This is a genomic window from Ruegeria sp. SATB045, assembly GCF_059613525.1.
The window spans coordinates 730,531-788,201 of record NZ_JBXWSR010000020.1 but is presented as its reverse complement, the minus strand read 5'-3'; the positions used below and the strand labels follow the sequence as shown (position 1 = coordinate 788,201).

General features: G+C 58.6%; 50 protein-coding genes (2 of these 50 only partly in view). 27 read left to right on the top strand and 23 right to left on the bottom strand.

Annotated elements, in window-relative coordinates; all coding sequences use genetic code 11:
• Window positions 1-196, bottom strand: the beginning of a protein-coding gene (pgl, locus tag AC2FNR_RS11495) for a 6-phosphogluconolactonase (protein ID WP_170354309.1). It extends 476 nt beyond the left edge of the window; the window shows 196 of its 672 coding nt (coding positions 1-196); it begins with the start codon at window positions 194-196; the stop codon falls past the left edge of the window.
• Window positions 193-1,641, bottom strand: a complete 1,449-nt coding sequence (gene zwf, locus AC2FNR_RS11490; RefSeq protein WP_496849116.1) for a glucose-6-phosphate dehydrogenase — start codon at window positions 1,639-1,641, stop codon at window positions 193-195. The genes pgl and zwf overlap by 4 nt, the downstream gene beginning before the upstream one ends.
• 163 nt (window positions 1,642-1,804) lie before the next feature.
• On the opposite strand from zwf, the gene AC2FNR_RS11485 reads away from it, so the two are divergent.
• Window positions 1,805-2,758: a radical SAM protein gene (locus AC2FNR_RS11485; protein ID WP_496849115.1), complete on the top strand. Its 954-nt coding sequence runs from the start codon at window positions 1,805-1,807 to the stop codon at window positions 2,756-2,758.
• Here the strand turns inward: AC2FNR_RS11485 and AC2FNR_RS11480 are convergent.
• The gene (locus tag AC2FNR_RS11480; protein ID WP_170354312.1) at window positions 2,755-3,420 is read right to left on the bottom strand and encodes a lipid-binding SYLF domain-containing protein; all 666 of its coding nucleotides are present in this window, start codon (window positions 3,418-3,420) and stop codon (window positions 2,755-2,757) included. The genes AC2FNR_RS11485 and AC2FNR_RS11480 overlap by 4 nt on opposite strands.
• 159 nt (window positions 3,421-3,579) lie before the next feature.
• On the opposite strand from AC2FNR_RS11480, the gene AC2FNR_RS11475 reads away from it, so the two are divergent.
• The gene (locus AC2FNR_RS11475) at window positions 3,580-5,124 is read left to right on the top strand and encodes a caspase family protein (RefSeq protein WP_496849114.1); all 1,545 of its coding nucleotides are present in this window, start codon (window positions 3,580-3,582) and stop codon (window positions 5,122-5,124) included.
• A 4-nt stretch (window positions 5,125-5,128) separates the two neighbouring features.
• Here AC2FNR_RS11475 and AC2FNR_RS11470 read toward each other — a convergent pair whose 3' ends face one another.
• Entirely contained in the window at window positions 5,129-5,398 is a 270-nt protein-coding gene (locus tag AC2FNR_RS11470; protein WP_496849113.1) for an usg protein, read from the bottom strand.
• 194 nt (window positions 5,399-5,592) lie between these two features.
• Between AC2FNR_RS11470 and gyrA the strand changes: the two genes are divergently transcribed.
• Entirely contained in the window at window positions 5,593-8,328 is a 2,736-nt protein-coding gene (gyrA, locus tag AC2FNR_RS11465) for a DNA gyrase subunit A (RefSeq protein WP_170752886.1), read from the top strand.
• Window positions 8,329-8,514: 186 nt separating this feature from the next.
• On the opposite strand, the gene AC2FNR_RS11460 is transcribed toward gyrA, so the two are convergent.
• The 4 genes from AC2FNR_RS11460 to AC2FNR_RS11445 form a co-directional block, all read right to left on the bottom strand.
• The gene (locus AC2FNR_RS11460; protein WP_496849112.1) at window positions 8,515-9,768 is read right to left on the bottom strand and encodes a DsbA family protein; all 1,254 of its coding nucleotides are present in this window, start codon (window positions 9,766-9,768) and stop codon (window positions 8,515-8,517) included.
• Window positions 9,769-9,847: 79 nt separating this feature from the next.
• A complete protein-coding gene (locus AC2FNR_RS11455; protein WP_496849111.1) occupies window positions 9,848-11,317 on the bottom strand; it encodes a carboxypeptidase M32 in 1,470 nt (489 codons plus the stop codon).
• Between the two features lies 1 nt (window position 11,318).
• Window positions 11,319-12,464: a heme A synthase gene (ctaA, locus tag AC2FNR_RS11450; RefSeq protein WP_496849110.1), complete on the bottom strand. Its 1,146-nt coding sequence runs from the start codon at window positions 12,462-12,464 to the stop codon at window positions 11,319-11,321.
• Window positions 12,465-12,523: 59 nt separating this feature from the next.
• Entirely contained in the window at window positions 12,524-13,267 is a 744-nt protein-coding gene (locus tag AC2FNR_RS11445) for an RNA methyltransferase (RefSeq protein WP_496849109.1), read from the bottom strand.
• Window positions 13,268-13,420: 153 nt separating this feature from the next.
• On the opposite strand from AC2FNR_RS11445, the gene AC2FNR_RS11440 reads away from it, so the two are divergent.
• From AC2FNR_RS11440 to AC2FNR_RS11425, 4 genes are all read left to right on the top strand, one after another.
• Window positions 13,421-14,038 (top strand): thiamine phosphate synthase, encoded by a 618-nt coding sequence (locus AC2FNR_RS11440; protein ID WP_496849108.1) that lies wholly within the window; start codon window positions 13,421-13,423, stop codon window positions 14,036-14,038.
• Between the two features lie 45 nt (window positions 14,039-14,083).
• Window positions 14,084-14,977, top strand: coding sequence for a PfkB family carbohydrate kinase (locus AC2FNR_RS11435; RefSeq protein WP_496849107.1), 894 nt, complete (start codon window positions 14,084-14,086; stop codon window positions 14,975-14,977).
• Window positions 14,974-15,879, top strand: a complete 906-nt coding sequence (locus AC2FNR_RS11430; protein WP_496849106.1) for a pseudouridine-5'-phosphate glycosidase — start codon at window positions 14,974-14,976, stop codon at window positions 15,877-15,879. Before AC2FNR_RS11435 ends, AC2FNR_RS11430 begins: the two co-directional genes overlap by 4 nt.
• Window positions 15,880-15,942: 63 nt before the next feature.
• Window positions 15,943-16,620 carry a DUF502 domain-containing protein gene (locus AC2FNR_RS11425; protein ID WP_170354323.1) on the top strand — a complete coding sequence of 226 codons (678 nt, stop codon included), beginning with the start codon at window positions 15,943-15,945 and terminating at the stop codon, window positions 16,618-16,620.
• On the opposite strand, the gene AC2FNR_RS11420 is transcribed toward AC2FNR_RS11425, so the two are convergent.
• Both AC2FNR_RS11420 and AC2FNR_RS11415 read right to left on the bottom strand, forming a co-directional pair.
• A complete protein-coding gene (locus AC2FNR_RS11420; RefSeq protein WP_496849105.1) occupies window positions 16,621-17,646 on the bottom strand; it encodes a patatin-like phospholipase family protein in 1,026 nt (341 codons plus the stop codon).
• 15 nt (window positions 17,647-17,661) lie between these two features.
• Window positions 17,662-18,435 (bottom strand): 3-hydroxybutyrate dehydrogenase, encoded by a 774-nt coding sequence (locus AC2FNR_RS11415; RefSeq protein ID WP_170752866.1) that lies wholly within the window; start codon window positions 18,433-18,435, stop codon window positions 17,662-17,664.
• Window positions 18,436-18,727: 292 nt separating this feature from the next.
• On the opposite strand from AC2FNR_RS11415, the gene AC2FNR_RS11410 reads away from it, so the two are divergent.
• On the top strand, window positions 18,728-20,542 hold the full coding sequence (locus tag AC2FNR_RS11410; RefSeq protein ID WP_496849104.1) for an extracellular solute-binding protein: 1,815 nt from the start codon (window positions 18,728-18,730) through the stop codon (window positions 20,540-20,542).
• Between the two features lie 468 nt (window positions 20,543-21,010).
• On the top strand, window positions 21,011-21,247 hold the full coding sequence (locus tag AC2FNR_RS11405; RefSeq protein WP_170354327.1) for a hypothetical protein: 237 nt from the start codon (window positions 21,011-21,013) through the stop codon (window positions 21,245-21,247).
• Here AC2FNR_RS11405 and AC2FNR_RS11400 read toward each other — a convergent pair.
• On the bottom strand, window positions 21,236-21,859 hold the full coding sequence (locus tag AC2FNR_RS11400) for a helix-turn-helix domain-containing protein (RefSeq protein WP_170354328.1): 624 nt from the start codon (window positions 21,857-21,859) through the stop codon (window positions 21,236-21,238). The two genes, AC2FNR_RS11405 and AC2FNR_RS11400, sit on opposite strands and share 12 nt — an antisense overlap.
• Window positions 21,860-21,924: 65 nt before the next feature.
• Between AC2FNR_RS11400 and AC2FNR_RS11395 the strand changes: the two genes are divergently transcribed.
• From AC2FNR_RS11395 to AC2FNR_RS11380, 4 genes are all read left to right on the top strand, one after another.
• Window positions 21,925-23,442 (top strand): class I adenylate-forming enzyme family protein, encoded by a 1,518-nt coding sequence (locus AC2FNR_RS11395; protein ID WP_496849103.1) that lies wholly within the window; start codon window positions 21,925-21,927, stop codon window positions 23,440-23,442.
• A complete protein-coding gene (locus tag AC2FNR_RS11390) occupies window positions 23,439-24,098 on the top strand; it encodes a DsbA family oxidoreductase (RefSeq protein ID WP_170354330.1) in 660 nt (219 codons plus the stop codon). The genes AC2FNR_RS11395 and AC2FNR_RS11390 overlap by 4 nt, the downstream gene beginning before the upstream one ends.
• 75 nt (window positions 24,099-24,173) lie before the next feature.
• On the top strand, window positions 24,174-25,382 hold the full coding sequence (locus tag AC2FNR_RS11385) for a multidrug effflux MFS transporter (RefSeq protein ID WP_496849102.1): 1,209 nt from the start codon (window positions 24,174-24,176) through the stop codon (window positions 25,380-25,382).
• Between the two features lie 56 nt (window positions 25,383-25,438).
• Entirely contained in the window at window positions 25,439-27,097 is a 1,659-nt protein-coding gene (locus AC2FNR_RS11380) for a tetratricopeptide repeat protein (RefSeq protein ID WP_496849101.1), read from the top strand.
• Window positions 27,098-27,233: 136 nt separating this feature from the next.
• Here the strand turns inward: AC2FNR_RS11380 and mfd are convergent, their stop codons facing one another.
• Window positions 27,234-30,692: a transcription-repair coupling factor gene (gene mfd / locus AC2FNR_RS11375; protein WP_496849100.1), complete on the bottom strand. Its 3,459-nt coding sequence runs from the start codon at window positions 30,690-30,692 to the stop codon at window positions 27,234-27,236.
• Between the two features lie 21 nt (window positions 30,693-30,713).
• Entirely contained in the window at window positions 30,714-31,238 is a 525-nt protein-coding gene (locus AC2FNR_RS11370) for a component of SufBCD complex (RefSeq protein WP_209194497.1), read from the bottom strand.
• Between the two features lie 120 nt (window positions 31,239-31,358).
• Here AC2FNR_RS11370 and hemB point away from each other — a divergent pair, with 120 nt between their 5' ends.
• From hemB to AC2FNR_RS11350, 4 genes are all read left to right on the top strand, one after another.
• Entirely contained in the window at window positions 31,359-32,357 is a 999-nt protein-coding gene (gene hemB / locus AC2FNR_RS11365; RefSeq protein WP_496849099.1) for a porphobilinogen synthase, read from the top strand.
• Between the two features lie 139 nt (window positions 32,358-32,496).
• A complete protein-coding gene (locus AC2FNR_RS11360; protein WP_170354336.1) occupies window positions 32,497-33,069 on the top strand; it encodes a lipid-binding SYLF domain-containing protein in 573 nt (190 codons plus the stop codon).
• Between the two features lie 169 nt (window positions 33,070-33,238).
• Entirely contained in the window at window positions 33,239-35,701 is a 2,463-nt protein-coding gene (locus AC2FNR_RS11355; RefSeq protein ID WP_496849098.1) for a penicillin acylase family protein, read from the top strand.
• 108 nt (window positions 35,702-35,809) lie between these two features.
• Window positions 35,810-36,205 carry an SgcJ/EcaC family oxidoreductase gene (locus tag AC2FNR_RS11350; RefSeq protein WP_496849097.1) on the top strand — a complete coding sequence of 132 codons (396 nt, stop codon included), beginning with the start codon at window positions 35,810-35,812 and terminating at the stop codon, window positions 36,203-36,205.
• 3 nt (window positions 36,206-36,208) lie between these two features.
• Here AC2FNR_RS11350 and hflX read toward each other — a convergent pair whose 3' ends face one another.
• The 4 genes from hflX to trkA all read right to left on the bottom strand — a co-directional run bounded on the left by hflX (window position 36,209) and on the right by trkA (window position 40,760).
• Window positions 36,209-37,480: a GTPase HflX gene (gene hflX, locus AC2FNR_RS11345; RefSeq protein WP_496849096.1), complete on the bottom strand. Its 1,272-nt coding sequence runs from the start codon at window positions 37,478-37,480 to the stop codon at window positions 36,209-36,211.
• The gene (gene hfq, locus AC2FNR_RS11340) at window positions 37,480-37,719 is read right to left on the bottom strand and encodes an RNA chaperone Hfq (protein WP_005982826.1); all 240 of its coding nucleotides are present in this window, start codon (window positions 37,717-37,719) and stop codon (window positions 37,480-37,482) included. The genes hflX and hfq overlap by 1 nt, the downstream gene beginning before the upstream one ends.
• 126 nt (window positions 37,720-37,845) lie before the next feature.
• Entirely contained in the window at window positions 37,846-39,384 is a 1,539-nt protein-coding gene (locus AC2FNR_RS11335) for a TrkH family potassium uptake protein (protein WP_496849095.1), read from the bottom strand.
• Window positions 39,384-40,760, bottom strand: coding sequence for a Trk system potassium transporter TrkA (trkA, locus tag AC2FNR_RS11330; RefSeq protein WP_170724253.1), 1,377 nt, complete (start codon window positions 40,758-40,760; stop codon window positions 39,384-39,386). Before trkA ends, AC2FNR_RS11335 begins: the two co-directional genes overlap by 1 nt.
• Window positions 40,761-40,856: 96 nt before the next feature.
• Here trkA and AC2FNR_RS11325 point away from each other — a divergent pair, with 96 nt between their 5' ends.
• Window positions 40,857-41,336, top strand: coding sequence for a hypothetical protein (locus AC2FNR_RS11325; RefSeq protein WP_209194490.1), 480 nt, complete (start codon window positions 40,857-40,859; stop codon window positions 41,334-41,336).
• A gap of 12 nt (window positions 41,337-41,348) precedes the next feature.
• Here AC2FNR_RS11325 and ntrX read toward each other — a convergent pair whose 3' ends face one another.
• From ntrX to dusB, 5 genes are all read right to left on the bottom strand, one after another.
• On the bottom strand, window positions 41,349-42,758 hold the full coding sequence (gene ntrX, locus AC2FNR_RS11320; protein WP_170354343.1) for a nitrogen assimilation response regulator NtrX: 1,410 nt from the start codon (window positions 42,756-42,758) through the stop codon (window positions 41,349-41,351).
• Window positions 42,755-45,043 carry a sensor histidine kinase NtrY-like gene (locus AC2FNR_RS11315; protein WP_170354344.1) on the bottom strand — a complete coding sequence of 763 codons (2,289 nt, stop codon included), beginning with the start codon at window positions 45,041-45,043 and terminating at the stop codon, window positions 42,755-42,757. Before AC2FNR_RS11315 ends, ntrX begins: the two co-directional genes overlap by 4 nt.
• Window positions 45,044-45,142: 99 nt before the next feature.
• Window positions 45,143-46,510, bottom strand: coding sequence for a response regulator (locus AC2FNR_RS11310; protein WP_170354345.1), 1,368 nt, complete (start codon window positions 46,508-46,510; stop codon window positions 45,143-45,145).
• A gap of 34 nt (window positions 46,511-46,544) precedes the next feature.
• On the bottom strand, window positions 46,545-47,612 hold the full coding sequence (locus AC2FNR_RS11305; RefSeq protein ID WP_170354346.1) for a two-component system sensor histidine kinase NtrB: 1,068 nt from the start codon (window positions 47,610-47,612) through the stop codon (window positions 46,545-46,547).
• Window positions 47,609-48,592 carry a tRNA dihydrouridine synthase DusB gene (dusB, locus tag AC2FNR_RS11300; RefSeq protein ID WP_496849094.1) on the bottom strand — a complete coding sequence of 328 codons (984 nt, stop codon included), beginning with the start codon at window positions 48,590-48,592 and terminating at the stop codon, window positions 47,609-47,611. Before dusB ends, AC2FNR_RS11305 begins: the two co-directional genes overlap by 4 nt.
• Window positions 48,593-48,775: 183 nt before the next feature.
• Between dusB and AC2FNR_RS11295 the strand changes: the two genes are divergently transcribed.
• From AC2FNR_RS11295 to AC2FNR_RS11270, 6 genes are all read left to right on the top strand, one after another.
• Window positions 48,776-49,906 (top strand): bifunctional 2-C-methyl-D-erythritol 4-phosphate cytidylyltransferase/2-C-methyl-D-erythritol 2,4-cyclodiphosphate synthase, encoded by a 1,131-nt coding sequence (locus tag AC2FNR_RS11295; RefSeq protein WP_496849093.1) that lies wholly within the window; start codon window positions 48,776-48,778, stop codon window positions 49,904-49,906.
• Window positions 49,903-50,400, top strand: coding sequence for a phosphatidylglycerophosphatase A family protein (locus tag AC2FNR_RS11290; protein WP_496849092.1), 498 nt, complete (start codon window positions 49,903-49,905; stop codon window positions 50,398-50,400). Before AC2FNR_RS11295 ends, AC2FNR_RS11290 begins: the two co-directional genes overlap by 4 nt.
• The gene (locus AC2FNR_RS11285; protein ID WP_496849091.1) at window positions 50,397-50,873 is read left to right on the top strand and encodes a CinA family protein; all 477 of its coding nucleotides are present in this window, start codon (window positions 50,397-50,399) and stop codon (window positions 50,871-50,873) included. Before AC2FNR_RS11290 ends, AC2FNR_RS11285 begins: the two co-directional genes overlap by 4 nt.
• Window positions 50,874-51,024: 151 nt before the next feature.
• On the top strand, window positions 51,025-52,206 hold the full coding sequence (locus AC2FNR_RS11280) for an ammonium transporter (protein WP_480865670.1): 1,182 nt from the start codon (window positions 51,025-51,027) through the stop codon (window positions 52,204-52,206).
• Between the two features lie 129 nt (window positions 52,207-52,335).
• Window positions 52,336-53,016 carry an orotate phosphoribosyltransferase gene (locus AC2FNR_RS11275; RefSeq protein ID WP_496849090.1) on the top strand — a complete coding sequence of 227 codons (681 nt, stop codon included), beginning with the start codon at window positions 52,336-52,338 and terminating at the stop codon, window positions 53,014-53,016.
• A 224-nt stretch (window positions 53,017-53,240) separates the two neighbouring features.
• The gene (locus AC2FNR_RS11270) at window positions 53,241-54,731 is read left to right on the top strand and encodes a replicative DNA helicase (protein ID WP_170354353.1); all 1,491 of its coding nucleotides are present in this window, start codon (window positions 53,241-53,243) and stop codon (window positions 54,729-54,731) included.
• 3 nt (window positions 54,732-54,734) lie between these two features.
• On the opposite strand, the gene AC2FNR_RS11265 is transcribed toward AC2FNR_RS11270, so the two are convergent.
• The gene (locus AC2FNR_RS11265; protein WP_170752822.1) at window positions 54,735-55,274 is read right to left on the bottom strand and encodes a GNAT family N-acetyltransferase; all 540 of its coding nucleotides are present in this window, start codon (window positions 55,272-55,274) and stop codon (window positions 54,735-54,737) included.
• A 218-nt stretch (window positions 55,275-55,492) separates the two neighbouring features.
• Between AC2FNR_RS11265 and alr the strand changes: the two genes are divergently transcribed.
• The 3 genes in view from alr to AC2FNR_RS11250 are tightly spaced (each overlapping or abutting the next) and all read left to right on the top strand, a layout consistent with a single transcriptional unit that may run on beyond the window.
• Entirely contained in the window at window positions 55,493-56,527 is a 1,035-nt protein-coding gene (gene alr, locus AC2FNR_RS11260) for an alanine racemase (RefSeq protein ID WP_496849089.1), read from the top strand.
• Entirely contained in the window at window positions 56,524-57,306 is a 783-nt protein-coding gene (locus AC2FNR_RS11255) for an MlaE family ABC transporter permease (protein ID WP_496849088.1), read from the top strand. Before alr ends, AC2FNR_RS11255 begins: the two co-directional genes overlap by 4 nt.
• Window positions 57,303-57,671: the start of an ABC transporter ATP-binding protein gene (locus tag AC2FNR_RS11250; RefSeq protein WP_170724251.1), read on the top strand. Its footprint extends 378 nt past the window's final position; only the first 369 of its 747 coding nucleotides appear in the window; its start codon is at window positions 57,303-57,305; the stop codon falls past the right edge of the window. Before AC2FNR_RS11255 ends, AC2FNR_RS11250 begins: the two co-directional genes overlap by 4 nt.

Genomic DNA, 57,671 nt, shown 5'->3' with positions numbered 1-57,671 from the left:
TGGGCAGGATGCGAACGCGGTCCCACTCCAGATCAGCGGCGCACAATCCGTCAAAGATCGGCCCCGGCGTGGTGCCGCCGGGCACCGCGAACGAGACCATGTCATGGTGCAGCAAGGCGGCCTCAAGCTCTCCGGCCAACGCGTTGGCAACGTCGATAGCCAGCATGTCCCGGTCGGGGTATTCCTGAATTTTCATGGGTTTATTCCTTGCCAGCGGCGACCGTCTCGTTTCATCAGCAGCTCGGCGTCGCCCGGACCTGTGCTGCCACTATCATATGGTTTCGGCACATCGCCGCGCGCCTGCCAACCTGCAATAACCGGATCGGTCCACGCCCATGCGGCCTCGACCTCATCGCCGCGCATGAACAGGGTCTGGTTGCCGCGTATGACGTCCATCACCAACCGCTCATACGCGTCGGGTGGGTCCTGATTTTCCGGCCCCAATGCCTCGGCAAAACTCATGTCCAGCGGCACGTCGACCAAACGCATACCGCCCGGCCCCGGCTCTTTGATCGTCACCTTCAAGGTGATGCCTTCGTTTGGTTGCAGCCGGATCGACAAGACATTCGCGTGCCGGCCGGCGTCAGCGCCAAAGATCGAGTGCGGCGCGTCTTTGAACATTACGTTGATCACCGAAGACCGCGCGACCAACCGCTTGCCGGTGCGCAAATAGAATGGAGTGCCCGCCCATCGCCAATTGCTGACATGCGCCTTCAGCGCCACGTAGCTTTCCGTGGTCGAGCGCGGATTGCCTACGATTTGGCGATACCCGGTATCCTCATCCTCGAACTGGCCGCGAACGATATGGTGCGGCTCGACCGGGTCCAGAGCGCGGATCACCTTGAGCTTTTCGTCCCGCACGGCGTCGGGGTCAAACTTCGCCGGAGGCTCCATCGCGATCAGGCACAACAGCTGCATCAGGTGGTTCTGCATCATGTCACGCATCGCACCCGCGCGCTCGTAATACTCTTCGCGCCCGTCAATCCCGACGGACTCGGCCACCGTTATCTGGATGTGATCGACATATTGACTGTTCCAGAGCGGTTCGAACAGCATGTTTCCAAAGCGCACGGCCATCAGGTTCTGGACCGTCTCTTTTCCAAGGTAGTGATCGATCCGGTAAATCTGTTTTTCCGAGAAATAAGCGGCCAAAGTCGCGTTCAGCGCCTGAGCACTGGCCAGATCATGGCCAAAAGGCTTTTCCACCACGATCCGCGTCAATGGTGAAATCAGGTCATGAGCCTCGATCCTCTCGGCCAAGGGTCCGAACAAGTTTGGCCCTACTGAAAAGTAGAACGCCCGGACCCGATCGGGTTGGAGCTTGTCCGCCAATTGCGCCCACCCATCCTTTGACGAACCGTCAAGCGCGACATAATCGATACGCTGTAAAAATGCCTCCAACGCAGGACCGTTTTTGCACTGCTTTGCAGCGAATTTCAAAAGCGATTCGCGGACGACTTTACGAAACGAAACGCTGTCATAATTGGTCCGCGCAGCCCCGATGAGTTGCGCGCCCTCGGCCCATTGCCCGGCGCAAAAACGGCGAAACAGCGCCGGCAGGATCTTGCGCTGCGCAAGATCACCGGTTCCGCCAAATATGACCAGGTCGAACGGATCAACAGGGATAACACGAGAAACCATGTGTTTTCCTTACCTTGCCCTCTGGATTATGTCCAATGTTAGCGCAACCATCGAGGCCATTATCCTCATCTTCAAAACTTTGTCAGGTCGTTGATGTCGCACTTAACGAACCCATATTAAACAGCTAATTCAGTGACATGACTTCAAAGAACCGGATACCGGAATGAAAGACAACGTCCCAAGCAGCGCCAATATCGGCAAATTTCAGGACAAGTTGGTAACAGCGGACGGGCAAAACCGTGCGACGGTGGCGTTGAAGAACCCCGAAACGTTGTGGTTCAACACTGGTACCTTGTGCAACATCGAATGCCAGAACTGCTATATCCTCAGCAGCCCGACCAATGACGCGCTGGTCTATATCACTGCTGACGACGTGCGCGACTATCTGGACCAGATCGAGCAACGAAACTGGCCCATACGCGAGATCGGCTTTACCGGCGGCGAGCCGTTCATGAACCCCGAGATGATCGACATGACCCGCGCCGCTCTTGAACGCGGTTATGAGGTTTTGATTCTGACCAATGCGATGGTGCCAATGATGCGCCGGAAGATGCGCGACGGACTGCTGGCGTTGCAGCAGGATTATGGGGATAAGCTGACCCTTCGGATTTCCGTCGACCACTACAACCCTGCCCTGCATGATGAGGAGCGCGGCAAAGGCAGCTTTGCCAAGGCTGTAACCGGAATGGAGTGGTTGCGCGACAACGGGTTTCAGATGGCAGTTGCCGGTCGTACCGTGTGGGGCGACAGTGATGCTGACAGCCGGACCGGATATGCGTCATTCTTCCAGCAACACGGTTTTGACATTGACGCGCAGAACCCGGCTCAAACCGTTCTGTTCCCCGAAATGGATGAAACCGTCGAAGTACCCGAGATCACAACAGCTTGTTGGGGCATTCTGGACAAATCCCCCGAAGCCGTCATGTGTTCGAATGCGCGGATGGTCGTGAAACGCAAAGGCGCGGAAAAGCCCTCGGTTCTGGCCTGCACCTTGTTGGCGTATGAGCCCGAGTTCGAAATGGGGTCCACTCTGGCCGAAGCCGAAGCGGACGTGCATCTGAACCATCCTCATTGCGCCAAGTTTTGCGTGTTGGGTGGTGCGAGCTGTTCAGGCTAGTTCAGTTCAGGAGACTTCCAGTATTTTGTTCCCGAAGCCCCTGCGGACACGCGCCAGCCTTTTTTACTGAGCACAAAGAATGACCGCCCATCGGTAAAACGCAGGGTGTCGCCCTCTTTTTCGTAGCCGTGCATGGCTTCGGCTTCTGCAGTTGCATCGTATCCTTGGTCGATAAACTTGTCCAAATCTGCCTGAGTTTCGAACAGGATCACATATTTCGTTTCAAATCCGCCAATGCCAAGCGCAGCTCCTACACCGCCCGTGCCCATGTTCATGTAGGTGTGCTCGCCCGTTTCTTTCGAAACGGCCACCCCACGCCCGTAACCTGCGGCAACCGGGAATACAGTGATTTTACGGGAATCAAACACAGCATACCCTGCGCTAACGTCATATAGCGCCTGAGCCTGTGGGTTTTCGACCATGAGCTGGTTCAAGATCTGGCTGGCCATAGCGTCTAACTTGGCACGCGTTTCTTCCGGTGTGGCCTCGTTTGACAAAAGTTCAGTGGTCGAATCTACGGTATCACCGACAGCATCGACACCTTTGCCGACAGTTTGCCCGACCTTTTCCGCGCCTTTTTTTAGGTTTCCCATTATGCCGTCCGCCAAAACCGGACTGCCCAACATGGTCGCGACTGCGATCACGAAACTTAACCTGTTCATCTGCTCCTCCTCGAACGGTCACTCTTTAGAACAGATCATAAGCAAACACGCTTCAAAATCTACGATCCATGCCCGACAAGGCAATGTAATCGAAGTCACTGACCTTTTCACTGCTACACGCTATGTTTTCCGCAGGTCGACTTATGAAAGGTAGCCCGGATGAAATGGTTTTGGATCGTTTGGTTTGCGGTCATTGGCATGCCCTTGTTCGCGCAAGAGCGTCTGGCCCTCGTCATCGGAAATGACAGCTACGATACGGTGGTCGATTTGCAAAAGGCCGTGGCCGATGCCGAGGCAGTGTCGGAAAAACTGCAAGGTTTGGGCTTCCAGACAATCACCGGCCTCAACCTTGATCGTCGCGGCATGAATCAGCGCATTTCAGAATTCACATCTCGACTGGATGCGGGCGATACCGCATTTGTTTTCTTCGCAGGACATGGCGTTGAAATCGACGGAGAGAATTATCTGCTGCCGACCGACATTGTAACCCCCACGTCCGGCGAGACCGGCTTTGTAAAAGCCGAGTCCATAGCCCTGTCGAGCCTGTTGGATCGTGTGCGTGCCACTGGTGCGCGGACCTCTATCGCGATCATCGATGCATGCCGCGACAACCCTTTTGAAACGACGAATGGGCGCAGCATCGGCGGAACACGTGGTCTTGGTCGGATCAACACTCCGCAAGGGATGTTTGTGATTTTCTCGGCTGGCGCTGGCCAGATGGCCCTGGACCGGCTGAGCGATGAGGACGCGGCGCAAAACTCGGTGTTCACCCGCGCCCTGCTGCCGCGTCTGTCAGAACCCGGGCTGGAATTGCGAAGTATGGTTGCCGACCTGCGTACCGAAGTGCGTGATCTGTCGCGGACTGTTCAGCACAATCAGGTGCCTGCTTATTATGACGAATTGCTGGGTGACTTCTATTTCACGCCCGCCGCTCTGGAAACCACGGAAGTCGCAGCGGCGCCCGCAACGGATATTCGCGCCGATCTGAGCATTGCGCGGTCCGTGGGCACGATTGCCGCTTTCGACACGTTTCTTGAAAACTACTCGGATCAATCTGATGATTATTCCTATCAAGTTGCACTGCAACTCCGAGAGGTTTTGGTCAGCTCAGATACCTTAACGCAGACCGATGACACTGCTCCCTTCGACACTGAGCTGCCAGTTGTTTCCGATGACATTAAGGTCATGCGCGAAACACAAGCTGCATTGAACAGGCTTGGATGTAGCGCCGGTGGAGCGGACGGAATCGCAGGCCCTAGAACCCGACGCGCTTTTGCCAACTATCTGTCCGCCAGTGGCTCGGAGCTGGGCGCTGATGATCTGGGCACGAAACACGCGCTCGAGGAGCTTGACGCAAAAAGCGGAACGGTCTGCAAAGCCGTGGCCTTTGCCCGAACACCGACAGCACCGGCTGTGACCCTGACCGGAAGCTGGAAATACAAAGCGACCTGCGCCTTGGTCATCAAGGTTACGGGATCAATCAATTATGCCAACGCGGGCGGGAATAAGTTTACCGGAAGCCTCACTGATTCTTTGGGACAGAACGCCAACACTGTGGTCTTTCTGAACGATCAGCAACTCAGCGGGACAGATTACTTCCCGGGCATAACGGTGACTTGGCGTGGACGCCTGTCCGAAGATGGCAACAGCTTTACAGGCAGCGGTTCAACCGGCTGCTCAGTCTATGCATGGCGGGTCGGCTGATCCGCTAGTTTACTCGAAACTCACCCACTATGTTGCGCCATTCGCCCGGCGCGATCATCTTGCGATGCGTATAGCGCACGGAATGCAGCGGGCCGTCGATCTCACGCTGCCAGAATTCGATGAAATCGAACAGTTTCGGATGGTCCGGGGCAAGATCGTAATCCTGCCAGATGAACGTGTTCAGGACGTGGATATAGTCGGGCATGTGATAGAAGAATTCCGCCGTTGTCAGCCCGTACCCTTTCAGCATCAATTCGGTTTCGCTTTGCGTCATTCAGACCTCCAAGTTTATTGCAAGGTCTCTTTAGGGTAGCACGGAAACCACCTAATACTTGGATAACAATATGTTACCCAACTGTTACCCTGGCTTTTTCGGCGGAAATGATCAGCTTGCTTGCACCTTATGTGCCGGGTCTGATAGAGTGCATCCACAAGATATAGACCCAAGCTAAAGATCGGGCAGTTTACGTGAGCGATACGCCAGAAACCCCAGAAAACATGGATGAAACCCCGCCCGAGCGCCCCGTTTATGACGGTCCGACGGTGTCTATCGAATCCGAGATGCGCACGTCCTATCTGGATTATGCCATGTCGGTCATCGTCAGCCGCGCGATCCCTGATCTGCGCGACGGGCTGAAACCGGTGCACCGGCGGATTCTGTATGCGATGCACGAAACCGGCAACACGCATGACAAGGCCTATCGCAAATCGGCCCGTCCGGTCGGCGATGTGATGGGTAAATACCACCCGCACGGTGACAGCGCGATTTATGACGCGCTGGTGCGGATGGCGCAGGATTTCTCGATGTCGCTGCCACTGCTTGACGGTCAGGGCAACTTTGGCTCGATGGACGGCGATAACCCGGCGGCCATGCGATATACCGAAGTGCGGATGGACAAGCCCGCCGCCTCTCTGCTGGCCGATATCGAAAAAGAGACGGTCGATTTTCAGGACAACTACGACGGTAAGGATAAAGAGCCGACCGTCCTGCCCGCCCGGTTCCCGAACATGCTGGTCAATGGTGCCGGCGGTATCGCCGTGGGTATGGCGACGAATATCCCTCCGCACAATCTAGGTGAGGTGGTCGACGCCACGCTGGCGCTGATCGACGATCCGGACCTGACGTCGGAGCAACTGATCGAATACGTCCCCGGCCCTGATTTCCCGACCGGCGGCGTCATGCTGGGTCGGTCCGGTGCGCGCAAAGCTTATCTGGAAGGACGCGGCAGCGTCATCATCCGCGCCAAGACCCGCGTGGAAGAGTTGCGCAAGGACCGCTACGCCATCGTCGTGGACGAGATTCCCTATCAGGTGAACAAGGCCTCGATGATTGAAAAGATCGCCGAGGCGGTGCGTGAAAAACGCATCGAAGGCGTCGCTCATGTGCAGGACGAATCCGACCGCAACGGCGTACGTGTCGTGGTCGAGTTGAAACGCGATGCGACGCCTGAGGTGGTGCTGAACCAGCTTTATCGTTTCTCGCCGATGCAGACGTCCTTTGGCTGCAACATGTTGGCGCTGAACGGTGGTCGGCCCGAGCAGCTGACTCTGCGCCGGTTCCTGACCTCGTTCATCGACTTCCGTGAGGATGTCGTCGCCCGCCGCACCGCCTATGACCTGCGCAAAGCGCGGGAACGCAGCCATATCCTGTGTGGCCTGGCTGTGGCCGTTTCGAACGTAGACGAAGTGGTTGCCACCATCCGTTCGTCGGCTGACGCGGCTGAGGCGCGCGAGAAACTGATGACGCGCCGCTGGCCTGCGGCCGAGATCGAGGGCTACCTGCGTCTGATCGACGATCCTCTGTCCAAGATGAACGACGACGGCACCTATAACCTGACCGAGGTTCAGGCCCGCGCCATTCTGGAACTGCGCCTGCAGCGACTGACCCAACTGGGCGTCAAAGAAGTCACGGACGAGCTGGAGCAACTGGCGGCCAAGATCAAGGAATACCTCGATATCCTGTCCTCACGCGAACGGATCATGTCGATCATCGGCGATGAGCTGCGCGAAGTCCGTGAGCAGTTTGCCGTCCCCCGTCGCACCGAGATTGTCGATTGGTCGGGCGACATGGAAGACGAGGACCTGATCGAGCGGGAAGACATGGTCGTAACCGTCACCTCGGGCGGTTATATCAAGCGCACGCCGCTTGCCGATTTCCGGGCGCAAAAGCGTGGCGGCAAGGGCTTGTCGGGAATGCAGACCAAGGAAGAGGACGTAGTCACCACCCTCTTCGTGGCCAACACCCATACGCAGCTGCTGTTCTTCACCACGGACGGCATGGTCTACAAGCTCAAAACCTGGCGCCTGCCGCAATCCGGGCGCACCGGCAAAGGCAAGGCGATCGTCAATATCCTGCCGATCCCGACCGGTGTCTCCATCGCAGCCATCATGCCAGTGGATGTGCCGGATGAGGAATGGGAAAACCTGCAGATCATGTTCGCCACCAGCGCGGGCACCGTGCGGCGCAACCGCCTGTCGGATTTCACCAACGTCAAGCGCAATGGCAAAATCGCCATGAAGTTCGAGGACGAGCACGCCGACACCAAGCTGATCAACGCGCGCATCTGTTCCGAAGATGACGACGTGATGCTGGTTACCAAATCCGGCCGCGCGATCCGCTTCCCGTCCACGGATGTGCGGGTGTTCAACAGCCGATCCTCGGTTGGTGTGCGGGGCGTGCGCCTGAACGGCGAGGATGAGGTTGTTTCGATGTCGATCATCCGTCACTTCGACGCGAGCTCGGACGAGCGCGCGGCTTACCTCAAGATGCGCCGCCTGATGGCCGGTGTCACCGATGAGGCCGAGGGCGATGACGAAGAAGGCAACGCAGATAGTGTTCTGCCGCAGGAACGCTACGCCGAGATGTCGGCAGCCGAAAACTTGATCCTGACGATCACCAAGGGCGGTGCAGGCAAGCTGAGTTCCAGCCACGATTACCCCGTGCGCGGGCGTGGCGGCATGGGCGTTGCGGCGATGGACAAAGCCATGCGCGGCGGAGAGCTTGTGGCCTCGTTCCCGGTCGAGATCGACGATCAGATCATGCTGGCCACCTCCAAGGGGCAGTCGATCAGGGTTCCGGTCGACGGCATTTCTTTCCGGTCGCGCAGCGCGGGCGGCGTGCGGGTGTTCAACACCGGGAAAGGCGAAGAGGTCGTTAGCGTCGCATGGATCGCCGATCAGGGTGACGAAGAAGCCGAGGAATAGGCAAAACTGCTAACAACAAATCCGGCCCCGCACCTTTTGCTGCGGGGCTTTTTTTCTGAATGAGAAACTTGGTGTTGTGGCTGAATGTGCTGAGGAATTACCTCAACTTGGAAACGCTTGGGGGCGGCCTGCGCGATCATGTTCTGGGCAATTTATAGCGTCTTTCCAATCCGTTCGGCCGTGAAACTAAGCCTTGCCACGCAACAGGTCTGCCAGAACCCAAAGCCGATCCTGGCCCCATACGCTTTGACCCGCGAGGTGAAAACTAGGAACCCCCCAAAGACCTATTTGCTGCAGTCTGGCCTGGTTGGCTTCAACCCTGTCGCGCCAGTGTGAGGATTCAATCTCCCCCCTCGCCGCGTTCCAATTCAGGCCGGCAGCCGTGACAATATAGGCCAGCCCAGCATCGGTGCTGGCATCCATCCCCTTGGACCAGACCGCCGTCATGAAGGCCGAGCAATATTCGGCCAGCCGCCCTTGGGCCTCGGCATGGTCCAACAAAGCGTATCCACGTTCGACCCCCGCACCCAACGGGTCGCTGATGCGGCCAAACGGGATGCCCAGCCGCCGCGCCTCGCGGGCGCAATCCTTGAGAATGTATGAGGATTTGGCACTCGGAACCGGAAGCCCCCGCATCAGCATCGGCAACACGGGTCGAAGGATCAGTTTCGCATTCGATCGGGCCGTCAAATCCCGGACGCGATCAAATGCGAGGTAGGAATAAGGGCTGCGGAAAGAAAAGAAGAACTCCAGTTCCTGTCCCGCAGCATCGAGCGTGGGTTCGCTGATCTCGGGCACGATAAACGGGTTTGCTTGCCCCAGCCCAAGCGTCTCAAGCCGAGTTTCCAAATAGGAGAGCCGGTCTGGCCCCCAATAGCATTCACCACCATAGGAAACCGTACCACCCAGGTAATGCCCCGCGGCCTGCAACGCCCGATCGCCATCTGCACGCGCGTGTATCGGATCGGCCTGCGGCCCATCGGGTATGTCCTTGGCTGACCAAAGCATTTGGCTAATCTGCGAAGCCGCTTTGACAAAATCCGCCCCGTTCAGCTCGGCTGCAAGCCGCCGCTCGGCCAGATCAAATACGGGACCTTCCGGCGAAATATTTCCCGGCGCATTCAAACCCAATCGTTTTGCCCATCTAACAGAATCCAGCAGAACGTTGTGCCGATATTGTTCTGGCGCAGGCAGGATATCTGATGTCGGGCGAGACATGAGATGCGGTTCGATCCGCACGTCATATTTGTCGCGAAGTTGGCCAAGAAGTTGCACACTCAGGTGACAATAAGGATCGCTCACGTCGTGGAAGTATTGAACAACATGAGGTGTGCGGCTTAGCCGTCGACGTGTTTCCCGCACCGTTCGGCGTGCGCTTTGCAATCCCTCGCTTGTCAGGACGACGGCAGCGTGCGATTTGACCTTATTTCTGAACGACATGCGCTCCTCCCAGAACATATCCGGGATAGTTTATCGGTTGAGGCGGTAATTCCCATGCCTCAACACAAGAACGTGAGGATTACAGCGCGTAAAGCTGGCCGAATTTGGCTTCGAGATAGTCCAGCAAAGGACCGGCCTCGGGCTCGATCCCGCTGGCGCGTTGGATGGTTTCGCGTGGGGCATACAGCCCACCGTGGCGTTGCAGGTTCTCGCGCAGCCAACCGGTCGCGGCGGACGTGTCGCCCTGCGCCAATTGCGCGTCCAGATCGGGCAGCGACGCGCGCAGAGCCTCATACAGACACCCGGCATAGACATTGCCCAGCGAATAGGTCGGGAAATAGCCAAACAGCCCCACCGACCAATGCACATCCTGCAAACACCCGTTCGAAGGCTTGTCGACCGCATAGCCAAAATCGGCCTTGAAACGGTCATTCCACGCGGCTTCCAGATCGCTGACCTGCAGGTCTCCGGCCATCAAGGCGCGTTCCAGATCAAAGCGCAGCATGATATGCAGGTTATATTGCACCTCATCGGCTTCGGTCCGGATATAGCCGTTATGGACACCATTGACGGTTGCATAGAATGCGTCGGCGTCGCTGATCCCGAAATCGCCAAACGCCGCTGTCATCTGATCGAATAGCCAGCCGGTAAAGGCGCGGGAGCGGCCCAACTGGTTTTCATAAATCCGGCTTTGGCTTTCATGCACACCCATCGACACCCCACTGCCCAGCGGGGTCAGCGCATAAGCTTGGTCGATGCCTTGCTCATAAGCGGCATGGCCGACCTCATGAATAGTCGAGTAGAAGCAGTTGAACGGGTCGGTTTCGCTGGTGCGGGTTGTGATGCGCACATCCAACCCACTGCCCGAGCTGAACGGATGCACCGCCTTGTCTACGCGGCCCGTGTTCAGATCATAGCCAAAAGTGGTCGCCAGTTTCTGCGACAGGCGCATCTGGGTCAGTTCGTCAAAAGTGCCGGTCAGGGCTTGCGGCGCGGGGCGATCCAGAACAGCGGCGCGCAGGGCCACCAGGCGCGGGCGCATCTGGTCGAATATCTCGGCAATTTGAGTGCCCGTGGTGTAGGGTTCATAATCTTCGACCATGGCGTCATAAACATCACCGCCTCGCGCTAGCGCCGCGCCCTCTTCACGTTTCAGGGCAACGACCTCATGCAGCACGGGCAGGAACGTGGCCACGTCTTCGTCCGCACGGGCCTGCGCCCACGTGCCCTGCGCAGCGGATGTGACACGCGCAATCGCCTTGGCCAAGTCAGCGGGAACTTTGACCGTGCGCTCATAGGATCGGCGGATTTCGCGCAGCTGCGCCTTGCCGACCTCATCCTGCGGGTCGGCCTGATCCAGCCATTCAGCCACGCGCGGGTCGGATCGGCGCGCGTGCAGAACAGCTTCGATGGCGGCCATTTCTTCTGCCCGTTGCGGCGCGGCCCCGCGCGGCATCACGGTTTCCTGATCCCAGCCCAGCCGCCCGGCAATCTGCTCCAGCGCCGAGGTTTCCCGTTGAAAGGCCATCAGGTCGTCAAAGGTGGTCATGTCACGCTCCGCGGATCGAGGTTGCGATTGGGTAAGCGGTCAGGAAACGCGCGCGCAGGATCAGGGTCCAGACGACCACGGCCATGAACTGATGGACAATCGCGATCTGCCACGGCGCGGCATAGACCACGGTCACAATCCCGATCACCACTTGCAGCGCCAGCGCTGCAAAAGCCGCGTTGAAGGCAAACCGTGTTTGCGGATGCGCGCTGGTGCCTCCGCGCCGCCAGACGATGACGCCGAAGATCAGCAGCAGATAGCCCGCGCAACGGTGAATGAACTGCACCAGACCGGGACTTTCGAAGAAGTTGCGCCACATCGGCTCTAGCATCGTGGCGTCGGGCGGCAAAAGCTGCCCGCCGATCAGAGGCCAGTCGGTATAAGAGCGCCCCGCGTCGATCCCGGCGACCAGTGCGCCAATCAGAATTTGCAGGAATGCGAAATGCATTAAACCGGTCGAGAGCGAAAACAGCTTTGCCTCTTTCGCGCGGCGCGCTTGCATCAGGTCACGCTCCTCGCGACCCAGCTCAAAGATGTACCACGCCAGGAATCCAAGGATCACAAAGGCCAGCCCCAAATGGGTGGCCAGGCGATAGCTGGCAACGGCGGTCATACCCTCGCCCTGCGTCACGCCCGAAGCGACCATCCACCAGCCAACGGCCCCCTGCACACCGCCCAGAACACCGGGGATCAACAGCTTGCCGGTCCAACCCGTTGGGATTTTTCGCGCGACGAGGAAACCAAAGAACCCGATGGCCCAGACCAGACCAATCACGCGCCCCAATTGGCGGTGACCCCATTCCCACCAGTAGATGAATTTGAAATCGTCCAGCTCCATCCACTGGTTCTGGATGCGCCACTGGTCGATTTCCTTGTACTTGTCGAACTCGGATTGCCAGTCGGCCTCGGACATCGGCGGGATGGCCCCGGTGATCGGACGCCATTCGGTGATCGATAAGCCGCTGTCGGTCAGGCGCGTCAGGCCACCCACAGCGATCATCACCACGACCAGCGCAAACAGCACCATCAGCCACGCCCGGATCGCCTTACGCGCGCCACCTCGGCCACGGTCAATCATACCGGGCTGAACCGCCTCTTGTTTCTGGTCGCCCGAGACCTCTTCGAAGATGCTGCGCTTGCCGCTCATGCTGTCCTCATGTCCTTGTTTCGTCGCACGCTAGGGTGAAGCGGAAGATAGGTCCAGCCTTAGCCCTTGTCCTTCCAGCGGACCATCTGCCGCATGATCCCGTGCAGCATCTGCACATCGGCCCGCGTCATCCGCATACGCGACCACAGGTTGCGCAGGTTGGTCTTCATCCCTTCGGCCTTTTCGGGCGGGTAGAAGAACCCCGCCTCCTCCAGCCGGTCTTCGTAATGTTCGACCAGCTTTTCGACCTCGATCCCGGTGGCCCAGTCGCCCTTGCCCAGATCGGTGGCCTCATGCACCACATCCGCGCTTTGGCGCATCCACTCATAGGCGGTCAGCAACACGCATTGCCCGAGGTTGAGCGAGGCATATTCGGGGTTCACCGGGACCGAGATGATGGCGTTGGCCTTGGCGATATCCTCATTCTCAAGCCCCGCGCGTTCGGGGCCAAACAGCACGGCAACCTTTTCGCCCGCCGCAACCTTTTCGGCGGCGATTTGCATGGCGCGTTCGGGGCTGTAGACCGGCTTGGTCAACCCGCGCTGACGTGCCGTAGTGGCGAAGACAAAGGTGCTGTCAGCCAACGACCCGGCCAGATCATCAAACAGCTGCGCCTCATCCAGCAACCGCCCCGCCCCGCTGGACATGGCTACGGCCTTGGGGTTCGGCCAACCGTCACGTGGCGCAACAATCCGCATCCGGTCCAGCCCGAAATTCCACATCGCCCGCGCGGCAGCACCGATGTTTTCGCCCATCTGAGGGCGCACGAGCACAAAGGAAGGCTGGGATTTGTTGCTGGGCATGGCTGTCTCCGAAAGTTCCGCCTGCTGTAATCGGCACATTGGCGCAGGGCAAGCCGTCCGGGCGGCCAATTGCACCAATATCCGGCTAAAAAGTTTGCTTCCCCGGCCCAATCCGCTAAACCGCGCCAAAGACTGAAAGCGAAGGACGCGCCAATGGACACCCCCGAGCAGCCGCAGATTTACCTGATCACCCCGCCCACGATCACCCTAAGTACCTTCCCCGAGCAGCTGGGCCGCGTGCTGGACAGCAACGAGATCGCCTGCATCCGCCTCGCCTTGGCGGGCAGCGACGAAGACACAATCGCCCGCGCTACCGATGCCTGCCGCGAGGTTGCTCATGCGCGGGATGTGGCGATCGTGATCTCGAACCATGTCCTGCTGGCGCAGCGGCTGGGGCTGGACGGGGTGCATCTGGATGACGGTGCGCGCTCGGTCCGGGCAGCACGCAAAGAACTGGGCGCGGATGCCATCGTCGGCAGCTTTTGCGCAGCCTCCAGCCATGATGGTATGACCGCGGGCGAGAACGGCGCGGACTATGTGGCCTTTGGCCCGGTTGGCGCGTCTGCCTTGGGCGATGGCACAATCGCAGAAAAAGACCTGTTCCAGTGGTGGTCCGAGATGATCGAAGTGCCGGTTGTGGCCGAAGGCGGCCTGACCCCCGACCTGATCCGCGCGCTGTCGCTGCACACCGATTTCTTCGGCATTGGCGACGAGATCTGGTCGCAGGACGATCCGGTTGCCGCGCTGAAAGCCCTAACCGACGCGATGTGAGCGTTAACCCTTGCACCTGCCGTGACGCTGCGGCATGACACGGGCATGACTCAGACTAGCGAAATACTGTGTATCGGCTCGGTCCTTTGGGACGTGATCGGGCGGTCTGCCAGCGCCATGCGGCAGGGGTCAGACGTGCCGGGACGGATCACCCGCCTGCCCGGCGGCGTGGCCATGAATATCGCCATGACGCTGGTGCGGTTCGGTATGACGCCCACATTGCTGACCGCAATTGGCCGCGACCCTGAAGGCGACGAACTGGTCAATGCTTGCGCACGGCTGGGCATGGTCACGGATCACGTCTACCGCTCGCAGGATTTGCCGACCGACCGCTATATGGCTGTCGAAGGTGCCAACGGGCTGATCGCCGCCATTGCGGATGCCCATTCGCTTGAGGCTGCAGGCGCGAAAATCCTTCGTCCCCTGATGCACGGGCCACTAGGTTTCGAGAACACACCGTTCGAAGGCCCCATCGCATTGGATGGCAACCTGACGCTAACTTTGCTGGAAGAAATCGCCCAAAGCCCGGCCTTCGCAAAAGCCGATCTGCGCGTGGCCCCTGCCTCACCCGGTAAGGCCGAGCGCCTGTTGCCCTTCCTCAAACACGCCCGCGCGACGCTCTACGTGAACCTCGAAGAGGCAGGGCTTCTGTGTCAGCGCGAGTTCACCGATTCCGAATCCGCCGCCAAAGGTCTGCTGGATCGCGGCGCCTTGCGAGTGCTGGTCACAGATGGCGGCAACTCGGCCACCGTGGGCACCGCAGATGAGATTCTGACCCAAACACCCCCGTCCGTTCTGGTCACGCGCGTGACCGGCGCGGGCGACACTTTCATGGCGGCGCATATCGCGTCCGAGGCCGCCGGGGCCGCCCCCGACGCAGCCCTGACCCGCGCCCTGAACGCCGCCGCCACTTACGTTTCCGGAGAAACCCCACTGTGATCGACATCCACTACTCGGCCGAGGTCCGCGCCGCCAAAGACGCAGGCCACCCCATCGTTGCGCTGGAAAGCACCATCATCACTCATGGCATGCCCTACCCTCAAAATATCGAGGTTGCGGCGCAGGTCGAGCAGGATATCCGCGATGCAGGGGCCGTTCCGGCGACGATTGCAGTGATCGACGGCGTGCTGAACGTGGGGCTGGAAGCGGATCAGCTCAAAGCGCTTGGTCAGGCGCAAGGTGTCGCCAAAATCTCGCGCGCGGACATGGCGGCCTGTATCTCGACCGGCGGGACCGGGGCCACCACCGTCGCCGCAACAATGATCGCAGCGCATTACGCTGGAATTCAGGTCTTTGCCACCGGCGGGATCGGCGGCGTGCATCAAGGGGCCGAAACTTCGTTCGATATTTCAGCGGACTTGCATGAGTTGGCTCAAACCCCTGTGACTGTTGTGGCCGCCGGTGCAAAAGCCATCCTCGATCTGGCCAAAACGCTCGAGGTACTGGAAACGCTGGGCGTTCCGGTCATCTCGCATGGTCAGGACGAATTCCCCGCCTTCTGGTCCGCCAAATCCCCGTATGCGGCACCATTGCGCATGGACACAGCCGAAGCTATCGCCAAGGCCCACGCCACCCGCCGCGCCCTCGGGCTTCCCGGTGGGCAACTTGTGGCCAACCCGATTCCCGACGCAGATCAAATCCCGGCCGAGGAATTGGCCCCAATCATCGCCTCGGCCCAAGCAGACGCCGACACGCATCGGATCACAGGCAAAGGCGTCACCCCTTACTTGTTGCAACGCATCTATGAACAAACCGAGGGGCGTTCGCTGACCGCAAACATCGCATTGGTTAGAAATAACGCAAAATTGGCCGCCGGAATCGCACGCGCCCTGTCCGAGTGAGCAAAGCTATTGTACCAAGGCCCCGGACTGCTTAACTAAATCGGCAAATCACTCAGGACCGCAATGAACACGCCCTTTGACGAAGAACCTCACCGCCGACCGGGCCTGTTTTCCCGGCTGCGCGCGTCATTCTTGACGGGCATCGTTGTCATTGCGCCGGTTTGGCTGACCATCTGGCTGATCTGGTCCGTCGTGGGCTGGATCGACAGCGCGGTCCTGCCGCTGATCCCACAGAAATTCCAGCCATCCGAATATGTGGGGGTCAACCTGCGCGGCGTGGGCGTGGTGATCTTCCTGATCTTCACGGTGCTGGTCGGCTGGATCGCCAAAGGCATTCTGGGCCGCTCGCTGATCCATTTCGCCGAAAGTCTTGTGAACCGGATGCCTGTGGTGCGCTCGGTCTATTCAGGGATCAAGCAGATTTCAGAGACGGTCTTTGCCCAGACTGAACGCTCTTTCGAGAAAGCCTGCCTGATCCAATATCCCCGCCGGGGCATCTGGGCGATTGGCTTCGTCTCGACCACGGCCCGGGGCGAGGTCAACGACCGCGCCGAGACCGGCGGCAACTTGCTGAGCATTTTTGTCCCAACCACGCCTAACCCGACCTCGGGCTTTTTGCTGTTCTTCCCCGAAGAGGATGTGATCCTGTTGGACATGTCAATCGAGGACGCCGCCAAACTGGTGATCTCGGCCGGGCTGGTTTATCCGAATGATAAAGACCCGACCCAGCCGCCAGAGTGATCAGCTAAACATTTCGGGCAGGTTTACAGTACTTTTCTGACCCAGATCACCCTTGTGATCGACCAGAAAACGATCAGCTGCCCTGCGCCCGGCCTCTTTCAATTTGTGCAGGATCACCGGGTTCGGCACCGTCTTGGTCGCCACCGACAGATCGTTCATCAAATCGTCATCGGCAATCATATGCACCAACACGCGGCTCATCTCACCCGCCTGCAGCTTGCCCTCGGCCAGCAGGCGCTGCACGAAACTGATCGCGCGCAGCTCTCGGAACAGGGATGAGTTGAAGCTGATCTCATTGACCCGGTTCTGGATTTGCTGTGGGGTCTTCGGTACCTCGTCGCGCTCCAGCGGGTTGATATTCACGATCACTACGTCATCTGGCAGGTCTTTGTTGAACAAAGGATACAGCGCCGGATTGCCGGTGTATCCCCCATCCCAATAGGCTTCGGTCCGGTCCGATTTGGGATCAAAGATTTCAACCGCCTGAAACAGCGTCGGCAAACAGGCCGAGGCCAAAATCGCGTCGGTTGAAATCTCATCCCCCGTAAAAACACGAATCTTGCCGCTGCGCACGCAGGTCGCGCAAACGTGCAGGCGCGGGCCTTCATCCGCACAGACCTGATCGAAATTGAATCGGTCGACCACAGGCTCCAGCGGATTGCGGTAGAACGGGCCGTAGGCATAGGGCGAAACCAGCCGCGACCACGCATCGCCCACGGAAAAGGGCAGCGAATATTCCATCGCCTGCGCGACCTGAGCGGGTTCAATCGCTTGCATCCAGTTGGCCAACCGCATGTCGCCCACAGCGCCCATCCGCTCCCATAGTCCGTTCAGGTTGGCACGCGCCCCGTCGCGCCCATCACGCACCATGCCAGACTTGAACGCCGCCCCGTTCAGCGCCCCGGCCGAGGTTCCGGTGATCGCCGCAACCTCGATATCCTCTTCATCCAGAATCCGATCCAACACGCCCCAGGTAAACGCCCCGTGCGCGCCACCGCCTTGCAAAGCCAGATTGATGCGTTTCACCGAAAAACTCCTGACTCAGAGCGCGGTCCAGCCGCCATCCACAGAAATCGTCGTCCCCGTGATCTGCGCCGCCGCGTCCGAGCATAGGAATTGCACCGTTCCGCCAAGCTGTTCGACCGTCGCAAACTCTTTGGATGGCTGGCGCTGCAACATGACGTTTTTGATGACGTCCTCTCGACTCATGTTGTATTCCTTCATCGTATCAGGGATTTGCGCCTCGACCAGAGGCGTCAGCACATAGCCCGGACAGACAGCGTTGCAGGTGATCGGCTCCTGCGCCGTCTCCAGGGCAACCGTCTTGGTCATACCCACAACCCCATGCTTGGCCGCCACATAGGCCGCTTTGAAAGGCGAGGCCGTCAGGCCATGAGCCGAGGCGATATTGACCACACGCCCCCACCCTGCCTGCCGCATCATCGGCAGCGCCGCAGCAGTTGTATGAAAGGCCGAGTTCATATTGATCGCGATGATTGCGTCCCACTTGTCGACCGGGAACTGATCAATCGGTGCGACGTGCTGAATGCCGGCATTGTTGACCAGAATATCGCAGGCCCCGGACTGCTCGATCAGGGCGCGGCACTCATCACCTTTGGACATATCAGCTTGAATGTAGCGCGCCTTTGTACCGGTCTCTTTTGAAATCTCTTCGGCTAGGGCATGGTCTTCATCCCTGTCGGTGAACGAGTTCAAAACCACATTCGCCCCGGCCTTGGCCAGCTCGCGCGCGACGCCAAGTCCGATACCAGAATTCGACCCCGTGATAATCGCCGTTTTTCCCGTCAGGCTCATGCCGCCTCTCCCTTGCAAACCACTTTGGGCGCACAGTGCCATGCTGCACCTGCAAAGGGAACGGGAAACATCGAAGCTTAGTTTCAGACATGCATACCGCCCAAAAAAAACGCCCGCACGAAGCGGGCGTTAAGTTATTGAGGCAGGTTTCATACAGGCAAGAAACCTATCGAGCAGTGCACCCTTTATAAGCAATTCCACGCCTTCGTCCAAGCTAAAAGTTTGATAATAAGAAAAATCATCGGTACGATGAATCCCAACAAAATAAGGCCAGAGCAGGATTGTTTCCAAAATGAGCCCCGATTTTCTTCGTCCCGTTCGCCTTGTGATCACGGGAATCACTATTGTTTTTGCCGCTGCGTCAGGCAATGCAGAATCGGCCCATGGCATAGCTATGTACGGCGACCCGGCACTACCACCGGATTTTGTGTCTTTGCCCTATGCAAATCCAGACGCGCCCAAAGGCGGCAAAGTCGTTTTCGGGAACACCGGCGGCTATAACAGTTTGAACCCGTTTGTGCAAAAAGGGACCTCCCCTTGGCAATTGCGATTTTGGACCCACGAAAGCCTGATGGGACGTTCTTGGGACGAACCTTTCACTCTTTACGGGTTGTTAGCCGAATCAGTCGACACTGCGCCGGACCGCTCTTGGGTCGAATTTACGCTGCGCGAAGACGCTCGCTTCTCGGATGGAACATCGGTCACGATAGACGATGTTATCTGGTCGTATGAGATATTGGGAACTGCAGGTCACCTGCGCTATCGCGGCTTGTGGGGCAAAATAGACAGTATCGAACAGATCGGCCCCCGCTCTGTCAGGATCACCTTCAATGAACCCGATCGCGAATTGGCCCTGATCGCCGGTCTGAGACCTATCCTTCAAAAAGCGCAGTGGGAGGGAAAGGATTTCGCGAATGCCCCGTTGCAAGACATTCCCCTAGGTACCGGACCGTATTTGGTCGACAGCTATGAGGCTGGCCGCTACGTGAACCTGCGTCGCAATCCAGATTACTGGGGGGCAGATATTCCCTTCCGCCGCGGCACGATGAACTTGGATGAAATACGGATTGAGTTCTATGGCGACGGGACCGTCCTGTTCGAAGCCTTCAAGGCCGGAGAACTGACGGCCGTTCGCGAGTTCAACGCGGACAATTGGGACACGCAATATACATTCCCAGCAATTCAGCGTGGAGATGTCATCAAGACCGAGATACCCCACGGCAAGCCCTCAGGAATGACAGGGTTTGTGATAAATACACGCAAGGCGCCGTTTGACGATTGGCGTGTACGCGAGGCATTGATGCTGGCGTTCAACTTCGAGTTCATCAACGACACAATCACTGGCGGCGCCCAACCAAGGATCACTTCATATTTCTCAGGCTCGGAATTGGCCATGCAACCCGGCGCGGCGACGGGGCGGGTTGAGGAGCTTTTGCTGCAATTCGAGGAGGATTTGCTGCCAGGCACCCTTGAAGGGTATTCTCTTCCCGAAGGCGACGGATCCGCGCGCAACAGGGCCAATATCCGCAAAGCATCCCAATTGCTTGCCGAAGCTGGGTGGACCATTCAAAATGGAATGCTGCGCAACGCGGAAGGTAAGCCATTCACACTTAACGTCCTCTTGCAACAAGGCGACAGCGAGGGTGAGACCGCAATCGAAATCTATTCCCGCGCACTGGAACGCCTTGGGATTCAGGTCAACATCGAACAAGTCGACAGCGCTCAGTTCACTGGACGGACTGGCGATCTGGATTTCGACATGACCTTCTTCCGCCGAGCGCTGTCGTTGTCGCCCGGCAATGAACAACGCTTGTACTGGGGTAGCGACAATGCCGACTCGCAAGGAACACGCAACCTGATGGGGGTGGCGTCACCTGCTGTCGACGGGTTGATCGACGCTATGCTGGCATCAGAAAGTCGCGAGGACTTCGTGGCCGCCACACGGGCGTTGGATCGGGTTCTGACCGCTGGCCGTTATGTCATTCCAATTTGGAACTTCGATGTCGGGCGTATTGCGCATGCCAAAGAGTTGAAGCAGCCAGAGGTCCTGCCAATCTACGGCGACGGGCCGGAGTACATGCCCCAGGTTTGGTGGTACGAGCCCTAGCGGCTTTCAACTCTGGCACCTGAAGGTCAGAAAAGGCCCTCGGCGGAAATCAGCACAAACTGCAACATTCCCTACATGGTGTGTGTTGCAGACTGCCAGCCACCAAAAGCTGCGTATGCCTTTGGTTTTCATCATATTTACGACAATCGCAGAAATACCTTTACGAAATACATCTTTGCGTTGTAGCCTTTTGACAGAGATACGCTTCGCGCGGCCATAATATTCATTTGTTTTTAATACCATAACGTTCCACCTGCCGCGCGGCGCACAACAATCACGGACCAGCCTCCACTCACTCCAAACACCGGTCCGTCGGCCCGTTGCGGTTTGCCTGCAACGGGCTTTTTTGTATTGCGCCCAAAGCACCCTCAGGGTGCGACATTTTGTCATGCGACCCGCGCAGCCCCCCCTTCGTAACCTATTGGAAGGCCGGGCAGCGATGGAACCTGAAAAACGGGATGCGAACAGATGTTGAACTGGACTGACCTGACGCAAGACTGGGATGCGATGTACGCGCGGGCAAAACGGCGTTTTCCGAACCTGCGCGAACAGGACAAGACGCAACTCAGCAAAGATCGCAAGGGATTTGAAGCCTATCTGGCCAAGCGCCACCACCTGACCGTAAATGAAGCTCGGGAAGAGCTGGAAGACTTCCTGTTCACCGAAGGACTGAACCGCGAGTTCAGCCGCGGGCTAGGCAAGTGACGTCACCCAAAGGATCATCGCGTCCTCATCACTGACAGATACGACGTTGTGCCCCATGCTGCCGTCGTAATAAGCGCTGTCGCCACGGCGCATTTCGACCGGTTCATAGAATTCCGTATACAGCCGCACTACCCCAGTCAGCACATACAGAAATTCTTCACCGTCATGACGCACCCAGCCGTCGAATTCATCCATTGACCGGGCACGAACGCGGGCGCGGTAAGGGAGCATCTGCTTCTTTGTCAGCGTTTCGGCCAGCAACTCATGCTCATAGGTCGTGGTCGGGTGTGCCGCGCCCTCGCCCATCCGCGTGACTGACATCCGCCCGATCACCTGTTCGCGCTGCGGAGGCGTGAACAGCTGAGGCACCGAAATCTCCAACCCTACAGCCAGTTTTTTCAGAGCGTCATAGGTAGGGGACATTTGCCCGTTCTCGATCTTGCTAAGCGTCGATCGCGCCAGCCCCGCCTGCGTGGCCGCCTGTTCCAGCGTCCAGCTGCGCGCCTTGCGTAATTCGCGCACACGGGCACCCAGGTCCAGCGGCTCTAGTTCCGTGTGTTCTCCGGTTTCGCGCGCGATGCGGATCAGCGATGTCTGGTCTTCTTTGCTCATGCGTCATTCTATAGGGGCAGGCTGTCCCGCTTGCAACGCGGCAGTCGTCACGTTAGCCAAGGCCCATGCTGTCTGTGTTTGATCAAGGCCCTCCCCCGCCCTGTCCCGCGCCCTTCAATCTGGCGGCCCATGTGTTGCGTCATGCAGATCGTCTGGCGGAAAAGACGGCCTTGTCCGTCATCGGCGGAGATGATCCTCAGGACTGGACCTATGCCGCGCTCAAACAGGCTATTCTGGGAACAGGGGCCGGGTTGCTTCAAACCGGTTTGCATCCCGGCGATATCGCGTTGATGCGCCTTGGGAATACTGTTGATTTCCCAATCGCCTATCTTGGAGCGATCGCAGTTGGGATTGTACCCGTTCCAACTTCGTCGCAGCTGACTGCGCCCGAGACGGCGAAGATCATTCAAGATCTGAACCCCACCGCTGTGCTCCGAGACCCCTCGGTCGCATGCACGGATCACCCGATGCAGATCACCCTGCCAGACCTTGCCGTGATGCGGAACCTATCGCCCGCCGCGTTCCAGATGGGTGACCCCGATCGTATGGCCTATGTGGTCTATACGTCTGGTACTTCCGGCAAACCGCGTGCCGTGGCGCATGCACATCGTGCGATCTGGGCGCGACAAATGATGGTCGACGGCTGGTATGGGCTGCGCGAGGATGACCGACTTTGTCATGCGGGTGCATTTAACTGGACCTACACCTTGGGCACGGGGCTAATGGACCCCTGGACCATCGGAGCGACCGCGTTGATCCCCGACCCCGGCACCGAGCTTACCTCGCTGCCAAATGTGATACGCGACCACAGGGTCTCGATCTTTGCAGCCGCGCCGGGCGTATTCCGCAAGATTGTCGCATCGACTGGTACTTTGCATTTGCCCGAATTGCGCCACGGCTTATGCGCAGGCGAAAAGCTGTCGCCAACTTTGCACCAGCATTGGCTGCGCGCCACAGGGACTGAGCTGTTCGAAGCCTACGGAATGTCTGAATGCTCGACCTTCATCTCGTCCAGCCCCGACCATCCGGCACGGGGTGAGGCGCTGGGACAACCGCAACCCGGTCGCCGCGTGGCGATCCTGGGCCCGGATGGTCCAGTCCCGCAGGGTCAGGAAGGCACCATCGCCATTCACCGCGATGATCCGGGTTTGATGCTGACCTATCTGAATGCCCCGGAAGAGGCACAGGCCCGGATGCAGGGTGACTGGTTTCTGACCGGCGATCAGGGTGCCATGGCCATAGACGGTCAGATCACCTATCTCGGGCGCGATGACGACATGATGAACGCGGGCGGCTATCGCGTGTCACCTGTCGAGGTTGAGGCCGTGTTGTCCCAGTATCCCGGCATCACACAGGTCGGCGCTGCCGCAGTCGAGGTCAAACAGGACACGTTCCTGATAGCAGCCTTCTACACCGGGCCGGAAAAGCTGGACGAGACGGTCCTGCGCACCTATGTGGAGGCCAACCTGGCGCGGTACAAACAACCTCGCGCCTTCATCCACCTGCCCGAGCTTCCGACTGGCGGCAACGGAAAACTCCTGCGCCGGGCGCTTCCGGCCTATTTCAAGGCGAGCCAACCATGACCCAGACCGTCAAGCTTGATATCATGTCCGATCCGATCTGCCCGTGGTGTTACATCGGCAAGACCCACCTGGACAAGGCATTGGCTGCGATCCCTGATCATCCGTTCGTTATCGAATGGCACCCGTTCCAACTGAACCCCGACATGCCCGATGCCGGTATGGACCGCCGCGAATACCTCGAACGCAAGTTCGGTGGCAAAGAGGGCGCGGTGCGCGCTTATGCGCCGGTGGTGGAACACGCCGAAAACGCGGGTCTGAAAATCGACTTTGAAGGGATGAAGCGAACCCCCAACACGCTGGACGCACATCGCCTAATTCACTGGGCCGGAATCGAAGGCAAACAAACCCAGGCCGTGGACGCCCTGTTTGATGCCTATTTCGTGCAGACCCGTGACATTGGCGACCACGAAGTTCTGGCCGATATCGCAGATACAATCGGCATGGACGCCGCTGTCGTTCTGAAACTGCTGAAGTCAGACGCGGACCGGGAAGATATCAGCAACCGCGACAGCCACTCACGTCAGATGGGAGTGAACTCGGTCCCCACCTTTATCGTGGCCAACCAGCATGCGGTTCCCGGTGCGCAACCGCCCGAGATGTGGGAACGTGTAATCGCTGACATCATGTCTCAACTTGAGGCTTCCTCTGCAAATTAGCACAGCCCCCTGTGCATCGACATGGCTGGCGCCCCCTGACCGTGCGTGATAGCGCGAATAGGTCAGGAGGGCCCAATGGCGCATCGTATGTCACGCGGAGAGTTTGTCGCGCTTGTCGCAATGATGTTTGCGACGATCGCCTTTTCCATCGACTCGATCCTGCCTGCGCTGCCTGATATCGGCGCGCAGTTCAGCCCTGATGACATCAACAAGGCGCAACTGATCCTGACCTCGTTTGTGTTGGGGATGGGGATCGGCACGTTCTTCACTGGCCCGTTGTCAGACGCGTTTGGCCGCAAACCCGTAATCTATGTGGGATCGGCGCTTTACATTGTGTCTGCGGCAGTTGCTTGGGCCAGCTCATCGCTTGAGATGTTACTCATCGCCCGCATTTTTCAGGGAATGGGCTGTTCCGCCCCGCGCGTGGTTGCGATGGCCATCATCCGCGACCTCTATTCCGGGCGTGAAATGGCGCGCATCGTCTCTATCGCTATGATGATCTTTACTCTGGTCCCTGCGATTGCTCCGATGATGGGCGCTGGTGTCATCGCTTTGACGGGATGGCGCGGCATTTTCGTATGTTTCATGCTGTTTTCGCTGATCACCATCGTCTGGATGGGCCTACGCCTTCCCGAGTCTCTGACACCCGAGAACCGCCGCCACCTGCGCTTTCCGCTGATGCTGGATGCGGCGCATCAGATGTTTGCCCATCCCTCGGTCCGTGTGTCGATTTTGGTTCAGACCCTGTGCCTTGGAATGCTGTTCACGATGCTGACAATGGTTCAGCAGGTCTATGGCGAGATCCACGACAGCGCCCATAGCTTCCCGTTTTGGTTTGGCTTCGTCGCGCTGATGTCCGGCTCGGCCAGCCTGTTGAATGCGGCGCTGGTGGTACGGTTGGGAATGCGGCGCATCGTGACCTGGGTATTGGGCGGTCAGATCCTGTTTACTTCATCTGTGCTGCTGCTGAATTCATTCGACCTGTCGGCCAACCTCTCCTTCGCGCTGTTCGTCAGTTGGCAAACGGCGGTGTTCTTCATGGCCGGAATGACCATGGGTAACCTCAACGCCATCGCGATGGAGCCGATGGGCCACATCGCTGGCATGGCGGCCTCGGTCATCGGCGCGGTCTCAACTGTTCTGGCTGCCGTCATTGCCGGTTCGATCGGGTTGCTGTTCGATGGGTCAATTCTGCCGCTGGGCGCTGGCATTCTGACCATGAGCACACTGGGTTTCGTCCTGATGTTGCATATGGGGCGGATCGAAAACCGACTGCCTGCCTGATCTGTGCAAGACTTTGAAATCGCGCTAGGCTTCTCCCAACCCGAGGGGAGACTCCGATGAGCGATTATTACGATTTGGGCACATATTCCTGCCCGGTCACCACCACCTCACCCGAGGCACAGCTGTGGTTCGACCGCGGATTAAACTGGACCTATGGCTATAACCATGACGAAGCGGTCGTTTGCTTTCAAAAGGCTGCCGATGCCGACCCCGACTGTGCGATGGCTTATTGGGGGATCGCTTATGCGGCAGGGCCAAATTACAACCTGCCCTGGGATTTGCGCGATAATCGAGGGCAGAAAAAGGCGCTGGCGCTGGCCTATGACGCGACACAGCAGGCGGTTGCTTTGGCAGACAGTGGGTCACCAGTCGAGCAAGCCCTGATCCACGCCCTGCCCGCGCGGTATCCTCAGCGCGATCCGATCCCCGACATGCATATCTGGGACCACAACTTCGCCGACGCTATGCGCCACGCTTTTGCCGCACAGCCCGATCACCTGGACCTGCGAACGATCTATGTCGAGGCGCTGCTGAACCTGACCCCCTGGCAAATGTGGGACTTGAAAACCGGCCAGCCCGCCAAAGGTGCCGCCACGATCGAAGCGCAAAAGGCGTTAGAAGACGCCATGGCCAATGATCCCGCCGCCATGTCCCATCCCGGGCTTCTGCATCTCTATGTGCATCTGATGGAGATGTCTCCGACCCCAGAAAAAGCCCTGAAAGCTGGCGATGTCCTGCGCACTTTGGTCCCCGATGCGGGCCATCTGGTGCACATGCCCACCCATATCGACGTGCTGTGCGGCAACTATCACAATGTGGTTCATTGGAACGAAAAGGCCATCGAGGCCGACTTAAAGTATTATGAACGCGAAGGCGCGTTCAATATCTACACAGGCTACCGTCAGCACGACTACCACTTCGTCATCTACGGCGCGCTGTTTCTGGGGCAGATGGAACCTGCCCTGCGCGCCAATCAGGGCCTTTGGGACACCACACCCGAAGACATGCTGCGCATCGAAAGCCCGCCCATGGCCGATTACTTCGAAAGCTATATGTCCATGGGCCCCCATATCCTGATCCGCTTTGGTCGATGGGATGAGGCCAAAGCGCTGGAGCTGCCCTCGGACCCCGACTTATATCGAACACTGACTGCGACCACGTTTTACGCCCGCGCGATTGCCTATGCCGCGACCGGAGACGTGGCCGAGGCCGAAACCGAAGAACAACTTTTTCTATCAGCCAAAGCCCGCGTCCCCGAAACTCGTCTGATGCACAACAACCGTGTTGTAGACCTGCTGGAGATCGCCCACGAAATGCTGCGGGGTGAGATCGAATACCGAAAGGAAAACTTCGACGCGGCCTATGCCCACCTGCGCCGCTCGGTCGAATTGGACGACAACCTGCCCTATGACGAGCCGTGGGGCTGGATGCAGCCCACCCGTCATGCGCTAGGTGCTCTTTTGTTCGAACAAGGCCACGTGACCGAAGCCGAGGCCATCTATCGCGAAGACCTTGGCCTTGGTGGCACACTCAGCCGCGCGTCGATCCACCCGGACAACGTCTGGAGCCTCAAGGGCCTACACGATTGCCTCAAGGCGCGGAACGAAACGGTCGAAATCCAACAGATCAGACAACGGTTGGACCTTGCCTTGGCTCGGGCAGATCGGGCAGTCGCAGCCTCGTGTTTCTGCGCCCAAGCCGCGATGCGCAGTTAATTCGCGCTGACGCGCGATGCCTCCGGCGGAGGTATTTTTAGCCAGATGAAGCTGGGATCCCTTGTTCATCTTGTCCGAAATACCTCGGGGGAGTCGCGCGGCACGCGCGGCGGGGGCAGCGCCCCCTGCACTGGCATCAGCCTGCTTTAGCCTTCTTTTTCTGGGCGATGACTTTCTCGGCCAGATCACGAGCGATGGCAAAAGCCCCTTTGATCTTGTCGCCATCATTCTTCCAGTCGCGCCGCACAACGATCTTGTTGTCCTTTACCTTGGCCATGCCGCGCTGGTTTTGAATGAACTCAACCAGCCCCTGCGGAGACGCAAACTTGTCGTTGTGGAACTGAATGGTCGCGCCCTTCGGCCCCCCGTCCAGCTTGGCGATACCTGCTCGTTTGCACATGGCTTTGATGCGGACAACCAGCATCAGGGTGTTCACTTCTTTCGGCAGTTTGCCGAACCGGTCGATCAACTCGGCCGCAAAGCCCTCTAGCTCAACTTTGGTCGACAGCGAGGACAAGCGACGGTAAAGACCCAAACGCACATCCAGATCGGGTACGTAGTCTTCCGGGATCAGGACGGGAACGCCCAGATTGATCTGCGGCGCCCATTGGTCATCGCTGTCGGACAGCCCCTCCATCTCTCCGGATTTGATCTTGGCAATCGCCTCTTCCAGCATGGACTGGTAGAGTTCATAGCCCACGTCGCGCATCTGACCCGATTGCTCCTCGCCCAGCAGGTTGCCAGCGCCACGAAGGTCCAGATCCTGTGAGGCCAGCGTGAACCCGGCCCCCAGTGTATCCAGCGAGCCCAGAACGCGCAGGCGTTTCTCGGCCGTGGCTGTCAGTTTCTTACGCGGTTTGGTCGTCAGGTAGGCATAGGCGCGGGTTTTTGAACGCCCCACCCGGCCGCGAATTTGATAGAGTTGTGACAGGCCGAACATATCCGCCCGATGCACGACCATCGTGTTTGCGGTCGGAATATCCAGCCCGCTTTCCACAATCGTAGTCGCCAGCAGCACATCGTATTTGCCGTCGTAGAAAGCGTTCATACGGTCATCAAGTTCCCCCGCCGCCATCTGACCGTGGGCGACAACATAGGTCAGTTCAGGCAGTTGCTCTTTCAGGAACTCTTCGATCTCGGGCAGGTCCGAGATACGCGGGACAACGTAGAAACTCTGCCCGCCACGGTAATGTTCGCGCAGCAGCGCCTCGCGGATGGTGACCGCATCGAATTCGCTGACATAGGTGCGGATGGCGAGACGGTCGATAGGTGGCGTGCCGATGATTGACAGGTCGCGTACGCCGGTCAGAGACAGCTGCAGGGTGCGCGGGATCGGCGTTGCCGTCAGGGTCAGGACGTGGATGTCGCTGCGCAGCTGTTTCAGGCGTTCTTTGTGGCCGACGCCGAAATGCTGCTCTTCGTCGATGATCAGCAGGCCCAGATTGTTGAAACGGATGCCCTTGGCCAGCAGTGCGTGGGTGCCGATCACGATATCGACTGTGCCGCGTGCCAGCCCGTCGCGGGTTTGCTGCGCTTCTTTCGCGGACACGAACCGCGACAGTTGGCGCACTTCCAGCGGGAACCCCCGGAAGCGGTCTTTGAACGAGGCCGCGTGTTGGCGGGCCAGCAGCGTTGTCGGCGAAATCACCGCCACCTGCACGCCGGACATGGCGGCGACAAAGGCGGCGCGCATGGCGACCTCAGTCTTGCCAAAGCCCACATCGCCGCAGATCAGTCGATCCATCGGCGCGCCGGAATGCATGTCCTCCATCACTTCGGAAATCGCGCGCAGCTGGTCGTCGGTTTCCTGATAAGGAAAGCGCGCGCTGAACTCCTCCCACGCGTGGGGCGGTGGGTCCATCACCGGTGCTTTGCGCAGCGCGCGTTCGGCGGCGATGCGGATCAGCTTATCCGCCATCTCGCGGATACGCTCTTTCAGCTTGGCTTTTTTAGCCTGCCATGCGCCACCGCCGAGACGGTCCAGCAGACCTTCGTCATGGCCGTATTTCGATAGCAACTCGATGTTTTCGACCGGTAGATACAATTTCGACTGTTCGGCGTATTCCAGCAGCAGGCATTCATGGGCGGCGCCGGCGGCGGTGACGACCTCCATCCCCTGATAGCGGCCGATGCCGTGATCCACATGGACGACCAGATCGCCGGGGGTTAGGGATTGGGTCTCGGTCAGGAAGTTCTCGGCCTTGCGACGCTTCTTGGGTTGGCGGATCAGGCGGTCGCCCAGCACGTCCTGTTCGGCAATGACCGTCAGGTCGGGCGTCTCAAACCCATGCTCCAGCGCCCAGACGGCCAGATGCAGGCCCCGTTTACCGACGCGGGTGCCATCGGTGACAGGGATCGCCTCGGCCAGACCTTCGTCTTCGATCAAACCGGTCAGGCGTTCGCGGGCGCCTTCGGAATAAGACGCAATCAGCACCGGGCCTTTGGCCATCTTGTCGGTGATATGCGCGGCCAAAGCCCCAAACAGGCTGATGCTTTCCTGCTGCCGTTCGGGTGCAAAGTTGCGTCCGATCCGCCCGCCCGCGTCGATCACGCCCGGCCCGCTGGCCTTAGGTAAAGGGCTGAATTGCATCACCCGACGATCGCCGACCGCAGCCTCCCAAGCCGTATCGTCCAGATAGAGCAATCCGGGCGGGGTCGGCTTGTAGACCGTGTCCATGCGGGATCGGTTGGCCAGTGCCAGTTTTCGGGTTTCATACTGATCGGCAATCGTATCCCACCGCGCCAGACGCGCGGGTGTGACCTGATCATCGACGGTGATCGATGCTTCGGGAAGGTAGTCGAACAGCGTCTCCAGCTTGTCGTGGAAGAAGGGCAGCCAGTGTTCAATGCCCTGATGTTTGCGCCCTGCGCTGACTGCCTCGTACAGGGGATCATCGGTGCCCGCCGCGCCGAACTCGATACGATAGTTCTGGCGGAAACGCGTGATGGCGGCCTCGTCCAGAATAACCTCGGAGACCGGGGCCAGTTCCACCACCTCCAGTTTTTCGGTGGTGCGCTGCGAGACGGGATCGAACCGGCGCGCGCCGTCCAGAACGTCTCCGAACAGGTCCAGACGCACGGGGCCGGACTCGCCCGGAGGGAAGATGTCGATGATGCCGCCGCGAATGGCATAGTCGCCGGGCTCCATCACCGTGGGGCTTTGGGTGAAACCCATGCGGACAAGGAAGTTGCGCAACGCGGCCTCGTCCACGCGGTGATTGACGCGGGCGGTAAACGCGGCCTCGCGCAGAACCTCGCGCGCGGGCACGCGTTGGGTGGCGGCATTCAGCGTGGTCAGCAGCACGAACCGGTCGGGCATCTGATGCACCAGCGCGGCCAGCGTCGCCACACGGGCGGCGGCGATGTCGGCGTTGGGCGAGACGCGGTCATAGGGCAGACAATCCCAGCCCGGAAATACAAAGACGGGCATATCGGGCGCAAAGAACGCCAGCGCGGCGCGCATCGCTTCAAGCCGTTTGTCATCACGCGCCACATGGCATACCGGTCCGCCCGAGCGGGTGATCTCATTCAGGACAAGCTGCGCGTCAAACCCTTCGGGCGCGCCGCCAACCGTGACATGGTTCGGAGCCTTCATCGCCCTGCCTTTCCGAATTCTCTATCCCAGAACGCCAATCGAAAAGTTCTGATACATACCCCAGAGCGAGGTGATCAAGATCGAAATCATTCCGACAATCTGCGTATAAATCCTGCACCGGGTCAGTATTTTAGCAACCGGTTCAAGGCCAACCTCGGTTCGCTGCAACTTACGAGCCGCCGAGATGTTGATCAGCATGACCAAACCGACCGGAAACAACAACAAGAATACCGCCTGTGCAAGTTCAATCCCGTAATAAAAGCCAAGCGTAGCCAGACCTGTGAAAAAGAAACAGCCAAACGCCAGAATAACCAGTCCCGAAACCTCGACGATGTAAATCAGCCGATTAACGTTTATCCGAACGATATCCAACAGATCCTGCTCGGCCTGACCTCCGTTGCGACGGGCGCGCGAAACGAGATCAAACGGAACCCCCATCGCCCAGTGGCTAGCTGAAGACCAAAGCACCGCCAGCACGATCCAATACCAAAGATTGGAAAAGCTGCGCATGTCAATGACTTCAAAGATCGAAGAGTATAAGTTCACGCATCGGCCCCTTGTTCACTGTCACCAGGGACCCTCTTCGCACCGGCGCGTCCATCGTTACCCTTGAGACTACGCGGAATTCATGCCACCCAATGCGGGAATATTCAAGGAGAGTGCGACATGAAACCCACCATCGCCCCCTATCCCCAGACCCGCTTTCGCAGGGCCCGTCAATCGCCAGCTATACGCGGGTTAGTGCGCGAGAACACTCTGACCACGGATGATCTGATCTGGCCGGTCTTTGTCCGCGATGGAGAGGGTGTGGAAGAGCACGTTCCATCGATGCCCGGCGTCGTCCGCCGCTCGGTCGACTTGATCGCAAAGGCCGCTGTCGAGGCACAGGCGCTTGGAATCCCGGCAATCTGCATCTTTCCTTACACCGATCCCGGCCTGAAAACCGAGGACTGTGCCGAAGCCTGGAACCCTGACAATCTGTCCAACCGGGCAATACGGGCCATCAAGGCAGCGGCGCCTGATATCGCAGTGATGACCGACGTGGCGCTGGACCCCTACAACATCAATGGCCATGACGGCTATGTCGTAGATGGCGAGATTGTGAATGACCAGACCGTCGAGGCATTGGTCAAAATGACGCTCGCGCAGGCCGACTCCGGAGCAGACATCATCGGCCCTTCGGACATGATGGACGGTCGGATCGGGGCTATGCGTCAGGCCTTGGAAGCGGCAGGGCACCATAATGTGATGATCCTGAGCTATGCTGCCAAATACGCCAGCGCCTTTTATGGTCCGTTCCGCGATGCGGTGGGTGCCTCAGGCGCGCTGACCGGTGACAAAAAGACCTATCAGATGGACCCGGCGAACTCGGACGAGGCCCTGCGGTTGATTGAACGCGACCTAACCGAAGGCGCGGATATGGTGATGATCAAACCCGGGATGCCCTATCTGGACATCTGCCGCCGAGTAAAAGACACCTTCGGGGCACCGACCTATGCCTATCAGGTCTCGGGTGAATACGCGATGGTTCAGGCCGCGGCGCAGAACGGTTGGATCGACGGGGAAAAAGTGATGCTGGAAAGCCTGCTTGCATTCAAACGCGCGGGCTGCGACGGCATACTGACTTATTTCGCACCGGCGGTCGCTAAGCTGTTGCAAGGTTAAAAGACATATTGTCGCGAATTTTCGCCGATTGTGATCGGTACGGGGCCAGCTTTCCCGTGACACGCAGAATCAATCGGCGTATCCTTGCAGATAAGATCGGGAACACCCGACAATTCAGGCAGTTATACAGAGAAAAAACATGAGCAGTTCCAACTCCCCCCGACTAAGCCGTCGCGGCTTTGCCATTGGCATGGCTGGCCTGACCCTGACTGCCGCTTGCGGCAACGGTGTCGGCAATTCGAACGCAGCCACGATTGATGCGCGTGTCGATGCGACCTTGACCGAAATGTACGCTCGCTACCCCAACACGGTTGAGATCGCAGAAAAAGCCAACGGCATGCTGGTCATGCCGCTGATAACAGAGGCCGGATTTGTATTTGGTGGCGGATATGGCCGCGGCGCACTGCGTATCAACGGCGCCACTGTCGATTACTACTCGGCAGTCAAAGGCACCGCCGGGTTGCAGATCGGGGCGCAGCAATATGCACATGTCCTGTTCTTCATGACGCAAGACGCGCTAAACGATTTCCGCCGTTCCAGCGGTTGGACCGCTGGGGCCGATATCGGCTATGTGGTCAGCGATCAGGGCGATAGCCTTTCGACCGACACAACAACACTGCGTTCACCCGTGTTGGCTGCTGTATTTGGCCAAGCCGGCCTGCAGATTGGCGCCACCGTAGAAGGCACGAAATACACACGGATCATTCCGTAAGACCCGAACCGGAGACCCCCGGTTTCGCCCCGCCCTGACCTCGGTCAGCGGCGGGGTTTGCGTTTCGTAACGGCGCAGTGGAACAAACTGCCCGCGCTGCTCTTTCGGTTCGCGATGGGTTCCTTTACTCTTGCGCCATTCGACGGATGAACAGGAAATTGGACCGCAGATGGCTATAGTATTTCGCTGGCTGGTGCGTATCGCATCGGGCCTCGTTCTGTTAACTTTGGCCGCTGTCCTGCTGGTGTATTTTCTGGCCAGTCAATCCTTGCCGGAATATGATCATACGGTCGAAGTTCAGGGCCTGACAGCCCCGGTCGAGATCGTCCGCGACACTGCAAATGTTCCTCATATATTGGGTGCGACTGACCCGGATGTGTTCTTTGGGCTGGGCTATGCGCATGCTCAGGACCGGCTTTGGCAGATGACCGTTCTGCGCAGAACCGCACAGGGGCGTTTATCCGAGGTTTTTGGCGCACGCACCGTTCACATCGACAAACTGTTACGCAGACTGGACCTGTACGGGCTGGCCCATCGCTCGGTCACGGTTCAGGACGACTATACCAAAGCAGCCCTGCGGGCGTATGCCTCGGGGGTAAACGCACGTCTGGCCGAGATCAACGAAAGCGCGTTGGGTCGCGGCGCACCCGAGATGTTCCTGTTCAACGCGCCGGTCTCTCCTTGGCAACCCGGCGACAGCCTAGCGGTCATCAAGCTGATGGCATTGCAGCTTTCCGGACATCTTGAGGATGAGGTGCTGCGGGCGCGCACATCGCTAATGCTGAACGATGCCGAAAGACTGGCTGATATTTTACCCGATGTTCCGGGGTCGGGGATCGCAGCCCTACCCGAATACGCAACTTTGTTTCCCGGCGTTCCCCGCTACGCGGCGGGAACCCCAAGGCCCGATACCCCGTTATCACCATTTCCCAAGCGCGGACTGGCCGGAGCCTCCAACGCCTGGAGCGCCGCACCTTCACGTTCGGCCATCGGGGGCACCTTGCTGGCCAATGACCCGCATCTGGGCTTTACAGCGCCAGGTATTTGGTATCTGGCCCGTCTGCAACTGGCCAAGGGTGGCGTGATCGGTGCAAGTATCCCCGGCGTTCCGGCAATCATGACCGGGCGCAGCGATCGTCTGGGATGGGGGCTGACATCGTCCTATCTGGACGACCAGGACATACATATCGAACAGCTCAACCCCGACAACCCTGAAGAATACCTGACGCCTGACGGTTTCAAACAGTTCCGCAGCCGTCCATCGATCATAGAAATAAAGGACGAAGCGCCCATTACACTGACCTTGCGCTGGACAGAGAACGGACCTGTCCTGCCCGGCAGTGACTTTGACTTGGGAACCATCACGCCTCCGGGGCATGTAACGTCGTTGTCGTGGACTGCGCTCAGCGCGCAGGATACCTCGATGTCTGCTTCAATGGCGCTGATGAATGCGGACACAGTGCGACAGGCGATTGACACGGCCGAGCTTTTCATTGCTCCGTCCCAGAACCTTTCGCTGGTCGATACGGATACCATTGGTATGAAACTGATCGGTGCGATGCCCCGCCGCGACCTGCGAAACCAAAGCCGGGGACGCATTCCGACACCGGGTTGGCTGAACGAGAACCGCTGGCAGGGACGTCTGCCCTATGGCGACAACCCCGAATTCGTGGCCCCTGCAGGCGGTATCCTAGGTAATACCAACAACAAGGTCATCAACCGCCCATTTCCGAGACATGTGTCGTATGAATGGGGCGATACCCAACGCATTCACAGATGGGAAAGGCTGATGCAATCGCGCGAGGTCCATACGCGCGACAGCTTTATCGAGGCACAGCTGGACACCGTAAGCTTCACTGCCCGGTCCCTGTTGCCGCTGATCGGGGCAGATTTGTGGTTCACTGGAGCTTCGGCCCCCGAAGGTACACCAGAACGGCAACGTCAGATTGCACTTAATTTGCTGGCCGAGTGGAATGGCGAGATGAACGAACATCTGCCTGAACCTTTGATCTATGCGGCGTGGCTGCGGGCGCTTCAGATCCGTTTGATCTCGGACGAATTGGGGCCGATTGCGGCAGAGTTTAAACATGTCGAGCCGCTGTTCATCGAACGCGTCTATCGGAACATTGATGGCGCGGCGGTCTGGTGCGACGTTCGGCAAAGCGCACCAACGGAAACATGTAGTGATATGGCCCGCCTTGCACTGGATGATGCGCTGATCTGGATCACCGAGAAATACGGCGGCGCGCTACAGTCCTTACGCTGGGGCGATGCGCATCAGGCGACGCATGATCACCCGGTTCTGGGCTCGGTCCCGGTTCTGCGGTTCTTCGTCAATATCCGCCAATCCACCAGCGGCGGCGACAATACTTTGCTACGCGGGCGCACCTCGGGCGAAGGGCCGGACCCGTTCCAGAACGTTCATGGTGCAGGATATCGGGGCGTCTATGATTTTGCCGACCCCGACAGTTCGGTCTTTATAACGGCAACCGGTCAGTCGGGTCATTTTCTATCCCGCTATTATGATGACCAAGCCCAACTGTGGCGCCGCGGAGAGTATTTTCCGATGTCGCTGGACCTGGATCTCGCCCGCGCGGCTGCGGTCGGCGTTACCAACCTGATCCCGCGCTAATTTCCCCTGTTCGGCAAGACCTTGCCCCTTTTTTCAGCTTACGTGGACGAAAGCGGTGGTTTTGCCGTACCCTCCCCTAAGGCAAAGACATTTGGTTTGGGGGTATTTATGGCCAGCATTCGGGATAGGTTGAACAATCTCGCGCGCGATTATGCGATTGCCTGGAGTTCAGGCAACCCTGACGAAGTGGCGCGGTTTTACGCTCCTGACGGGAAAATCACGATAAACCGAGGAGAGCCGATTGTCGGACGGGCCGCAGTTGCTGAAATGGCGCGCGGGTTCTACGCAGACTTTCCTGACCTCGAGGTGCGCTGCGACATGATGCGATGGGCAGGTAGTCACGCCATCTTTGTTTGGACATTGGAAGGTCATCACGCGCAAACCGGCAACCATGTCATCGCCCGCGGCTGGGAAGAGTGGGAATTGACCGAGGACCACAAGGTGAAAACTTCGCTGCGATGGTTCGACGCCGACGATTATCAACGCCAGATCGACGGGAAATAACGCCTAAAGCGCTGCGAATTGCGCGGCTTGCTTGTCCGTCCATAGAACGGTCAGTTCGAAGCCATCCTCGGTCTGTTTTTCGGCCCGAACCACGTCCTGACGGAACAACCATGCCCGCTTGTCACCCTCGGCATAGCCCAGCAACAGCGTCGTTTCGTGTCGAACCCCTTGAAGCTTGGTCGCGATGTCGGCCAAAAGCGGGCCAACGCCTTCTCCTGTGACCGCCGAAATCGCGTAAACCTCAGGGTCACGATCCGCACGGGCAACAACCGCTTCGCGTTCTTCGGGGTTCAACAGATCGATCTTGTTCCAAACTTCCAGACGCGGGCGGTTATCCTCGACCCCAAGAGAGGTCAGGATGGTTTCGACATCCTGCGCCTGTGCTTCAGTCTCTTCGTGGCTGATGTCGCGAACATGGACGACGATATCGGCACCCAGAACTTCCTCTAACGTGGCGCGAAAGGCAGCCACCAACTCGGTCGGCAGGTTCGAGATAAACCCCACCGTATCCGACAGGATCACCTCGGGACCATCAGGCAGTTCGACCCGGCGCATAGTTGGATCAAGCGTGGCAAACAGCATGTCCTTGGCCATCACTTCGGCACCGGTCAGACGGTTGAACAAAGTGGACTTGCCCGCGTTTGTATAACCCACCAGCGCCACAATCGGATACGGCACCTTGGCACGGGCCGCACGATGCAGGGTGCGTGTCTTGACAACTTTCTGCAATTGCCGCCGCAAGCGAACAAGTTGTTCGTCAATTGCGCGCCGGTCGGCTTCGATCTGTGTCTCGCCGGGGCCGCCGACAAAACCCAATCCGCCGCGCTGTCGTTCCAGGTGGGTCCAGGCGCGTACCAATCGTGTCCGTTGATAGCTGAGTGCGGCCATCTCGACCTGTAGAACACCTTCACGTGTCCGGGCGCGGTCGCTGAAAATCTCGAGGATCAACCCCGTCCGGTCGAGGATTTTGACTTTCCACGCCTTTTCAAGGTTGCGCTGCTGGACAGGCGTCACCGGACCGTCGATCAGCACCAGTTCGATTTTGTTGTCGTGCAGCCGCTCGGCCAGTTCTTCGATCTTGCCACTGCCGAACAACAAACCGGCCTGCGCCCGCGGCAAGCGCACAATTTCTGACCCGACCACGTCAAGGTCGGGCAAAGCAGCGGCCAAAGCAACCGCCTCTGCCAGCGCCGGTTCAGGGACACGGCGCTGTTCATCTGACTTGATTTCCGGATGCAGCACCCAAGCGCGGGTGCGCGTCCTGTCATGTTCCATCAAGAGGCGTCTTCGCCCTCATACAGGTTGATCGGCTGCGATGGCATGATGGTCGAGATCGCATGCTTATAAACCAGCTGCGACTGTCCGTCGCGGCGCAACAACACGCAAAAGTTATCAAACCACGTGATCACACCTTGTAATTTCACACCATTGATCAGGAAAATTGTGACCGGGACCTTTGCCTTACGTACATTGTTCAGGAACGCGTCCTGCAGATTCTGTCTGTCCGAAGCCATATTTTTATAAACTCGCCATTGTTCTTGCTACGCGCTGCGGACCAACGCGCTCCCTCTGGCAGAGTATGGAGTGTCGTTAACCGAGTTTCCAGATGAAAAATCAATCATTAACACGAGTGTTGATTCTCAGTCCCGCCACAAGGACGGTGTGATCAAGGCGATAATTGCCAACGTCTCAAGCCGTCCAATCACCATGGCGGCGCACATTGTCAGCTTTGCGCCCCCCGATAGATCAACCAGTCTGATGGGCACGTCAGTCGCCAATTCGATCAGAGGGCCCGTGGTGCTGAGGGCGGCAACTGTCAAAACCATCGCCTGTTCGAACCCCGCGCCCATTGCTGCCAACAACATGTTGAACAATGCAGCCGTCAACGCGAACATCATCAGAAAGATCCACGCTATAAAGGCGCCGTCGCTTTGGATGCGCTTATTTCCGCCCCCGACCCCGCTAACAGAAGACGGGTAGATCAGCCTGTCGATCTCGCGCGCACCGTTCAGGTAAAGAGCAAACACACGCAGCAGTTTGACCCCTCCGGCCGTGGTCGCGACACCACCGCCAATCAGCGCGATTCCCAACAGAACAAGGCCCGGAGTCCCCAACCCCGACAACTGTTGCGCATCGTTCCAGTTTGCACTTTCGAACCCAGCGGTGGTCAAAAAGGACAATACTGTGAAAACCATCCCCCAGATCACACTGAGCGCTTGAACCGGCGTCAGTTGGTTGCCGATTTCATTCACTCCGGCCCAAACGCGGGTGAACAACAGTGCGGCGACAGCGACAACGATCATAAGGCCGATCCGGAACTCGGGGTCTTTGTCCAACCGCGAATACCCGGTTGTTGCCGTATCGGTGGAAAACGTTAGACGCGACAACGCGAAGAAAAGGAACAGAAAGATGATCGCCTCACCAGTGATCCCAGCCTGCGCTCCTTCCAATCCCCCGACCGGAGAGATACCCGACGTCGCCATCGTGGACATCGCATGACAGATCGCGGTCAGACCGGTTTCCCCGGTTATCAGCAGCAACAAACAGATCACCAGCGTTAACCCAGCATAAACCGGGGTCAGCGTCCGGGTTACGCGGATGAGACGGCCACGCGGATCAACACGTTCACTTTGCGCCACTCCTGTCACAGGACGTCCCGGCTGACCACGCGCCGTTACCTCGAACCCGCCCAGCGACAACGGCGCAAGAATGGCCGCCGCCGAAATCCACATCAGCAGCCCGCCCATCCAACCTACTTGGGCCCGCCACAGATGCAGTGGGGCGCTCAACCGTTCAGGATCGGGGAACAGATCCGCGCCCGTGGTAGTCAAGGCGCTGACCATGTCGAAATAGGCGTTCAGAAAAGTGGTGTTTCCAAGCGCATCATGCAAAGGAATCGCCAAAAACAACGGTAGAACGGTAAAACAGCCAAGAAGCACGGCCAATTGCCCAAGAGTTCCCCGGCGAGGAATACGATTGGATGAGGCCAACGCAATCGTGGCCACCACGAACAAACCCAGTAATCCAGAGTAGAAGAACGACCGCGAGGTATCGTGATCATTCAAAGCCAGCGCATAAGCCGCAGGTATCCACATCGACACCGCAGCAATGCCCCAGATCAGCAAGAACAACGGCAAGCGCCGCACCAGTCCGATCTGATGTGCAACAACCCGCGCCATCAGAAGAAATCAATCGAAACCTGCATCAAGCGCTCGACCTCTGGCACATCCTTGGCCATCGCAAAGATCGCGACCACGTCTTTTTCCTCGATCCGCAGACTGCCCGAGGGACGCACCAACTCATCGCCCTTGCGGACCGCACCCACCAGAACACCTTCGGGGAAGTCAATGTCGCGTAGCCTTTGCCCGGCCATTGGAGAGGTCGAGAGGACTTCGGCCTCGATCACCTCGGCCTCGGCGTCCCCGATCGAATAGACTTGCCGCACCCGCCCGTGCCGGATATGGCGCAGGATCGAACTGACCGTTGTCGCGCGCGGGTTGATATATGCATCAATGCCAAGCGGCCCCATCAGCGCGACCATGCTGGGGTCGTTGATCAAAGCAATCGCCAATGCGCATCCTTCAGCTTTGGCTCGCACGGCAGCCAACATGTTGGCGCGGTCGTCATCCGTCACGGCCAGCATGGCATCCGCCCGTTCGATCCCGGCCTCACGCAGCAGTGCAGCGTCCAGACCATCGCCGTTCAGAACAATTGTCCGTTCCAATGCTTCGGCGGCTTGTTCTGCACAACTGCGGTCCCGCTCGATAATCTTGGCGCGGACACGACTTTCGCGTTCTTCCAATGTGCGCGCGACTTCCAGCCCGACATTGCCGCCTCCAACGATCACCACGCGATCCTGTTTCCTCTGCGCTTTGCCGAAAACCTCCATCGTGCGGTCCACGTCTTTGACATTGGCAAAGACATAGCATTCGTCACCAACGAACAGCTGATCTTCGGATTCCGGCGCAAACAACGTACCCTCGCGCCGCACCCCGACAACGATGGAACTGAGGGTCGAAAACAGATCCGTCAGCTGCCTCAGGGGCGTGTTCACGATCGGGCAATCCTCATCGATACGGATGCCCAAAAGCTGTGCCTTCTCATCCATGAACATCTCGGTATCGAATGCCGAAGGCGCCGAAAGGCGGCGCATGGCGGCAGCGGCCACCTCGCGCTCGGGACTGATTACGACGTCTATAGGCAGGTGATCCCGACGGTAGAGATCTGAGTGAATAGCTTGCAGGTAGGATTTTGACCGCAAACGCGCGATCTTGCGCTGAATTGAAAAAACGGAATGCGCCATCTGACAGGTGACCATGTTCACCTCGTCCGAATGGGTCGCGGCGATGATCATCTCGGCGTCACGCGCACCAGCGCGTTCCAAGACATCCGGGTAGCTGGCAAAGCCGGCAATGCCCTGAACGTCCAGCGTTTCAGTAGCCCTGCGGACAAGATCAGGGTTATTGTCCACTACCGTCACGTCGTTCAATTCGCCCGACAGATGCCGTGCAATCTGCCAGCCTACTTGGCCAGCGCCGCAAATGATGACCTTCATATCGTGGGCCCTTCTGCCTGAACGTTTTGAATGACAGATGGTCCCGAAGTGGTCAATTGAATTGTAAAATCCCTGAGGTCAGGGCATTCTAAGTCCATGAAAACAGTAATTCGTTTACTCATTCCTTTGACAGTCCTGACCGCATGCGGGCCATTGTCGATGTACTATCGCGAGGGCGAAAGTGTATCGCGCGTGCAGACCGAGACGACGCAATGTCAGGTGCAGGCCCTGAATGATGCGCCAGTCGCCAATCAGGTTCGTCAGGGACCGCCGACTTATTGGCCCGGACGAACATATTGCGACAGCCGCGGTCGATGCCACCGCACAGGCGGTTGGTGGCAACCTGGTCAGATCTACACAGTCGATGTCAACCAAGGCCTGCGCAACACGGTCGAAGCACAGTGCATGGCCGCCAAAGGCTATCGCCCGATTAGCCTGCCGCCTTGTAAGCAAAGCGTTAAAAGCCGCGTGCCCGCCGTTCGTACAACCGAACTACCACCCCTGAGCACCGAGTCCTGTTTCGTCAAATTTGACGATGGCTCTTTCCAGATCATCACACCTGGCCAGGCAGGTTAAAGACCCGGCGGATTATTCCGCCGGCTCAGGTTCGTCAATCTGCGCAACCCGCGCACCCGACTTGTTCGATGTCACAACGCCCAACGACTTCAACTTGCGATGCAGCGCGCTGCGTTCCATCCCGACAAAGCTGGCGGTGCGACTAATATTCCCGCCAAACCGGTTGATCTGCGTCAGCAGATATTCACGCTCGAACGCCTCGCGTGCCTCGCGCAGCGGCAGAGTCGCCAGTGCACCCGACAAAACCACACGACCGGAGTCGTCGGATTTTTCATCCTCGGTCGGCAGTTCTCTGGCCTCAATCGGGCCGGTCCCATCCCCAAGGATCAACACACGCTCGATCAAGTTCTTCAGCTGACGCACGTTGCCCGGCCAGGTCATGGTTTGCAACAAGGCCACGGCTTCATCCGATATCTCGCGCACCGGCAGACCCTGAGACTCATTGCACATTTCTATGAAATGTTGCGCCAGAACCGGAATGTCCTCGCGCCGATCCTCCAACGAGGGCACGTCAATCGGAACAACATTCAGGCGGTGATACAGCTCTTCGCGGAACCGTTCTGCCGCGATTTCTTCGTCGAGGTTCTTGTTGGTCGATGAAATGACACGCAGATCCACGCGCACCTTGTCTGAGCCGCCAACACGCTGGAATTGCTGATCGACCAGCACCCGCAGGATCTTGGACTGAGTCCCCAACGGCATATCGGCAACCTCGTCAAAGTAGACAACGCCCCCATGAGCCTCTTCCAGCAATCCGGATTCGACGCCGCGCTCTGATGATTCTCGACCAAACAGAACCTCTTCCACACGCTCTGGTTCGATACCGGCGCAATTGACCGTCACAAATGGCGCGTTTGCCCGGTTCGAATGGGCGTGAATGTACCGCGCGGCGATCTCTTTGCCGGATCCGGCAGGACCGCTGAGCATGACGCGACCGTTCGACTTGGTCACCTTGTCCAACTGTCCCTGCATCGCGCGGAACGAGGCGGACTTGCCGATCATGTCGGAATTCGTGACCTCCTTGCGCTTGAGCGAGGCGTTCTCGCGGCGCAAGCGCGAGGTTTCCATCGCGCGACGGATAACAACCATCAACTGATCAATGTTAAAGGGCTTTTCGATAAAGTCATAAGCCCCCTGCTTGATCGCCGCGACGGCGATCTCGATGTTCCCGTGACCCGAAATGATTACCACGGGCACATCCGGATTGTCGCGCTTGACCGCCTTAAGAATGTCGATCCCGTCCATACGGCTGTCCTTCAGCCAAATATCCAGAATCAGCAGACCCGGCGGCTCGGAATTGATCGAGGCCATGCACTCGTCCGAGTTGCCAGCCAGCCGGGTTGAATAGCCTTCGTCCTCCAGAATGTCGGACACCAGCTCGCGAATATCGCGTTCGTCATCTACGATTAGAATGTCACTCATCTTTGGCCTGCTTTCAGTTTGTTTGTTTTAATTGCCTGCTTTTGTGGCGCCGAGGATTGGGGGAAATTGCCCCCGGGCAACCGGATCACGGCCATCGCGCCAAAATGGTCCTGTCCGTCAAATACCGGTGCATCTTCCAAAGTCAGTGCACCGCCATGTTCTTCGATTATTTTCTTAACGATGGGCAGGCCAAGGCCCGTCCCCTCGTCTCGTGTGGTCACATAGGGCTCGAACAATCGCGCCCTGTCTTCCGGTAAACCTATTCCGTTATCTGCTATCGTTATCACCGTACCTGCGTCATCGGGCGTCACGTCCACTTTTATCTGTGGCTTCAGATTGTCGGGGGCGCCCTTTCTTTTCAGCGTTTCGATAGCTTCACCCGCGTTTTTGATCAGGTTCGTCAAAGCCTGATTCAACATCGTCGCGTCCACATCCAGTTGGATGGGCTGGTCTGGCAAAGAGGCCAGAATCTCGACATCCGGTTGTCCCGATTGCTGCAACAAGACCGCTTCTTGCACCAGCTCAACAATGTTTTCCTCGCGCCGCTCGGGTTCGGGCATCCGGGCGAATTTCGAAAATTCGTCGACGATCCGGCGCAAATCATTAGTCTGACGCACGATGACATCCGTCATCGACACCAACTTGTCGCAATCCTCTTCATCCAGCTTGGTCGAGAATTTGCGTTTGATCCGTTCCGCGCTCAGCTGGATCGGGGTCAAAGGGTTCTTGATCTCATGCGCGATACGACGCGCCACGTCACCCCAGGCTGCCAACCTCTGCGCGCTGACCAGATCGGTTACGTCGTCAAATGCAACCACGTATCCTTCAAGTCCACCGTCCTCGCCGCGGCGGGTGGCCATACGTACCAACAGGTTTTCCAAGCGCCCTTTACGGGTCACCTTGACCTCACCCTGAACCGCTTCCTGACCGCTGTCCTTCAGCGTTTCGAACAGGGGAAGGAATTCAGGAACGGCAATGCCGATGGCCAAGTGTTCTTCGCCACGCGACCAGTCCAGCAACCGTTCAGCCGAGCGGTTCACGAATGTTACGCAACCGTCCGGATCTACGCCGACAACCCCGGAGGTAACCGAGCTGAGAACCGAGTCAAACAATCGCCGGCGGCGTTCGATTTGCCGCGTATTCTCAAGAAGGGTATCGCGCTGCCCTTTCAACTGCCGTGTCATCTGGTTGAAGTAACGGCCCAGCATCGCGATCTCATCATCGCTGGCCTCTTCAATCACCTGAACGCTCAGATCACCCGCACCAACCCTTTGGGCCGCCGTTGTCAACCGCCCCACCGGGCGCGAGAGGCGCTCGGCAAACCACATTCCCAAAGACATCGCAGCAAGGATCAAAATGACCGCAAAGCCAAGATATAAAAGACCGAACTCGAACAGAACCCGGCCCCGGTCGCTTTCAAGCTGTTGATAGAACTGTGCCGTTTCCTTGGTGTCGTCCAGCAAGGTCAGCAACTGCCCGTCGACTTCGCGACTTACATAAAGGTATCGATCCAGAAAGGCGCGCAGAGGAACCAACGCCCGGAATTCGCTGTTCTGCCAATCTGCAATGATCAAAAGGCCCGTATCAGCGGCTTCGACCAGTTGCTCTGGCGTCGGAGCTTCGTAGTTGAACAGGTACGACCTGTCGCCGCGCGATTTGATCTCGCCACTGCCGTCGATGACATAAGCCTCGCGCAGACCACGCTGAATCTGAGATTGTCCCTGTGCCAACACAGACCGCAATTCGGCGTCCGAGATGTAGAAGTCTACTGCGCGTGAATTGTCCAAGAACCGCGCAAGAACTGTGGCGTCCTGCGTCAAGCCCTCGCGGTGCTCTTGCTCGTAAGCTTCAGCGGCCGTGAGAGATGAGCCCACAACCTGCCGAACACGGTCTGAAAACCAACCCTCAAGCCCGATGTTCACCGTCAATCCGGCGAAGATGGCAACTGTCACGGTTGGAACCAACGCCAAAAGCGTAAATGCGCCGATCAGTCTAAGGTGCAGGCGCGAGCCCGCGGATTTCGCGCGCCGTGCCGCAATCAACGTACCGACCTGACTGAGCACAAGCGCCGCAACGACCAGTACATAGACCAAGTCCGCAAGCAGGATGAGCCGCAGAGTTGGTGCAGAAGCCCCAAGGTCAAAGGGGCCGATCACAAGATACGTCGCCAACGCCAAAGCAGGGCCCAGAAGAACCAGACCCAAGGTGCTAAAATTGCGCAGCTTTCGGGATTTTCGCCACCGATTAATCGATAGGATCAGCCCGCTCTGTGCTCGGGATGCCACCGTCTGCCCTCATCCTGATGCGCCGCTTTCGCGGCTAACCGCCATATTTCGTGGTCCTTGCCGGGTCAGAACCCGGATGCCACGCTTTGTGTGGCCATATTACATCAGTTTGCGTCTGCGTGTCACCTGAATATCGAGGTCTGTAATCTTTTTCCGCAGCGTATTCCGGTTAATCCCCAGAAGATCAGCACATTTTGCCTGATTCCCACCAGTTGCATCCAGCGCCAGTTCGATCAGCGGGGCTTCGACCTCGCGAAGAATGCGTTGGTAGAGACCCGGAGGTGGCAGCAAATTACCGTGCAGATCAAAGTACCGCCTCAGATGACGCGCAACCGACGCCGATAGTTTTTCGCGTTCGCCGTCACCCAGAACAGGTTCAGCCTCGGGCTGACTGCCCAGCACCATCTCAACCTCGGCTTTCGAGATTTCATCGGCGCGGCTGGTCAGGCTCAGGCGGCGGATTGCGTTTTCAAGCTGCCGCACGTTACCCGGCCAGGAATAGCGTCGAACCAGTTCCACCGCGTCAGCGCTAAGCCAGCGCTTGGTGCCGTGCTCACGTTCTTCCCGTGCCAGAAAGTGATCGGCCAGCAAGGTGATGTCATCAACCCGTTCCCGCAATGCTGGCACATGAATAGTCGCACCGCACAAACGGTAGTAGAGATCTTGACGCACGCGCCCACTCTCCATCGCCTCGGTCAGGTCGGACTGGCTGGTTGCCATAAAGCGCGGGACGTGATCGCCGGGCGTGTCCATCATGCGCACGATACGGGCCTGCAGTTCATCCTCGATATCGGCAATTTCATCAATCAGCAACGTACCGCCACGCACACGGGCCATCACCCGCGCGGGGCCTTCCAGATCCCGCAGATCGGCCGCAGTTGCAGTTACAAATGGCAGCGTCCGACGATCCGAGAAGTCATGAATTGCCCTTGCAATCAGCGATTTACCCGTTCCACTTTCACCAGATATCATGACCGAAAGATCAGTGTTCATAACCCGTGCAACCAGCCGATAAAGCGCTTGCATTACCGGTGTCCGTCCGACCAAAGGCAATTCTTCCGGACGCTCGTCGACAGGTTCCGCCACTTCGGTCTGAACGCGCTGTTTCTGCTCCAGCGCGCGCGCAGTGCGCTTCATCAAATCCGGCAGGTCAAAGGGCTTGGGCAGATAATCATAAGCATCCGCCTCGGCCGCCTGAATTGCCGTCATGATCGTGTTCTGAGCCGAGATTACAATGACTGGCAAACCTGGACGGTCCTGAGCGATTTTTGGCAGCATTTCCAGACCGTTGCCGTCCGGCATTACGACATCCGAGATCACCACATCCCCCTTGCCCTCACCAACCCAGCGCATCAGCGTGGTCAGCGAAGAGGTCGCATGCACCTTGCATCCAGCCCGCGTCAGGGCCTGTGTCAAAACGGTGCGGATCGTGCGGTCGTCATCTGCGACCAGAACTGTTCCATCCATTTGGTGCTCTCCTTAAGCTCTTTCCGGCTTTGTCTTACGTTGCATCCTTCGGTGCCCGCCTCAGCGAGATACGAAACACCGTACGGCCCGGCACCGAGTCGGCGGAAATCCAGCCGTCATGGTCCGAGATGATCTTGCTCACCAGCGCCAGCCCGAGGCCGGTGCCGTTTTCCTTGCCCGACACGAACGGGTCGAAGATATCGCTACGGATTTTCTCGGGCAGGCCCGGCCCGTCGTCGATAATCTCGATCTGCAATGGCAGGGAATGGCCCGAACCATCACTGCGCCGAAGTCGGAAGGAATGTTCGAAATACGTCCTGATGCGAATTATTCCGCCTTTGGGATCAGCAGCTTCAGACGCGTTTTTCAACAAGTTCAAAATGACTTGCAGGAATTGATCCGGATCACCATAGGCCAGCGGCAACGAAGGGTCGTATTCCTCGATGATTTTCATATGCGCGCCGAATCCTAGCAAGGCCGACCGGCGTGCGCGGTCCAGGACATCATGAATATTCACTGGCTTGAAATCAGGCTCCGACAGGTTTCCGAATTGCTCGACCTGTTCCAACAGCTTTACGATACGACGACTCTCAGCGACGATAAGGTCTGTAAGTTCAAGGTCTTGCTGTGAGATATTCATACTCAGCAGTTGCGCCGCGCCAGTGATGCCGGCCAGTGGATTCTTGATCTCGTGTGCCAGCATCTCGGCCATGCCAATCGCCGACTGCGCCGCCGATTTGACAGTATTGCCCCGCGTCATCCGCCCTGCCAGTTCTCGCGGCGAGATGATCATGATCATTGAACCCGGATGGCCAACCAATGGTGCAATCTGCAGCGCGCATTGCAGCGGCGCACGATTGCCCGAGCCCGCATCTACATCATTCACGAACAAGGGTGTTCCCTGCGCCCGCGCGCGCTCGAACGCCTCTTCCAGTGGCGCGTCGACCGCAATCTGATCCCAAACCGGGTGCCCGATCACCGATTTACGCGAGGCATTCAGGAATCCTTCGCCGGCTGAATTAACGTCGGATATCCGATCATCGCCATCAATTATGAAGGCCGGTACCGGAAGCGAAGTCCAAATACTCTGGTCTGAATTCATGCGACAGCCTCCGCCTCAGTGCTTAAGGCGTCACCCAGCAGGCGGATCACCTCATCCGTATCGCGAGAGGTCAGAACGGCGCGGCGCAAGGCTGCTGGCGTACCAGCCTGATCCATATACCAACCCAGGTGTTTGCGCGCGACGCGCAGACCCAGATCGCTACCGTAAAAGCCCAGCATCGCCTGATAATGCGCGCGGACCATCTCGATCAGGCCCTCGCCCTGAGGCACCACCGGCGCAGGCGCGCCATAAAGATCGTGGCAGACCTGAGCCAGAACCCAAGGCTGACCTTGAGCACCCCGCCCGATCATGACGCCATCCGCGCCTGACTGATCCAACGCGGTTCCCGCTGTTTCCGTATCCACGATATCCCCATTTGCGATTACAGGGATATCGACCGCCTCTTTCACCGCGCGGATCGCCTGCCAGTCCGCCTGCCCCTTGTAGAACTGACAGCGCGTGCGCCCATGGATCGTCACCATCTGCACCCCTGCCTCCTGCGCGCGCCGCGCGACGTCCGGCGCATTCAGTAATTTGTCGTCCCACCCCAACCGCGTTTTCAGCGTGACCGGCACATCAACCGCCGCGACCACCGCCTCGATCAATGTCAGCGCATGATCCGGCGTTTTCAGCAGCGCCGAGCCGGAATAGCCATTCGTGACCTTCTTGGCCGGACACCCCATGTTGATGTCGATCACCCGCGCGCCCCGATCAGCGACCTGCCGGGCGGCCTCGGCCATCCAATGCGCCTCACGCCCGGCTAGTTGAACGGCGGTGTTTTCCACGTCGGCCGACAGCTCGGCCCGTTCGCGCACGCCGGGTTTGGCCTGCACCATTTCCTGGCTTGCAACCATTTCACTGACCACCATACCCGCGCCAAAGCGCATCACCAGATCGCGAAACGGGCGGTCGGTGATTCCGGCCATCGGGGCCAGCAGCACCGGCGGAGTCAGGTCTTTGTCTGCGAGTTGAAGAGTCAACGTGCTTAATCCTTGGGCAGTTGCGACTTAGATATCGAGTTGAGCGTATATGAACAACAAAACGGCAGCTGAAAAGCCCGCAAAATCATCACTTGCTTAATTTTTAGGCGAGATAACGCGGGTGATTGCCTCTGCATTCACCGCACCCTAAACATTGCCCCGAATTTACCGGAGACACCGCCCATGACCACCGCAGCCATAATCGTTGCCGCAGGACGTGGCCTGCGCGCCGGAGGGGGTATCCCGAAACAATGGCGACCGCTAGGCGGACGCCGCGTCGCGGACTGGACGATTGAGCAGTTTCACGGGCAAGTCGATCACATCGTGCTGGTCCTGTCCCCCGAGGACAGCACCGCATGGGAAGAATTTGCCGCTTCAGATCTGATCCTGACCGCAGGTGGCGCAGATCGTCCGGGTTCGGTGCGCAATGGGCTGGCCGCCCTGAGCGATCTGGATGTGACCCGCGTTCTGATCCACGATGTCGCCCGTCCCTGTGTCAGTGCTCAGACTATTCACGACGTGTTGCAAGCGCTCGAAGCCAGCCCCGCTGCCGCCCCCGGCTTGGCAGTCACGGATGCGCTTTGGACCGGAGACGGACAAACGGTGACCGGCACGCAAGATCGCACCGGCCTTTTCGCCGCACAGACACCACAGGGCTTTCACTATAACACCATCGTCGCGGCCCATGCCGCTCATGCGGGCGGCGCGGCGGACGATGCCGAGGTTGCCCGCGCCGCAGGACTGGACGTGGCCATCGTGCCGGGCGATGCGGATAACATCAAAATCACAAGGCCCGAGGATTTTGCCCGGGCGGAACGCATATTGGGAACGAATATGGATGTAAGGCTGGGCAACGGGTATGACGTGCATCGGTTTGGCGACGGGGATCATGTAGTCCTGTGCGGCGTTCAGGTGCCGCATGATCGCGGCCTTCAGGGGCATTCGGACGCTGACGTGGGAATGCATGCCGTGACTGATGCGATCTATGGCGCTCTGGCGCAGGGAGATATCGGCCAACACTTCCCTCCCTCGGACCCGCAATGGAAAGGGGCCGCCAGCGAGATTTTCCTGCGCCACGCGATCGAGCTGGCAGCGACGATGGGATACGCGATCTCGAATATCGATTGCACGCTGGTCTGCGAATACCCCAAGATCGGCCCGCATGCCGAGGCGATGCGGATCGAGATGGCCCGGATTATGGGGCTGCGGACCGATCAGGTCTCGGTCAAGGCGACAACGTCCGAACGGCTGGGCTTCACGGGCCGCAGCGAAGGCATTGCCTCGCTGGCCACAGCCTGCCTGGTGAAATCATGACCGCCGCGCGCCTGATCGGCACCGTCTGTGGTATGGGCTATCTGCGCCCTGCGCCCGGCACATGGGGATCGCTCGCCGCCCTGCCCTTGGCGTGGGTCTTGCATACACTGGGTGGTTTCCCCCTGCTGGTGATCGCCACGTTTGCCGTGTTCTTTGGCGGGCTCTGGGCAACCCGCGTGATGACCGCAGGGCAAGAGGACCACGACCCGTCCGAGATCGTCATAGATGAGGTCGCAGGCCAGTTCATCGCGCTTTGGGCGATCTCTTACCCCTCCTGGGCGCATGGGATCGAGATCACGGCGCTGTGGCCCGGCTGGATTGCAGGGTTCCTGTTGTTCCGTCTGTTCGACATTACCAAACCCGGCCCGGTTGGCTGGGCCGACCGCAAGGGGGATGCGATGGGCGTGATGCTGGATGATGTGATCGCCGGGGTCTTTGCCGCCATCGGCGTCTTGATCCTGGCCGGGATCGCGCATGGGGTTCTGGGGCTATGACCGTCGCCGCGCTACTGGACCGCGCCAAGGCGCAAGGAGTGATGATCGCCACCGCAGAAAGTTGTACCGGGGGTATGGTCGCCGCGGCGCTGACCGACATCCCCGGCAGTTCGGCCGTGGTGGACCGAGGTTTCGTGACCTACACCAACGCCGCAAAACAGCAGATGTTGGGCGTACAGGCGGCGTCTCTGGACGCGCACGGCGCGGTCTCGGAACAGGTTGCCCGCGAGATGGCCGAGGGCGCCCTGCACCATTCCAACGCGCAACTGGCCGTATCGATCACCGGCATCGCGGGCCCCGGTGGGTCCGAGTTCAAACCCGAGGGGCGCGTCTGCTTCGGAATCGCCGCTACAGGGCGGTTGACCCAAACACAAACCATCGAATTTGGCGCACTTGGCCGTGACGCCGTCCGAGTGGCCGCGCGCGATCACGCGCTAAATTTGTTGTCAGATGCGCTTTCTAATATCGCCTAATTTTTTTGCAACCTTGCAAAAATGACGCACATCTAATCATCAATAAGGAAAAAGCCCCATAAATAGGCGTCTTTTTTAACGATTGCCTCTTTTTTCCCCACCCGTGCTCCGCTTCAAGCCCCGCCACGCAAGCTGAAGAGGAGAGCGGCTGATGAATGGAGCCGATACCGCCTGGATCATAGTGGCAACCGCCCTGGTCCTGTTTATGACACTTCCGGGCCTGGCCCTGTTCTATGGTGGCCTCGTGCGCGCCCGCAACGTGCTGAGCGTTTTCATGCACTGTTTCAGCATCGCCTGCCTGATGAGCATCCTGTGGCTGGTCGCAGGCTATTCCATCGCGTTCGGCGACGGTGGATCTGGGCTGTGGGGCGGTCTGGGCAAGGCGTTTCTGAATGGGGTCGATGCAGACAGCCTGTCAGGCAACCTGCCTGAGGTTCTCTTTTTCGCGTTCCAGATGACCTTTGCCATCATCACGCCCGCGCTGATCGTAGGCGCATATGTGGAACGCGTGGGCTTTGGCTTTGTGCTGACCTTCTCGGGCCTGTGGATGTTGCTGTGCTATGCGCCGGTGGTGCATTGGATCTGGGGCGGCGGCATGCTGACCGATGGCGGCATTCTGGGAGAGGTCGGCGTGCGCGATTTCGCAGGCGGTATCGTGGTACATGAAACCGCCGGTCTGGCCGCGCTGATCATTGCCGTGGTGCTGGGCCCGCGCCGCAACCGCACGACGCCGCCGCACAATCCAGGTTTTGTCATGATCGGCGCCGCGATGCTGTGGGTCGGCTGGTTCGGCTTTAACGGCGGGTCGCAACTGGCCGCTGACGGGGGCGCTGCGATGGCGATGACCGTGACGCATATCTCGGCTGCGACCGCCTCGCTGACATGGGCACTTTACGAACGGATTAAATACGGCAAGGCGTCGATGGTCGGTCTGGTGACCGGTACGATCGCTGGTTTGGCCTCCATCACACCTGCCTCGGGCTATGTGGATCCGGTTCAGGCGCTGATCATCGGTGCCGTGGCTGGTGTGCTGTGCCAGGAAGCGGTGAATGTCATCCGCAACGTTCTGAAAATCGACGATACGCTGGATGTGTTCGCCGTGCATGGCGTTGGGGGCATCTTTGGCACCATCATGATCGCCGTCTTTGGCCTAGGGGCCTGGACTGCACAGTTGGGTGGCCTGGTCATCGTTGGTGTCTTCACCGCCGTCGTGACCTTTGTGCTGATCAAACTGGTCGCTCTGATCACGCCGCTGCGTGTGGATGCCGAGACAGAAACCAATGGCCTCGACCTGTCGGTGCATGGTGAACGCGCCTATGACATGACAAGCTGATCGCGCGCCATACTAAACGTGCTAAGCGGGCCCCTTGCGGGTCCGCTTTTCTTTTGCCCGCCCTCTCGACTCTGGGGGGCACCGCGCGTTATCAGCCCGCAACCTGTTTTCAGCCCAGAGGTTTGCACCATGATCCCTAGCTCGTACCCCGACAGCACCGAAATCGCCCGCCTGACCGCGCGGATGCTGCTGGAGATCAAGGCCGTCCACTTCAATTCGCGCGAGCCGTTCACGCTGGCCTCGGGCCTGCCCAGCCCGACCTATATCGACTGCCGCAAGCTGATCTCATACCCGCGTATCCGCTCGACTCTGATGGATTTCCTGACGGTCACCGTGATGCGCGATGCCGGGTTCGAGGCGTTCGACAACATCGCCGGTGGCGAAACCGCAGGCATCCCCTTTGCTGCCATGGTCGCCGAGCGTATGGCCCTGCCGATGACCTATGTGCGCAAAAAGCCCAAAGGATACGGCCGCAACGCCCGTATCGAGGGCGCAATGTCCGAAGGTGAGCGCGTGCTGCTTGTCGAGGACCTGACCACCGATGGCGGGTCCAAGCTGTCTTTTGTGGATGCGATCCGTGAAACGGGCGCGACCTGCGGACATACGGCGGTGATATTCTACTATGGGATCTTCCCCGAGACCGAAAAGACGCTGGGCGACCACGGCGTGAAGCTGCATTCGCTGTGTACGTGGTGGGACGTTCTGGCCGAGGCCAAGGCGCAGAAAGCCTTTGACACTGAGACACTTGACGAGGTCGAGGCCTTCCTGAACGATCCGCGTGGATGGCAGGAAGCTAATAAATCCACATAAACCTCTTGTGGGTAATTTGGGGATAAGCCAGGAAGAATCGGTGCACCAAGCACGATATCTGGTGACTTTCCCCGCCTTTCCTACATAATAAGCGATAAACATTCAGATATCCTATCTGTCTGGAAACTTATCCCTAGGTCTTACCCCAAGTTAACCACAGGGATTTCCAGATGGATTGGGACGGCCATTCGCGTGTAGAACCTCATCAGGGCAGTGGGGACAAAATGAACGAGATAAGCAGTATCGAGCAGGCAGCGGCGCAGATTCAGAACGCCGAAACCATGCCGCATTCCATTGAGGCTGAACAACAGCTTCTCGGTGCCATCCTGACGAACAACGATCTGTATGACCGGGTGGCCTCGATCATTGGGGCCGAGCATTTCTATGATCCGGTCCATGCCCGCATCTATGAGGTCGCGGCCAATCGCATCGCCAAGAATGCGCTGGCCTCGCCCGTGACGCTGAAATCCTTCATGGCCGAGGATGAGGGCCTGAAAGAGTTGGGTGGCCCCGCCTATCTGGTCAAACTGGCGGGTGCTTCGATCAGTGCGTTTGCGGTGCATGATTATGCCCAGATGATCTATGACCTCGCCATCCGGCGCGAATTGATCCGGCTGGGCCGCGACATCTCGGACAAGGCGGCACGGGTTGATGTGTCCAGCGAGCCCAAGGAACAGATCGTCGAGGCCGAGCAACAGCTTTACCAGTTATCCGAGCAGGGCCAGACCGAACAGGGATTTCAATCCTTCCTCAAGGCGGTCACAGAAGCCGTCAACGTCACCAACGAAGCGTATCAGCGCGGTGGCGGCATGGCGGGGATTTCCACCGGTCTGGCCGATTTGGACAAACAGCTTGGGGGCCTGCACCCGTCGGACCTGATCATTCTGGCCGGGCGTCCGTCGATGGGGAAAACCTCATTGGCGACCAACGTCGCGTTCAACGTGGCCAAGGCGTATAAGCGCGGCACCAAATCGGACGGGTCCGAAGGGGCTGTGGATGGCGGCGTGGTCGGATTCTTTTCTCTGGAGATGAGCGCGGAACAACTGGCCGGCCGGGTTCTGGCCGAAGCCTCTGAAATCTCAAGCCACAAGATCCGCCAAGGCGATATGACCGAGGCCGAGTTCCGCAGGTTCGTGGACGCCGCCAAGGAGTTGGAAGCCTGCCCGCTGTTCATCGACGACACCCCTGCCCTGCCGATCTCGCAGCTTGCCGCCCGCGCGCGGCGGCTCAAGCGAACGCATGGGCTGGATCTGTTGGTGATCGACTATCTGCAGCTGTGCCGGGGCATGTCCGACAACCGCGTCAACGAAATTGCCGAAATTTCGATGGGCATGAAGGCCATCGCCAAGGAGTTGAATATCCCGGTGATCGCCCTGTCTCAGCTCTCGCGTCAGGTGGAAAGTCGCGACGACAAGCGCCCGCAACTGTCTGACCTGCGGGAATCGGGCTCGATCGAACAGGACGCCGACGTTGTGATGTTCGTGTTCCGCGAGGAATACTACAAAGAGCGTGAAAAGCCTGGCGATCATGAGCTGGAAAAGATGGAAGAGTGGAAGCAGGCCATGGACCGCCTGCATGGCAAGGCCGAAGTCATTGTCGGCAAGCAGCGTCACGGCCCCATAGGCACGGTCGAACTGTCGTTTGAGGCGCAGTTCACTCGCTTTGGCAACCTGGTCAAACCCTGGCAGCAGGACGGCCAGATCGAAGGCTACTGACAGTCACCACAACCCGGGCTGATCGAAGGCTGGCACACAGCGCGATGGCCCGGCTATTGGCCTAAATTCCTTGGTGTTCAGCGATTGGCCAAGCCACCCATGCGGCTGGCTCAGATCGTGGGGCGGTCGCGCGAACTCTGGTGTCATCGACTGAAACCCCGACTTACCGTAATAGGCCGGGTCACCATAAGTCACCGCGACCTCGGCCCCTGCTTGGCGAACCTGTTCCAACCCGTACGCGATCAACTTCTGTCCGATCCCTTGCTTCTGACGATCTGTAGCAACCGCAACCGGGGACATCAGCACCACCTTGCGCGGGTCTTCGTCATAAGTCAGGCGAGAAAAGAAAATGCACCCGCACAGGCGCTCGGATGTATGCACTGTCACGCACAGCAAATCATCGGCCTCAGTGGTCTTGATCAGTGCAACAGTCAGCGCCTTCAACGCTTCACCTTCATCCGACCCTTCGGATGCGCTGAAAACGGCCCGGAAGAACTCGGGGATTTCGGCTTCTATGCCAGTAACACCTGATGAAAACTGCACAAATTCTACTCCTGCCGACGCCCAGGATGAGCGTAAATGATTCTCGCACCAATCTTGTGTTGATGACGCAGTGAAAACAATAAGCCCTGATTTTTTCGGCGCATAGGTTCCTTGTTTGCCATACTGACAAGCCATTCCTCGCCCACGTTCCCGTCAAACCGGCAATAAACGGTGCGTACCCCCTTGACCTGCAGCGATCCAATGTCATGAACAGTTCCATGAGTACCGCACGTCTGACGATCAACCTGCATGCGCTCGCCAGCAACTGGCGCGCACTAGATACGAAAACGAATGTCGAGACCGGCGCCGTGGTCAAGGCAGACGCCTATGGCTTGGGTGCGGGTCCTGTCTCGGACACCCTCGCCGAAGAAGGTGTTCGCAAGTTCTTTGTTGCCGTCGCCGAAGAAGGCGCAGCCGTCCGCGAAGCTGTTGGCCCAGGTCCGATGATCGGCGTCTTCTCAGGGCATATGGAAGGCGATACCGAACTGCTGCGCGGGAACGACCTGACACCTTTGCTGAACTCGCCCGAACAGTTTCTGCGCCACGAACAAAGCCTGCCCTCGCATTCATTTGGCATCCAGCTCGACAGCGGCATGAACCGACTTGGCTTTGAACCATCCGATTGGGCCGAGCTGCGAACGCGGGTTGAGGATCTGAACCCGGTTGTTGTCATGTCGCATCTGGCTTGCTCGGACGAGCCGGATCACCCGATGAACCGGCAACAACTCAATACTTTCCGCGATATGACTGATGGAGTCTCGGCCCAACGGTCCTTGGCTGCGACCGGAGGGTTACTTTTGGGGCCGGAATTCCATTTCGACTTCTGTCGGCCCGGTGTCGGTCTGTACGGTGGTCTGCCTTTTGCCGACGCGAAACCTGTGGTGACTGTGGACCTGCCCGTCATTCAGGTCCGCGAGTTGGCCGAGGGCGAGACTGTTGGCTACGGCAACAGTTGGACCGCGCGCCGTCCGTCACGTATCGCGACCGTTGCAGCGGGCTATGCTGACGGTCTGCACCGCGCGATCGGGGGCGGCATTGATGCGTTCGCAGGTGGTCAACCCTGCCCCGTCGTTGGGCGTATCTCCATGGATCTGATCACCGTGGATGTCACTGATTTGCCTGAGGACCCAGAACGAATGCGCATTCTCAACGGCCACCAGACCGTAGACGACCTCGCCGAGGCCGCAGGCACTATCGGCTACGAGATCCTCACGTCGCTCGGTGCGCGCTATTCCCGAGGTTACGTGGAATGAACCCTTTGAGACTGCTGGGCGGTATAGGCCATGCCGTCCTGACTGTGTTTGCCACCTTTGGAAAGGTGGCACTGTTTACAGTGGATGCGATATCGCACGTCTTCCGCCCTCCGTTTTATCCACGCGAATTTGTCGTTGCGCTGATGAATATCGGTTGGCTTTCTCTGCCCGTGGTCGGCCTAACCGCCATTTTTACCGGTGGCGCGTTGGCGCTGCAAATCTATGCTGGCGGCGCCCGTTTCAACGCCGAGGCCGTGGTACCTCAGATCGTGGCCATCGGCATGGTACGCGAGCTGGGACCAGTTCTTGGTGGTCTGATGATCGCGGCACGCGTGACCTCTTCGATCGCGGCCGAGATCGCAACGATGAAAGTAACTGAACAAATCGACGCGCTGGTCACCCTGTCCACGCATCCGATGAAATACTTAACCGCACCGCGTGTTCTGGCAGCCATATTGACCGTGCCTGTGCTTGTTGCCGTGGGCGATGTGATTGGCATCGCAGGTGGTTATGTGGTTGCCACTCAGAACCTAGGTTTCAACTCTGCCGCTTACCTTCAGAACACGGTCAATTTTCTGGAATTGCACGATGTGATTTCATCGCTGGTCAAGGGTGCAACGTTTGGCCTCATCACGGCCGTGATGGGCTGCTACTATGGCATGAACTCGGGCCGCGGCGCGCAGGGCGTGGGCCGTGCGACCAAATCCTCGGTCGAAGCGGCGGCGATCATGATCCTGGCCGCCAACTTCATTCTCACAGGGGTGTTCTTTTCGGTATGATACGGCTGGAGAATGTACACAAAGCCTTCGGTGATAACCGAGTCCTGCAAGGCATGAACCTCGATATCCCCAAGGGCACGTCGATGGTGATCATAGGCGGTTCGGGAACCGGAAAGTCTGTGGCGCTGAAATGCGTTCTCGGGTTGATCAAACCCGACAGCGGCATGATCTATGTGGATGGCAAGGATGCCGCAACAGGCGACCGCGATGCATTTTTGGCCCGGTTCGGGATGCTGTTTCAGGGGGCGGCTCTGTTTGACTCTCTGCCCGTCTGGCAGAACGTCTCGTTCCGTCTGCTGCGCGGCCCGCTCAAGCGCCCCGCGGAATATGCCCGCGAGATCGCGATTGATAAACTGAGGCGTGTG

Bases quoted from the DNA above. Each gene is read 5' to 3' on its own strand.
- zwf (WP_496849116.1), bottom strand. From the start codon at position 1,641: ATGGTTTCTCGTGTTATCCCTGTTGATCCGTTCGACCTGGTCATATTT.
- AC2FNR_RS11485 (WP_496849115.1), top strand. From the start codon at position 1,805: ATGAAAGACAACGTCCCAAGCAGCGCCAATATCGGCAAATTTCAGGAC.
- AC2FNR_RS11480 (WP_170354312.1), bottom strand. From the start codon at position 3,420: ATGAACAGGTTAAGTTTCGTGATCGCAGTCGCGACCATGTTGGGCAGT.
- AC2FNR_RS11475 (WP_496849114.1), top strand. From the start codon at position 3,580: ATGAAATGGTTTTGGATCGTTTGGTTTGCGGTCATTGGCATGCCCTTG.
- AC2FNR_RS11470 (WP_496849113.1), bottom strand. From the start codon at position 5,398: ATGACGCAAAGCGAAACCGAATTGATGCTGAAAGGGTACGGGCTGACA.
- AC2FNR_RS11460 (WP_496849112.1), bottom strand. From the start codon at position 9,768: ATGTCGTTCAGAAATAAGGTCAAATCGCACGCTGCCGTCGTCCTGACA.
- AC2FNR_RS11455 (WP_496849111.1), bottom strand. From the start codon at position 11,317: ATGACCACCTTTGACGACCTGATGGCCTTTCAACGGGAAACCTCGGCG.
- ctaA (WP_496849110.1), bottom strand. From the start codon at position 12,464: ATGAGCGGCAAGCGCAGCATCTTCGAAGAGGTCTCGGGCGACCAGAAA.
- AC2FNR_RS11445 (WP_496849109.1), bottom strand. From the start codon at position 13,267: ATGCCCAGCAACAAATCCCAGCCTTCCTTTGTGCTCGTGCGCCCTCAG.
- AC2FNR_RS11440 (WP_496849108.1), top strand. From the start codon at position 13,421: ATGGACACCCCCGAGCAGCCGCAGATTTACCTGATCACCCCGCCCACG.
- AC2FNR_RS11435 (WP_496849107.1), top strand. From the start codon at position 14,084: ATGACTCAGACTAGCGAAATACTGTGTATCGGCTCGGTCCTTTGGGAC.
- AC2FNR_RS11425 (WP_170354323.1), top strand. From the start codon at position 15,943: ATGAACACGCCCTTTGACGAAGAACCTCACCGCCGACCGGGCCTGTTT.
- AC2FNR_RS11415 (WP_170752866.1), bottom strand. From the start codon at position 18,435: ATGAGCCTGACGGGAAAAACGGCGATTATCACGGGGTCGAATTCTGGT.
- AC2FNR_RS11410 (WP_496849104.1), top strand. From the start codon at position 18,728: ATGAGCCCCGATTTTCTTCGTCCCGTTCGCCTTGTGATCACGGGAATC.
- AC2FNR_RS11405 (WP_170354327.1), top strand. From the start codon at position 21,011: ATGTTGAACTGGACTGACCTGACGCAAGACTGGGATGCGATGTACGCG.
- AC2FNR_RS11400 (WP_170354328.1), bottom strand. From the start codon at position 21,859: ATGAGCAAAGAAGACCAGACATCGCTGATCCGCATCGCGCGCGAAACC.
- AC2FNR_RS11395 (WP_496849103.1), top strand. From the start codon at position 21,925: ATGCTGTCTGTGTTTGATCAAGGCCCTCCCCCGCCCTGTCCCGCGCCC.
- AC2FNR_RS11390 (WP_170354330.1), top strand. From the start codon at position 23,439: ATGACCCAGACCGTCAAGCTTGATATCATGTCCGATCCGATCTGCCCG.
- AC2FNR_RS11385 (WP_496849102.1), top strand. From the start codon at position 24,174: ATGGCGCATCGTATGTCACGCGGAGAGTTTGTCGCGCTTGTCGCAATG.
- AC2FNR_RS11380 (WP_496849101.1), top strand. From the start codon at position 25,439: ATGAGCGATTATTACGATTTGGGCACATATTCCTGCCCGGTCACCACC.
- mfd (WP_496849100.1), bottom strand. From the start codon at position 30,692: ATGAAGGCTCCGAACCATGTCACGGTTGGCGGCGCGCCCGAAGGGTTT.
- hemB (WP_496849099.1), top strand. From the start codon at position 31,359: ATGAAACCCACCATCGCCCCCTATCCCCAGACCCGCTTTCGCAGGGCC.
- AC2FNR_RS11360 (WP_170354336.1), top strand. From the start codon at position 32,497: ATGAGCAGTTCCAACTCCCCCCGACTAAGCCGTCGCGGCTTTGCCATT.
- AC2FNR_RS11355 (WP_496849098.1), top strand. From the start codon at position 33,239: ATGGCTATAGTATTTCGCTGGCTGGTGCGTATCGCATCGGGCCTCGTT.
- AC2FNR_RS11350 (WP_496849097.1), top strand. From the start codon at position 35,810: ATGGCCAGCATTCGGGATAGGTTGAACAATCTCGCGCGCGATTATGCG.
- hflX (WP_496849096.1), bottom strand. From the start codon at position 37,480: ATGGAACATGACAGGACGCGCACCCGCGCTTGGGTGCTGCATCCGGAA.
- hfq (WP_005982826.1), bottom strand. From the start codon at position 37,719: ATGGCTTCGGACAGACAGAATCTGCAGGACGCGTTCCTGAACAATGTA.
- AC2FNR_RS11335 (WP_496849095.1), bottom strand. From the start codon at position 39,384: ATGGCGCGGGTTGTTGCACATCAGATCGGACTGGTGCGGCGCTTGCCG.
- trkA (WP_170724253.1), bottom strand. From the start codon at position 40,760: ATGAAGGTCATCATTTGCGGCGCTGGCCAAGTAGGCTGGCAGATTGCA.
- AC2FNR_RS11325 (WP_209194490.1), top strand. From the start codon at position 40,857: ATGAAAACAGTAATTCGTTTACTCATTCCTTTGACAGTCCTGACCGCA.
- ntrX (WP_170354343.1), bottom strand. From the start codon at position 42,758: ATGAGTGACATTCTAATCGTAGATGACGAACGCGATATTCGCGAGCTG.
- AC2FNR_RS11310 (WP_170354345.1), bottom strand. From the start codon at position 46,510: ATGGATGGAACAGTTCTGGTCGCAGATGACGACCGCACGATCCGCACC.
- AC2FNR_RS11305 (WP_170354346.1), bottom strand. From the start codon at position 47,612: ATGAATTCAGACCAGAGTATTTGGACTTCGCTTCCGGTACCGGCCTTC.
- AC2FNR_RS11295 (WP_496849093.1), top strand. From the start codon at position 48,776: ATGACCACCGCAGCCATAATCGTTGCCGCAGGACGTGGCCTGCGCGCC.
- AC2FNR_RS11290 (WP_496849092.1), top strand. From the start codon at position 49,903: ATGACCGCCGCGCGCCTGATCGGCACCGTCTGTGGTATGGGCTATCTG.
- AC2FNR_RS11285 (WP_496849091.1), top strand. From the start codon at position 50,397: ATGACCGTCGCCGCGCTACTGGACCGCGCCAAGGCGCAAGGAGTGATG.
- AC2FNR_RS11280 (WP_480865670.1), top strand. From the start codon at position 51,025: ATGAATGGAGCCGATACCGCCTGGATCATAGTGGCAACCGCCCTGGTC.
- AC2FNR_RS11275 (WP_496849090.1), top strand. From the start codon at position 52,336: ATGATCCCTAGCTCGTACCCCGACAGCACCGAAATCGCCCGCCTGACC.
- AC2FNR_RS11270 (WP_170354353.1), top strand. From the start codon at position 53,241: ATGAACGAGATAAGCAGTATCGAGCAGGCAGCGGCGCAGATTCAGAAC.
- alr (WP_496849089.1), top strand. From the start codon at position 55,493: ATGAGTACCGCACGTCTGACGATCAACCTGCATGCGCTCGCCAGCAAC.
- AC2FNR_RS11255 (WP_496849088.1), top strand. From the start codon at position 56,524: ATGAACCCTTTGAGACTGCTGGGCGGTATAGGCCATGCCGTCCTGACT.